We start from the raw sequence: 57,671 nt of genomic DNA, 5'->3' as shown, positions 1-57,671 counted from the left end.
TTTTCTACAATAACTTTCACCATCATAACTGTCTATTTTTATTTTAATCTTTAAACGCCCTTTTCTATCAGTATAGGAATAAATATTATTGTATCTAATTTTATTTTTAGCCAATGTCTTTCTTAAGACTTTATCAATTTCTAAACAACTATTTACATTACTATTAAAATCACTAAGAATCCCAGATACCGTTATAGACATATTATTTATTTGATTAGCTATAACTTTTCTGCCTTCTATCAATCTAGATTTTAAAGCTTCATTAACTGTATAAGTTGAAAATAAATCTTCTGCGCTCTTTAATAACGTAGTTCTCTTTACACATTTTAAATCTAATTTTTTAGGTAAATATACATTTTTATTTTCACAGCTTAACATAAGTTCTCCAAACTCTGAAAAAGTACTATGCAACTCTCTTCCCCAGCACTTACTATTCATTTCACAGCTTTGACAAACTCGATCTGCCAAACTTTCTATCATAGCAGCTCCTTTATTTTTCATAAGTAATTTTTCATTACCTGATAAATCTTCAATAGATGTTGCTACCGCTGATAAAGACCCTCTCAATGCTTCTAGTCTATCTACAAACTCTAATTTAATACCTTCAACTTGTGCATCACTTATTACATTACTTTTTTCATCATTACTAAGTTCTCTTAATATTTCTTTAATAACATTTGCCGGAACAACAAACATAATTACTGCTGCAAGGCAAACTTCTATACCAAATTGAATACTTATTTTACCCGTATACGCTTCCATCATAAACATAGATATAACATAAGCTAATATTGAGAAGCTCTTTCCTGTCTCTTTAAATACACCTACAATCAACCCACAAATTGAATACATAGTTGTTGATATAAGCAAATCATTATTAGCAATTCCTATTATTATTCCCATTGTTACACCTAATATAGCTCCAACGTTACTTCCTGCTGCATAAGCAATTGTTATCACCATAGCTAAAGCTATTATAGTTCTTATTTCAATTCCTAATATCGCAAAATTTCCTATCCCCGCTACTACTAAACAACTTAAAATAGCTATACTTATTAACTCTTCTGTTGAATAAAAGTAATTTGTGTTTAATTCTTGCATACAACCAATTCCATAATTCAACATATAAAATACTGGTATTATTAATAAAGCTTTAGTTAAAGAAAAAATTAAATTAATTTCAAAACTTTGCTCTCCAATAAACAACCCCACCGCTAATGTTACTCCGACAATAGCCAAAAAAGCTATGCTATTTTTAAATTCTTTATTAAGAGTATTACATATAATTTTACATAATAATATTGCTGTTGATATAGAAACATAAATTATTATATCTTTACCTTTACTATACCCTATAAGATATCCAACATTAACCGCTAAATAAACTAAAAGTAGTTTCTTAAAATCACTTTTTTTCACCATGGATAAAAAATACCCTATTCCAAAAGGAGCTAAATATAAGCCTTCAACAAAACCAAATCCCACTCTGCTTATCATAACTCCTGAAGCTAATACTACTAATAATCCTATCAACCCATTTTCAAAATCCAATTTTTTTGTTTGCTTTTTACTATCTACCCTTCTATAGCTAGGTACCTCTACTCCATAATCCATAACCATCAATCTCCTCTTAAAAATCCTACTAAAATAATAGCACTATTATAATTAGAGTTATGTCAATTAATGTTTATGAAATTTTAAATTCGTAAGACAATTATCCTTTTTTTTCCAATCAATATTTTATTTTTTTCTTTTTACACTCTTTATTTACACTTTAAAAATGTTTAGACCTATTTTTACTTGAATTATTTTGCTATTTAAATTGTATTTTTTGTCGCATATAATCAACATTTTTTTATATTCATTAGGCATATTATCAAATGTCATTTAATATACTTTTAATTTAAATAATCATAATCATTTATAAAATTTAAATTTAATAATAAAAAAGAGATACAAATTTCTTTGTATCTCTTTTGGTGCTGAAGACCGGAATCGAACCGGTACGGTATCGCTACCGCAGGATTTTAAGTCCTGTGCGTCTGCCTGTTCCGCCACTTCAGCGTATATGGTAGCGGAAATAGGACTTGAACCTACGACACCTCGGGTATGAACCGAGTGCTCTAGCCAGCTGAGCTATTCCGCCATGTTTGGTTGCGGGGGCAGGACTTGAACCTACGACCTTCGGGTTATGAGCCCGACGAGCTGCCAACTGCTCCACCCCGCGATATTATAAACTAAATTCAACTTGGTGCTGAAGACCGGAATCGAACCGGTACGGTATCGCTACCGCAGGATTTTAAGTCCTGTGCGTCTGCCTGTTCCGCCACTTCAGCGTATATGGTAGCGGAAATAGGACTTGAACCTACGACACCTCGGGTATGAACCGAGTGCTCTAGCCAGCTGAGCTATTCCGCCATGTTGGTTGCGGGGGCAGGACTTGAACCTACGACCTTCGGGTTATGAGCCCGACGAGCTGCCAACTGCTCCACCCCGCGATATTTAAGTTGAATTTAGTTTGGTGCTGAAGACCGGAATCGAACCGGTACGGTATCGCTACCGCAGGATTTTAAGTCCTGTGCGTCTGCCTGTTCCGCCACTTCAGCGTATTTATTTCTTCGCCGTCATCTGACGACAAAATTAATTATATAGTATGAACATAATACTGTCAACATTTTTTTCACTTTTTTTTATTTTTATTTCATTTTCTATCTAAAGCCAGTAAAATAGCCACTTCCAACTGATTTATTTTCTATACTTTTTTATATTTTTTATATTTTTTTATTATTTTTTATAAAAAAATTTAATAAAAAAAGAGAAAGATAAGTGATTATCCATTCTCTCTAATATATAAAACTTATATAACGGTTCTAATTAAAAACTCTTTTTAGATCTTCCTTTAAATTCTTGATGCTTTTTAAAATCTTGTTGTCTTTCTTCACTATCCTTTAAGAATCTAGACATAATATCTTCAAAGTTTGCTGGTGCAGCTTTTTTCTTTTCAGATGTCCATTCAATTTCTGCAGGTTTTACAGATTTTTTCTTAACGTTAGCTTGCTTAATTGATAAACTAATTTTTCCATTATCATCAATTGATATAACTTTAACCTTTACCTTATCTTGTTCATTAAGATGTTGTCTTATATCCTTAACAAAAGAATCTGCAACTTCTGAAATATGAACTAAACCTGTTTTACCTTCTATCTCTACAAAAGCTCCGAAGTTTGTAATATTTACCACTGTACCCTCTAATATGTTTCCTGCCATTAAGGTCATTTTACAAAGAATCCTCCTTAAAATTAAAAATAATCTATGTCATTAATAATAATAACCATATTAATAGAAATTTAAACTTAAACCAATACTATTCTACCTCATTACTTGGAATAATTTGCTGCTCACCTTCTTTTATTAATCCTAGCCTCTCTCTAGCTAGTTTTTCTAGATACTCATTATTACTTTGAGCCCTATCTAGTTCTGCTTGCAACTTAATATTTTTTTCTTTTAATTCCTCTAATTCTTGGGCTTGAGTAGAAATATCACTCTTTATTCTTTTTAGTACAATAACTTGTTTTATTACACTTATACTAAAAAATCCAATAACTAAAACAATAATAATTCCTTTAAGGTTTACGTTTTTTTTCATAAAATAGTACCCTCTTTATATTATTCTATAAATATATTGTAAACCACTCTACATAATTAATTCAAGATATTTTTTATACTAATTGTTTTTTCCTGTAATATTGTGAAATATTACTTTAAATGGATAAATAAAATTTTTAAATATTACTCTAAACATTTTTCCTAAAGCACTTATAAGCTTTAACTCAAATTTAATACATATATTACTAATAAACCTTATGTATAAGGTCAACGAAATAATCATAAATATATAAACATAAGCTCCTAAAAAAGCATAATTAGTATAAAGGAGGAATGTAAAAACTGCCATAGCCGCTAGTATCCAAAACAATATATCTTCAATTGCAATTACAATTTTATTTACATTGCTACCTCTTATTATTCTATATAAGTCAAACATTGCTCCGGTTAGTATACCAGCTAACATTGCATAAAGTATAATACTAAATTGTACATCTGTTTTTAATGGCATAATAACCTCCTATTTAAAAAGCCTTCCAATTATGCTTTCTTTTTCTTTTTTAACTTCTTTTCCACTATAAACGATATAATATATTTCTCCATTAATCATTACATCGCCATTCTGTACATCAAGCTTATTCATTTTCAAATTTTGACCCTTTATCGTTAATGCTCCAAGCTTAGTATTAAGTAATATCTTTTCATCATCAAAGCTAATTACTTCCTCTACTCCAGTTAATGTCATTTTCTTTCTGTTTTCTAATATAATATTTCCTCTATTATCCTCTATACTACCCTCTAATTTTTTCTCCATTATTTACTCCTCCATATATTTCTTGATTAAATATATGAAGTATTATTAAAAATTATTCTTGATCTTCTACACCTTCTAAAATCTCATACATTTCTTTAGCATTTTCTTTTCTCACATGATCAGCAATATTAATAATTCTTGCCTTAAGCTTTCTATTTGCAAAAGTAATTTCTATTATATCTCCTTCATTTACGTTAGTTGATGGTTTTGCTACCTTATCATTAATTGAAACTCTTCCGCCTTCACAAGCTTCCTTAGCCACTGTTCTTCTTTTTATTATTCTTGATACTTTTAAATATTTATCTAATCTCATATAATATTCCTCCACATAAGTTCATTAATTTTAGGTATTAAAAAGCCCGAGATAACTCGGGCTTAAAAATTATAATTACTTATTAACTCTCTCTTTAAATTCCTTACCTGCTTTAAATACTGGTACAGTAGAAGCTGGAATGTTTATAGTTTCTTTAGTTCTTGGGTTTCTTCCTTCTCTAGCTGCTCTTTCTCTAGTTTCGAAAGTACCAAATCCAACTAATTGAACTTTTTCCCCATTTTCTAAAGCTTCTTGAACTGAATCAATGAATGCTTTTAATGCAGTTTCTGCATCTTTCTTTGTTAATTGGCTTTTTTCTGCCATGCTAGTAATTAATTCTGCTTTATTCACGATTTACATCCTCCTTAAATAAACAGTTAAAAATATTGTAGTTAACTATTTTTAATTATGTACTATAACTACATTACCTTATTATATATCCACTTTATTCAGTAGTCTATAGTAATACGGGCTTTTTTTCTATAAAAATATATTTATTACAACTTTTTCTTGTAGTATAGTCATTTTTATATTCCTCTTCTTAAAATATTCTGCACAAACTATAAAAATCCTTCTATAAATGCAGAAATTCTCTATCTTTTCTGTTAATCGTACTTTTTTGAATCTTCCCATAAAGCATTCATTTCATCTAATGTAGAGTCGTTTAAATTTTTGTCTTGCTTTAATAAATTTTCCTCAACAAATTTAAATCTTTTAACAAACTTTTTGATTGATTTATTTAATGCTTCTTCTTCATCAACATTTAATAATCTAGCTACGTTAACACAAGCAAATAATAAATCACCAACTTCATTTATTATTTTTTCCATATTATTGGATTTATATACATCTAATACTTCATTTATTTCTTCTTCTATTTTTTTAACAGCTTCATTTACATCTTCAAAATCAAATCCAACCTTTGAAACCTTTTTTTGTACCTTGTGTGCTTTAGTTAATGCAGGTAATGTCTTTGCTATTCCCTCAATTTCTTCAGTAAGAGTTTCATAGTTCTTTTCCTTTTTCTTTAATTCATCCCAATTCTCTAAAACCTCTTTAGATGAATCAGCAACTACATTTCCAAAAACATGAGGATGTCTATAAATCATTTTTGTTGTTATTGCTTCTATAACATCAGATATATTAAAATATCCATCTTCTTTTCCAATTACAGAATGGAATACAACTTGTAATAAAACATCTCCTAACTCTTCTATTAACCCATCTATATTATCATCTTCTATAGCTTCTACAGTTTCGTAAGCTTCTTCTATAAGAGAATTTTTAATACTTTCGTGAGTTTGTTCTCTGTCCCAAGCACATCCATCTTCTCCTCTTAAAATTTCAATTGTATTGATTAAATCATAAAAATCTTTTTTATTATTTATATCCTTAGGAATATATACTGAAGTTAAATAGTCTATATCTTCTTGCATATCTAATTCATATAAAGGAATTTTTCTTATAGATTCTTCTCCTTCTATTCCTGCGGCTCTTACATAGTATATCTCTGTTTCATCATTATAATATTCAAGTAATTCAAGTTTTACTTCAGAAGCAATTAATACATTATATACTTGAGTAATTATAGTACCAATTCTTTTATCCAATATTTGATTTTTTATATCAAACGCATCTATTATCTTTAGTCCTTCTATTGGATCAATTTGAAGCCTATCCATCATAGCATCCACAAAGCTAACTGCAGGTAGTATTTTATATTCTATATTATTTTCATTACATAAGTTAATAAGATTTAAAACTGATCTTTCTGCTACTAAAGGATGTCCTGGAACAGCATAAACTAGTTCACCACATTTTTTATATTCTTCTATCATTTCATTTGCAATATTAGAATATACCTCATCAAAACTACTTCCTTCTTCATAATAATTATCACAAGTCTTAAAAGAAGTTAATCCTTTTTTTAAATAATCAACTGTAGGATGCTTTTCTGTTCTAAAATAAAGGTTTTTACTTTCCTCTAAAGCTCTAACAGCTCCTATCGTTAAAGCATCTGGTGAACCAGGCCCTAATCCAACTATTTTTATCATTGTACAGTACTCTCCTTACATCATTTTCTTACTAATCCATTTTTTATTTCATCAACATTAAATACTTTAAAAAGTAGAATAGCTATTATATATATAATAATACCCATAAATATTGATAATAAGCAAGAAATACTGTTACTGTCTATTTTTTTCATTATAAAATCATAGCTAAATAAGACTACTACTATCATTGCAACTGATGCATATGCCGGCTTTATAAAAGAATCATAAATACTTACTTTACATTTAATTTTACTTTTAAGTGCTATAAGATTTAATATAGTAACTACTACATAAGCAGAAATACTTGCTATTACAGCACCAAAAATATTTATTTCTGGTATTGGAACTAATATTGTAGTTAAGATTACCTTTACAATACATCCTATTACTAGGTTTATAACTGGCCTTATATAATGATTTGTAGCCTGTAAAACAGACGTTGTCGTTTGAGTTACAATAACAAAAGGTATGGATATTGATAAATATCTTAATATTTCAATTCCCTCATATCTATCAAAAAATACTAACTTCATTATAGGTCCTGCTAAACAAAACATTCCTAATGTAGCTGGCAATGCAATAACTGCTGATAATTTCATTGCAATATTAATTTTACTTTGCATTTCTTCTTTTCTGTTTAGTATATAGTTTTCTGCTATTATCGGAATTAATGATGTACAAATTGCTACTGATAATGTTAAAGGTATATTAACTAATACAGCAGCCTTACCAGTAAGTTGTCCATATAAAGCCGTTGCATTTGCAACACCAGATTCAACTAGTTTTTGTGGCACTAATATAGAATCTATTAAATTCATTATTGTTCCTACTGTAGCACCAATAGAAATTGGAATTGCAATCTTTAATATTTTACTTAATAATTCTGGATTAGTTTTAACCCTTCTTATTCCCATTTCCCTTTTTACATGCCTATACTTTATAATCAAATATATTCCTGCAATAAAAGCTCCTCCTGCCGCTCCAAAAGCAGCTCCTCCTGCGGAATATTCAATTCCCTTGCTAAAAAGAAGATAGGCTAGTCCAACTCCAATTATCACTCTTCCTATTTGCTCTAATATCTGTGATACTCCAGACGGTGTCATATTTTGAAGTCCTTGAAAGAAACCTCTAAATATAGTAACAAATGAAACCATCATCGGTGCAAAAGATATACCTATTAATGAGTAATAAGATTTCATATCCCATTTTAAGAAACTAATAATTGGCTTTGCAAAAAAGAATAATATCAATGAAGTTCCTACCCCTAACGTTATCATCAAAAAAGAAGATTCTTTAACAACTTCATAACTTCCTTCTACATCTCCAACAGCATTTTTTTCTGATATCATTTTAGAAACTGCTACCGGAACCCCACTTGCCATTCCTACATAAAACATGTATAAAGGATATGATAATTGATAATATCCAATTCCTTCATCACCAATTAACATAATTAATGGCCATCTAAAGAAAAAGCCTAATACTTTTGCTAACATTCCAGCCATTCCCAATACCAAGCTTCCTTTTATAAGAGATTGCTTCTTCATAAAATACCTCCAAACTCAAATTACTGACTACTACTAATTTTTATTTAAAGCTTAGAGGTATTATTACAAATATTGTATAAATATTTAACAAATATTGTAATATGTCTAGTATTATTTATTGTTCCATTTGCTTTCCTAAGAAAGCTGCTGCAGTTTCAGCTAATTTTAACTCTAAATCTCCAAAAACATCTCCAGATTCTTTTGATACAATAAGCACAGCTCCAATTGCATCACCTTCAGCAATTATTGGTGCTATCACTTGGCTTGTATATTCTCCTGGGTCCTCATCATTATGTAATGGAATTGTTTTACTATTCTCTGTTATGATAGAAGGTTTTCTACCATCCATTATAGATTCTAGTTCTGAACTTATTTTTCTTTCAATATAATCTTTCTTTGTTGCTCCACTTACTGATATAAAGGCATCTTTATCAGCAATTAAAACAATATGTCCAATTGCTTGTTGCAAGCTTTCAGCATACTCCTTAGAAAAATCAGTTAATTCTCCTATTGGTGAGTATTTCTTTAAGATTACACCACCTTCTCTATCTGTAAATATTTCTAATGGATCTCCTTCTCTAATTCTTAATGTTCTTCTAATTTCTTTTGGTATAACTACTCTTCCTAAATCATCAATACGTCTTACTATTCCTGTAGCTTTCATTACTATGAGTTACCTCCTTAATTATGTTATATGATTAACTGCATTATTATTATTTGAAGTATTAGAAATTTTATACACATATACCCAATATTTATCCTCTCCTATCTAAAGAGGAATTATATGAAGTCTATGGTAATTTTACAATTATTAAATTCAAATAATAATTGTGAAAATTTAAAATAATATCTTCCATATCTTCAATAATAAATTTCCCTAAAATTCAATTTATTATTTATAATAATAAAAAAAGCCAAACAAGATTTTTATAATCTTGTTTGACTTTTTACTACAAATTAAAGTCTATCTTCATATAATTTAACATTTAAATCTTTTTTCCATTGTTCTAATGTTGAATTATATACTTCTTCTTTCTTTTGACTTTCTAAAGTTGATTTGATAGTATCTTTTACTTCATCAAGTGGAGTTACTGTATCTTCAGCTTGAACTCCCTCAACCTTTATTATATGGTATCCAAATGAACTTTGAACAGGATCTGAAATTTCACCTTCTTTTAATACTTTAAATCCAGCTAAGAAGTCAGTATCAAAGTTTTCTTGCTCATTTTCAACATATCCTAAATCTTCTGATAATGGGAAAGTTCTTGAAGTTGCATTAGCTTCATACTCTGCATATATATCATCAAAAGTAGCTTCACCAGAATTTATTTTATCCTTAGCTGCTTTTGCTTCTTCTTCAGTTTTAAATAATATATGCTTAGCATTTGCTCCAGCTTTTTTAGTATAATCCTCTATATTTTCATTATAGTAAGTTTCAATATCTTCATCAGTTACAGTAACATCTTTTGTTATTGCCTCAGTAACTTTTTGAACTTTTACTAAATTTTCAAGGAAAGAATTAAATTTCTCATCGCTCATTCCGTAATGTTCTAAAGCTTCCTTTAATTTATCTTCTCCGCCATAAGCCTCAACAAAGTTTTGTCTTTCAGTTTCTATTTCAGTTGCTAATTCTTCATCTGATGGAATATATCCAAGCTCTGTTCCTTTAGTGATTAATACTTTATTATCTACTAATTGTTCAAGAACACTTTGTCTTGCACTCTTTAATTTAGCTTTTAATGTATCATCTATATTATTTTCATAATCTTCACCATAAGTTTCAATTAAATAGTCTATATCAGCCTGTAATTCACTATTTACATCTGCCATAGTAATTTTGTCACTTCCAACCTTCGCCAATACAGTCTTTTGTATAGCTTCTGGAGTTTTTTCTATCATCTTACAACCAGCCATTGAAAATGCCATGACAGCAACTGTTGCAATAGCTACTATATTTTTTATCTTTCTCAATTTATTTCCCTCACTTTACATTCATAATAATTTGTTACATACCCTAGTATATCAGTTATATCCTTTTTATTCAAATTCTACTGTCTATTTTTTACGTGAATTTTTAATTAAATCAGTAAGAAGTTTTTTATAAAAATCTAATATTTCCTCACGCTTAATACTATTTACTTTCACAGCAAAAAATGGAGTTTCTCCAAAGTATAAAACAACATTTTCTTTATATTTTTTCATTAATATGTGATAAATATCATTAACTTTTTTATATCCTTTTGGGAACTTAAATCTTACCTCTTTAGGTGTTTCTTTTATCTCTTCAATTAATAATACTTTAGCTAAACTCTTAACATATGCAATATCCATCAAATTATATACAGCTTCAGGAATTGATGAGTATCTATCCTCTAACTCATCCTTTATATCTTTATAATCATCCATATTTTCAATTGCAGCAATTTTTTTATAAACCTCAATTTTTTGAATTTCATCTTCAATATATGATGATGGAATATATGCATCAACTTTAATATCAACAGTTGTTTCAATAGGTTCTTGTTCTATTTCACCTTTAATTAACTTAACTGTATCTTCAAGCATTCTACAATATAAATCATATCCTATAGCTGCCATATGTCCATGTTGAGATGAGCCCATCATATTTCCGGCTCCTCTTATTTCTAAGTCTCTCATTGCTATTTTAAATCCTGATCCAAGCTCAGTAAAATCCTTCAATGCTTTTAATCTTTTTTCAGCAACTTCTGTTAATACCTTATCTTTAGTATACATAAAATATGCATATGCAATTTTATTAGAACGTCCAACTCTTCCTCTTAATTGGTATAATTGTGATAATCCCATCTTATCAGCATTATTTACTATCATGGTATTTACATTTTGAATATCTATACCTGTTTCTATAATAGTTGTACAGACTAAAACATCATATTCCCTCTGCATAAACTTAATCATTTCAGATTCTAATTCTTTTTCAGTCATTTGCCCGTGAATTATTCCTACCTTACATTCTGGTACTAATTCACTAATATATTTAGCCATTCCTTGTATGCTTTCGACTCTGTTATATACAAAATAAACCTGGCCATCCCTTGCCACTTCTCTTAATATAGCATCTCTGATAAGCTGATCATTTTGCTCTACAACATAAGTCTGAATTGGAAATCTCTCTTCTGGTGGCGTTTCAATAACCGAAATATCCCTAACCCCTGTTAATGACATATGAAGCGTTCTTGGAATAGGTGTTGCACTTAATGTTAATACATCAACATTTTTCTTAATTGATTTTATTTTTTCTTTTTGCGCAACTCCAAATCTTTGCTCCTCATCAACTATTAATAATCCTAGATCTTTAAAAACAATATCCTTTGATACTAATCTGTGAGTTCCTATTAATATATCAACATTACCTTCTTTTAACGCTTGCAACGTTGCTTTTTGCTGCTTAGCTGTTCTAAATCTACTTATCATATCAATTTTCACAGGAAAATCTGAAAATCTTTTAACTAAATTTTTATAATGTTGTTCAGCTAATATTGTAGTTGGAACTAAAAATGCAACTTGTTTTCCATCCATTACAGCTTTAAATGCTGCTCTTATCGCAACCTCTGTTTTCCCATATCCAACGTCACCACAAAGCAATCTGTCCATTGGCTTATCTGATTCCATATCATGCTTTATCTCTTCTAATGAAGATAATTGGTCTGGTGTTTCTTCGTATGGAAACTCATCTTCAAACTGTCTTTGCCATTCAGTATCTTTAGAATATTTATACCCCTTTAAAGCTGCTCTAGCTGCATAAAGTTTTACTAAATCTTCAGCTATTTCATTTATTGATTTTCTTACCTTTGCTTTAGCTTTTTGCCATTCATTTCCACCTAGTTTATTTATTTTAGGGCTTTTTCCTTCACTACCAATATACTTTTGAACTAAATCTAGTTGATCTACTGGTACATAAAGCTTATCACCTTTATCATATACAATATCTAAATAATCTCTTGTATTTCCTGCAATCTCAATTTGCTTTATTCCCTTAAATACACCTATTCCATGATTTGCATGTACAACATAATCTCCAGGTTTTAATTCTGCAAAGCTAGTAATTTTTCCAACGCCCTTTTTCTTACTGCTTTTTTTAGGAAGAGATTTCTTAGCTTCACCAAATACTTCTTTATCCGATATTACACAAATTTTTAAATCTGGATACTCAAATCCCTTTACTAGATTACCAAAAGTAACTACAACTTGCCCTAATTCAATAGAGTCAACATCATCTTTATAAACACTTTCAACATCTCTATCTCTTAATGTCTTTACTAATCTTTCACCTCTAGTTCTAGTTCCAGCTAAGATTAATGTCCTATATCCATTTTCCTTTCTTGATTTTATATCTTCAATCAATAAATCTAATTGCCCATTATAACTATTTGATGTAATTTGCTTAAATTCAATATTTTTTCTTGGATATAATATATCTGTTTTATTTTCAAAAGTATTCAAAGTAATAACGTTTGACTTTTCTAAATTAACTAATAATTCATCTTTATCAATAAGTAATTTGTTTTGTGATGGTAAAATATCCCCTCTTTGAAGAAACGCTAAATAATTTTCATTAAATTCATAGTAGATACTTTCAAGTTTTCCTTCACATCTCTTCAAATCATCAATTACAAATGTATATCCATCCAAATAATCAAAAAGCGACTCTGATTTCTCATAAAAGAAAGGTAAATAACTATCAACAGTTTCAAAAGTAGATGTTTCACTTAACATTTCTAAATTTTTATTTACTATTCTTGATATTTTCTCAATTTGTTCACTATTTTTATTATTTGCCTTTTCTAATATAGAATTTAGCTCACTAATAATTGTGTCGTTAGCTCTTTTTTTTGCTTCTTCATCAACAATTACTTCTTTTGCTGGAAAAATATCAATTGATTTAACTTTTTCAATACTACGTTGTGACTCTATATTAAAAGTTCTAATCGAATCTATTTCATCACCAAACAATTCAATTCTATATGGATAAACAGCTGTAGGAGGGAAAACATCAAGTATCCCTCCTCTAAACGAAAATTCACCTTTACCTTCTACCACTTCAACTCTTTCATATCCACACTCAATTAATTTAGTAGAAATCTCTTTTAAATCTACCTCATCACCATTTTTTATATTAATACTATAACTTAAATATTTTTCTCTTGGTGTATATAATGCTGTCATCGCTTCTATAGAAGTAACTATTATCTTTTTATTTTTATTATTAAGTATTTCTTTTATAACCTTTAGCCTAGCCCATCTTAAATCGCCCGAAATAGCATCAACATTATAAAATACAACTTCTCTTATAGGTAAAAAATACACATTAGTTGAATAAAAACTTAAATCATCATATAAATTTTTAGCTTCTATTTCATTATGTGTTACTACAACTAAGGAATTATCTATTTCATTAGAAATAGCATCTATAATATAACTTTTTCCTGATTCTGATAACCCAACAATATTTATAGGAAAAGTTTTCGTCTTTAATCCCATTGAAATATCAATAAATTTTTCATTTTCAATTAAGGGTTGTAATAGCCCCTGCAATCTCATTGTATCACCTTCCATATTCCCTATTTACTTCTCTTTACCTGCATTAAAACCATTTAATTTATTCATTGCTTCTTTAGTATCTTTACTAATCATTATACTTACAGCATCACTTGAAGCTTTTATTGTTTCCCTTAATATTTCTACTTCATCATCACTAAATTTCCCCAATACATGTGAAACCAAATTCCCTTTAGGTGCACCTACACCAATTTTCACTCTTGGAAAAACATCAGTACCTAAATTAGCTATAATGCTTTTTATTCCATTATGCCCTCCATGACTTCCTTTTTCCCTTATTCTTAGTCTTCCCACTTCTAAACTAATATCATCATAAATTACTATTACTTCTTCGTTGCTTATTTTATAAAAGTTAACTACCTCTCTAATACTTTCCCCACTTAAATTCATATATGTAGTTGGTTTTAATAAAATTACTTTCTTCCCATTTATTAATCCTTCTCCAAATATACCTTTAAATTTTATCCTATTTAATTCTATATTATACTTATCTGCTATATAATCTACTGCAGCAAATCCTATATTATGTCTTGTTCCATCATACTCTTTACCTGGATTTCCTAATCCAACAATTAAAAACATTTAAACTCCTCCGTTACTTCAAATTAGACTATTTTATATTATACCATTTTTTTTAGCAAAAATTTAGACTAATTCCTGTTAGAATTAGCCTAAATCATCTAGCTTAATATTTTAATATCTACATACTTCATTTCGCCGTCACTTAAGACCTTGCAGTGTAATATATCATCTTTTTGTTTATCTTGCAATACTACTATTATATCATCAGCCTCTACAATTTCATGATCATCAATTTCAACAATTATATCTGTGGGTTTAATCCCTGCCATATATGCACTTCCACCTTTAGATAATTCCTGTATGTAAAATCCACTAAATCCCCTTTCCTTATCGACTACAATTCCACCTTCAACTATTCCCAAAAGACTCTTAAATCTATTTGTTGAATTAATCATTTCTTGAAGTTCTTTCATTTGTAATCCATAATAAAGCCCAGATTCATTTTTTTCATTTGTTATAGACAAATGAGCAATACCAACTAATTCACCTTTTGAGTTACAAATAGCTCCTCCAGTATTCTTTTCATCAATGGGTGCACTTATTTGTAATAGAGAATATTTTTTTCCATCTAAATCCCACTTCTCATTCTTTGAAGTTATTATTCCTGGAATCGAACTTCCTATATATTCATCTCCAATTGCATTTCCTAAAACAACAATCACCTGACCTTCTTTTATAGTATTTGAATCGGCTAACTTTATAGGCTTTAATTCTCCATCAAACTCTATTTTTATAACCGCTAAGTCAATACTTTCATCTTCAATCAAAATTTGTGCTTTAATTGGCCTTGATGCAACAGATGATAACTTTACATAAATATCACTTTTTCCTTTTATTGTTGAATAATTAGTTAAAATTATTCCACTATCATCAATTATTATTCCTGTTACATTTCCATCAAAATAACTATTATTATTAAGTTTATCTTCATCATCACTAATAGTAACTAAAGATGGAGATACCTCATTTATAACTTTTGTATAATCTAATATAACATTATCCGCATTATCACTTAATTCTTTTACCTGTTGCATTACTTCCCCATATTTATTTTTAACATTTATTCCTGAAATAATTGCCCCTAAAAAACTAGCTGTAACAAGATATAGAATTATTTTAACGCCTATCTTAACTCTTGCTTGAGTAGTATTTTTTTTCTCAAAAATTATATTAGCTATCCTATCTTGTGGAGTTCGTGATATTTTTCTTTCTTTACTTCTTCCAAACTTCATATCTTCCTCCAAGCATTTATAAAATATCTATAATGATTAAACACTATAAGTATTTCAAAATTAATATTAGAACTAATTTTTGATCCTAAATTAATATTTTTTAACTATTTCTTTGCAATGTAAAAGTAAATTTAACACCCTTTCCTTCTACATTATTTACCCATACATCTTGATTATGCTGCGTTAAAATTAATCTTACTATTGGTAAACCAAGTCCTGTACTTATTTTATTCGTTCTTGATTTATCACTTTTATAAAATCTATCCCAAATATGATTAATATCCTCTGGAGAAATAGTCTCTCCAGAGTTAAATATGCTTACATATATTTTTTCACCTTTTGTAGATATATTTACTTCTATTTGCCCATTATCTTCACTATACTTAATTGCATTTTCTAATAAATTAGTTACAACTTGAAGAATTCTATCTCTATCTCCTATTGCAAAACAACGATTTTCATGAAAAATAGCTTTAACATTTAACCCTTTGGCCTGTATTTTACTTTCTAAGTTTAATATACATAAACTTATTGTTTGATTAATGTCAAATTCAGAAATATTTAAATTAAATTTTCCTGATTCCATAGCTGACATATCTAATAAATCATTTACTAATCGTGCTAACCTATCAATTTCATCGTATACTATTTTTAAATAGTAATTTTCCTTATCTTTAGGTATGACACCATCTAATATTCCACCAATAAAGCCTTTAATAGATGTAATTGGTGAGCGTAGTTCATGAGAAACGTTTGAAATGAATTCTTTTCTTATAATATCTGATTCTTCTATAGATTGCGCCATTATATTAAATGACTGAGCAAGTTCTCCTATCTCATTATCATTAATCACCTTAACTCTTTCATCTACATCTCCCTTTGCCAACCTCTTTGCAGCATTATTTATTTCTTCTATAGGCTTAACAACTAGCAATTCAGCAAAATACTTTACTATAGCTGCAGCAACTATAACCGCTAAGATAACAGCAACCCATATAATAATTATGGTATGTTTTACACTTCTTTTTTCCTCTTGAAGCATAATAATATATCCATCTAATTTTTCATTTGAATAAATAGGCTTTATAAAAGCACCTAGATTTTCATTTGAATAATCCTTTATTAATTTCTTTGAATACTCCAACTTATTTGAAGTTGGCACTTTATTTGAACTTATATCAATATTGGTGTATTTAAGATAGTCGTATTTACTATTTGAAACTATATATACATATCCAAGTCTATCTACAATAATCCCATCCATATTATTGCTTAAACAGGCTATTTCCAATAGTCTACCAATTTCTTCATAGCTTCCTTCCTGAGACTTTAAATAGCTACCAACAGCCTCAGAAACAACATCTAATTGCTTATTTAATGATTCTACTGTTCCATTATAATCATTTTTATAAAACCAAATAGTTAAAACCAATCCTACTAATATTAATAATCCACCAGTTATAGAAGAGAAGGTTATTATTAGCTTTCTTACTATGCTATTTTTCTTCACTATCTCACCTCAAACTTATATCCAACACCCCATACTGTTTGAAGCTCCCACTCATCTCCACCTTTAACCTTTTCTCTTAATCTTTTAATATGTACATCAACGGTTCTTGAATCTCCTGGGTAATCATATCCCCAAACTTCATACATAAGCTGTTCTCTAGTAAAAACTTTATTTGGATTGTTGGCCATAAAATGAAGTAACTCTAACTCTTTTGGTGCTAATTTCACATTTTTTCCTTTATACGTTACTTCATATGCTCCAATATCAATAGTTAAATCTGAATATTTAATAACATCTTTTGATTGATTATCCACTGCATATCTTCTTGTTACAGCCTTAACTCTAGCTAATAATTCCTTTGGATCAAATGGTTTTACCATATAATCATCTGCTCCTAATTCTAAAGCAAGTACTTTATCAAATACCTCTCCCTTTGCTGTAAGCATTATTACAGGAATATCACTATTTTTTCTTATATGTTTTAATACATCAATACCATCTTTTCCTGGCAACATAACATCTAATATTACTAATCCGATATCCTCTGTCATTACAATATTACATGCATCATTTCCATTAAAACATTTTTTAGTGCTATATCCCCCACTTTGTAAATACATATCTATAAGTTCATTAATATGAATATCATCATCTACTATTAATACTTTTCCTAACTTATCATCCATTTTTATTCACCTTCCTTAACTAATATTCTATACTATAATTTAAAAAACTCTAATAAAATTTCAATAAAATTTACATTTGTAACACATTATTTAAAAAAGACTAAAAAAATAAGCTGTTGCATTTACAACAGCTTATTTTTATTAGTTCTCAAATAATTTACTTATTGGTTCATCATCATATATTCTCTTAATTGCCTCTGCAAATAACGGAGCTACAGAAATTGATTTAAACTTTTCTAATCCTTCTTGTTCTGGAAGTGGAATTGTATTTAACATAACTAATTCTTCAATAGCAGAATTATTAATTCTTTCAAATGCTGGTCCTGATAACACTCCATGAGTACAACATGCATAAACATTCTTTGCACCTAAATCTTTAAGTGCATTTGCTGCATTTGCTATTGTTCCTGCTGTATCGATCATATCATCAATTAAGATACATCTCTTTCCGTTTACTTCTCCAATAATATTCATTATTTCAGAAACATTTGCTTTTGGTCTTCTTTTATCAATAATAGCAATTGGTGCATTTAACTTATCAGCAAACTTTCTTGCTCTTGTTACGCTTCCTAAGTCTGGTGATACAACAACTACGTCATCTTGATCACTAAATCCTCTTTCTACAAAACTTTTTGCTAAAATAGGTGATCCTAAAAGGTGATCAACTGGTATATTAAAGTATCCTTGAATTTGAGCAGCATGTAAATCCATAGTTAAAACTCTATCTGCTCCAGCTGCTGTTAATATATCAGCAACTAATTTTGCTGTTATCGGATCTCTTGATTTCGCTTTTCTATCTTGTCTAGCATATCCATAGTATGGTATTACTGCTGTAATTCTTCCTGCAGATGCTCTTTTAAATGCATCAATCATAATTAATAATTCCATTAAATTATTATTAACTGGTGAGCTTGTTGATTGAACTATAAATACATCAACCCCTCTTACAGTTTCATTGATATCTACGGAAATTTCTCCATCACTAAATGTAGAAACCTTTGCATTTCCTAATGGTAATCCTAATAAATCTGCGATTTCCTTTGCTAATTCAGGGTGTGAATTCCCTGTAAATATTTTAATTTTCTTTCCATGAGCTATCATAATTGTGAGACCCTCCTTAATTTGCAACATTACTTGTCACTTTTTTATCTTATAGTAAATATTTATATTATTTTTTCTTAATAAGACCTCTTTTATCTACCCAGCCTTCAATATTTCTTTGTTTAGCTCTTGCCACAGCAAGTTCACCGCTATGAACATCATTTGTAATTGTTGATCCAGCAGCTATATAGCTATTATCTTCTATTGTAACTGGTGAAATTAAATTTGTATTACATCCTATGAAACTGTTATTTCCAATTACAGTTTTATGTTTATTTGTTCCATCATAGTTTACTGTAACAGTACCACATCCAAAATTACAGCTTTCTCCAACTTCGCTATCTCCAACATAAGTTAAATGAGATACTTTAGTATTATTACCTATAGTAGATTTTTTTATCTCAACAAAATCACCAATTCTTACATTATCTCCCACCACAGATTCTGGGCGAATATAAGCAAATGGTCCAACTGTAGTATTATTACCAACTGAACTATCTAAAATTACTGATGATTGTATTTCTACATTTTCTCCAATTATACTATTATTAATTCTTGAATTAGGGAATAATGTGCACCCTTTTCCTATTTTAGTATTACCTTCTAATACATTTCCAGGATAAATAATAGTGTCTTGCCCTATTTCAACATCAGCTCCAATATAAGTTGTCATCGGATCTATAATAGTAATTCCATTATCTAAATGCTTATTATTAATTCTTTTTCTTAAAATAGCTTCAACTTCAGAAAGTTGTAATCTTGAGTTAACACCTAATGTTTCTTCATGATCTATTACAAGAGCTCCTACTCTCTCAGCTTTGTCTTTTAACATTTCAATTACATCAGTTAAATAATATTCGCCTTGAGAGTTATTAGTAGAAAGATTTCCTAAACATTCAACTAACTTTTCAATTTCAAAACAATAAATTCCAGAATTAATTTCTTTTACTTTAAGTTCTTCTTCATTACAATCTTTATGTTCAACTATTTTTAATACTTCATCCCCATTTCTTATAATTCTTCCGTACCCTGAAGCATCATCTAAAATAGATGTTAAAATTGTTGCACTGTTATTATTTTCTTCATGTATCTTAAATAATTTAACTATTGTATCTTCTTTTATAAGAGGTGCATCTCCATTAAATACTGCTACTGTACCACTTTTATCTTTTAAAAATTCCATAGCACATTTAACTGCATGCCCTGTTCCTAACTGCTCTTCTTGAAGAGAGTAGCTTACATTTCTAGAACTAGTATTAGACTTAACTAATTCTGCACCTTTTCCTACAATAACGTTTATATCTTCTATTTTACTTTTTCTTAATGTATCAATAACATGATTAACCATTTCTTTTCCACAAACTTTATGTAAAACTTTAGGTAAATCAGATTTTATTCTTTTCCCTTGACCTGCTGCTAATATTAAAGCACATTTATACATTAACTCACCTCTCAATAAATTTAATGGACAAAACCTAATCTTTTTTTAAAAACGTTCGTTCATATTTCCTATATATTATATTGCATTAACTAAAGTATTTCAACACTTCAAATTAATTATAAATTAAAAGGAGTATATGCTAATCCATATACTCCTTTTATTTAAAATATTATTCACTTATAACAACGTTTTCTTCTTCCATTGCTTCTTCATAAGCTTTTAATATGGAAGTTTGAATTTTTTCCCTAGTATCAGTATTTATTGGATGAGCAATATCTTTAAATTCCCCATCTGGTGTCTTTCTACTTGGCATTGCAATAAATAAACCATTTTGTCCTTCTATTACTTTGATATCATGGACAACAAACTCATTATCAAATGTTACAGAAACTATAGCTTTCATTTTTCCTTCTGCTGCTATCTTTCTGATTCTAACGTCTGTGATTGTCACTTCACTCCACCTCCAGTTGCTTTATAATAAATATATTTCTATAAAAAGTTTAAAAATCCTTTTTTTTACTTAATTTTTTTTAAAATTTTCCACTATTTTAAAAATTTATTATTTTGCAACTGAAATTAATTCTATTTTATTAATTCTGATGGATTTACTATAAGCTTATTATTTTCTTTATCATATTCTAAATCAATAATTGAAACATACTCATCAGTTCTTTTATTTTGTATTCCAACATTATCTACTAATACACCTGTTCCAACTAATTCACTATCAAATTCACTTAAAAGGTCTTTTATTCCTTGAGCTGTTCCGCCACCTCTTAAGAAATCATCTATAAATACACATTTACTAGATGGCTTCATACATTTTTTAGCTAATGCCATTTGTTGTATTCTTCCACTTGTTCCTGATACATAGTTAATTGTAACTGTTGATCCTTCTGTAACCTTGTTATCTTTTCTTATTATAACTAATTCTATTCCTAAGCTCTTAGCAACTTCATATGCTAAAGGAATTCCTTTTGTTTCTACTGTTACTATATAATCTAAATCCATACCTTGAAAATGAGATGCTAGTATTACACCTGCTTTACTTACAATTTGAGGGTTATACATTATATCAGTTAAATACACAAAATTACCTGGTACAATTCTCCCCTCTTCTAATAAAGCTTTACATAATTCATTTGCAAATTCTTCTCTTGCCTTTTGTCCCATAGCAGGAATAAATTTAATACCTCCAGCTGCACCTGAAATTGTTTCTATTGAACCCATTTCTAATTTTTCTAAAACTTCTCTTACTATTACTATATCTTCACTAATAGTAGACTTGGCAGCATTTAACAATTCCGAAAATCTATTTAACCCAATAACCTTATTAGGAGTTTCTATTAATATCTTTGTTATGGCAACAACTCTATTGTTTCTACTTAATTTTTCCACCTAACTCACCTTCCTTATTTTCTCAAAAACACGAATTATTTCAATTTCCTCATTCCGAATATTCATATTTTATTCTAAATTAGTTATATTATCAATAGGTTTTAGCTTATTTCTTTATAAATTATTAATATTATTTTATATATTATTAAATCTATAATTTTTTTCTTTATACTTTTTTCTATTTTAAACATATTCTTAATATAATTTTGTTCCTATTTATAAGAAATTATTTTATATATTTTTTATTTTTTGTGTTCAACCTAGCAAATTTGTATATAATTATAAATATACATTTATTAATAGAATTAAAGGAGTTGATATCTTGTCTTTTGATTTAAATACAGATAAAAATAAAAAAGTGCATTTCATAGGAATTGGCGGAGTTAGTATGAGTGGACTTGCTGCTGTCCTATTAACAAAAGGATATAAAGTATCTGGTTCTGATGCTAAAGAATCAGAAGTTTTAAATAAATTAAGAAAATCTGGCGCCGAAATTTACATAGGTCATAGAAGTGAAAACTTAAAAAATGTTGATTTAGTAGTATATACGGCTGCAATTTCTTCTACTAACCCTGAGTTAATAGAAGCTAAAAATCAAAATATAGAACTTATGGATAGAGCAGAATTCTTAGGTTATATAATGAAAGGCCATAAATATAATGTTGCAGTTGCAGGAACTCATGGTAAAACAACAACAACTTCTATGCTTTCACATATAACTTTAAGTGCAGATTTAGATCCTACAATATTAGTAGGTGGAGATGTTGATGCTATTCACGGTAACTTTAAAATTGGAGAAAGTGAATACTTTGTTACAGAAGCATGTGAATATAAAGCATCATTTTTAAAATTCTTCCCATATATAGGAATTATATTAAATATAGATGCTGATCATTTAGATTATTACAGAGATATAAATCATATAGAAGATACATTTAAAAAATTCTCTGACTTAATTCCATCTGATGGTTATCTAGTTGGATGTGCTGAAGATTCTAGAGTTGAAGAAGTATTAAAATATGCAAAATGTAATACTATAAGCTATGGTTTTACTAAAGGTGACGTAACAGCTACTAATATTTCATTTAATAATAAGGGATGTGCTTCATTTACAGTATGCAAGAATGGAAAATCATTATTTGATGTTACTTTAAATACAACTGGTAAGCATAATATATTAAATGCCCTTTCTGCAATTTGTACATCTTTAATTTTAAATATCCCAACAGAAGCTATTATTGAAGGGTTAGCTAACTGTAAGGGTGCTCATAAGAGATTTGAATTTAAAGGTGAATTTAAAGGAGCTACTATAATAGATGATTATGCTCATCATCCAGTTGAAATAAAAGCAACATTAGCTACTGCAAAGTTAATTAAGCATAACAAAACTTATTGTGTGTTCCAACCACATACTTATACTAGAACTAAAACTCTTTTTGATGAGTTTACAACTTGTTTTGCTTCTGCAGATGAATTAATTTTAATGGATATTTATGCTGCACGTGAAAAAGACACTGGATTAGTATCTTCTGAGGAACTTGGAAATGCTATAAGAAAGACAGGATTAAATTGCATTAATGTTCATAGCCATGAAGAAGCAGCTAACTACTTAGCATCTAAAGTAGAATCTGGAGATTTAGTTCTTACAGTTGGTGCCGGAGATGTTGTTAAAGTAGGAGAAATGCTTTTAAATAAATAAACTAAAAGATAAAAACGAGGTGATTTTAATGGATTTATTAACACAAATTAAAGCTTCTGCTGATTTTATTTTAAAACAAAGTAAGTATAAACCTGAAATCGGATTAATACTTGGCTCTGGATTAGGTTCATTAGCTGATGCTATAGAAGATGCTGAATATTATAACTATGCTGATATTCCAAACTTTCCAACTTCAACAGTAGAAGGTCATGCTGGACGTTTAGTTATAGGTAAGCTTGGTAATAAACAAGTTGTTGCTATGCAAGGAAGATTCCACTATTATGAAGGTTATTCATTAGATAAAGTTACTTTTCCTGTAAGAGTAATGAAATTATTAGGGGTTTCAAAGCTTATTGTAACTAATGCTGCTGGAGCAGTTAATGAGAGCTTTAATGCAGGAGACTTAATGCTTATTACTGACCATATTAATTTCTCTGGTTCAAACCCATTATTTGGACATAATATTGATGAATTTGGACCTAGATTCCCAGATATGTCTGAAGCATATAATTTAGAACTTAGAAATAAAGTTTTAGAAGCAGCTAAAGAATTAGAAATTAAATTACAACAAGGTGTATATGTAATGTTCTCTGGACCTACATATGAAACTCCTGCTGAAGTAAGATTTGCTAGAATTATGGGTGGAGATGCTGTAGGTATGTCTACTGTTCCAGAAGTAATTGTTGCAAACCACAGTGGAATTAAAACAGTTGGTATTTCTTGCTTAACAAATATGGCTGCTGGTATTTTAAATCAACCATTAAACCATGAAGAAGTTATTGAAACTTCTGCTAAAGTTAAAAATGATTTTATAAAATTAATGAATAAAGTAATTGAAATAATATAATAACAAAGCTACACACAAATTAGTGTGTAGCTTTGTTATTTATATAACCTTACTTTCTTTCAGCAACTCAGTTAATTATTTTAACATTTATTCTATACCAAACTTGTTTTCTATATTAAAATCATCAGGGTACTTTTGTGAAATAATAAGCTTTTTATTTTGATCTATACCGGCATAAAAAATATCTTCAATATTATTTATAATTTTCCTTTTAAGTTCAGACTGTAACCAATTTTGATCTATACCAGCTATTTCGAGATTCTTATCTATTATTTTTCCATCAATTATAATATCATTTATTAAAGAAAGACTCTTTACCTTTAAATTCATATCATCTGGAGTTATTGGCTTTTTATTAGCCTTTATTAAAACTGATAATTGACCATTACTCTCCATAATTGCAAATTGTACATCCTCTAAATTGAAAACATCCTTTTCTCTTAACTTCATCATAAGTTCATTTATTGAAATCCTAAGTTTTTTCATATTTTTATCAATAATACGTCCATTTTCTATTAATATCAAAGTTTTAGCATTTATTATCCTTCTAGCTGTATAGCTTTTTAAATTTAAATAACTAGTTGCTATAGTTAACAATGTAAAAATTATTAATGCTATAGTTCCAGAAAGAACTACATGATCCTTATCAATTATAATTTTAGCAATCATTGATCCTATAGAAACACCCATTATAAAATCAAAAAATTTCATTTGCGAAATAATTTTTATACCGATTAATTTACTAAGAATCAGTGCTAAAACATATATCAAAATACCTTTAATTATTGTGCTAAATAATATACTACTATACATTTAAAATTAATCCCCTTATTTAAATATAGTTATATTTTGAGTAAGTTGATTAATTTTATTCATAATAATATTCTAAATTAAAATCTCATTTACTTATGATATTGTTAACTTTTCATTACTCTAAAACTATAATACAGTTATTTCCTTAGTAACAGTATTTAATACTTCACAGCCATCCTTAGTTACAAGAACTAAGTCTTCAATTCTAACTCCTATGTTATCTTTTAAGTAAATTCCAGGTTCAACTGAGAATATCATACCTGCTTTAACTTCTTCATCATTTACTGAACTAACATTTCCAAAATCATGAACTTCAATACCTATACTATGTCCAGTTCTATGAGTGAAATATTCTCCATAACCAGCTTCAGTAATTAAATTTCTAGCAGCTTTATCAATATCAGAGAATTTAACCCCTTCCTTTATTATAGAAATAGCTTTTTCATTTGCACTTTTTACTATGTTATATACATGAGCATGCTCTTTACTTGGTTCTTTACCTATAAATACAGTTCTAGTCATATCTGAACAATAATTTTTATATCTTCCACCAATATCTAAAACAACACTATCTCCAACTTTTATTTTATCCTTACCTGTTCCATGATGTGGATCTGCACCATTAGGACTTGTAGCTATAATTGGAGAAAATGAAAATCCTGAAGCACCCTCTTCTTCATATATTTCAGATAAAAGATTTGCATAATATTTTTCTGAGTAACCTTCTTTTAAATTACTCCAAAGCTTTAGCATTACTGCATCGTTTATCTTAGAAGCTTCCTTCATTATTTTAATTTCTTCTTCATCCTTTATCATTCTTAATCTATCAATTATAGGTGATGAGTTTACAAAGGCCTTAATAACATTTCTCCCCATAAGGTCTATTAAAAAATGAGATGGTAAATCTTTATCAACGCCTAAAACTTCTCCCTGTTTTACTATCTTCTCTAATCTATCTATTGGATTTTCAATATCATCATACCAAACAATTTCTACTCCTAAATCTTCATTAATAGGAAATAGCTTATTTACAAGAAACTTGTGATTACCATTAACATCTAAATATAATGCAACTAATCTTTCTCCTGAATGAATCATCTTTCCTGTTAAATAAAAAATTGATTCTGCTGAAGTTATAATTAATTGTGGAATTTTACTTTCTTCCATTTGTGATAATATCTTTGTAACTCTTGAAATTTTCATGTCTTACCTCCATATTGTATCTTTATTTTATTATTTTTATCATAACTTAATTTTTTTATATTATCCATAATATTATTTATAACTTTTATCGTATTTTTTTTCTTTATAGTGATATAATTATTTTATAATAACTACCTTAATTTTAATAGAGTCATAGAAATTTAGGGTTTCAATCAAAAGGTGGAGGATAACAAAATGAAAATAGCAGTCATGTCAGATATTCACGGAAACATATATGCACTAATGAAAACACTTGAAGATATTGATGAACAAAATGTTGATAAAATAATATGCCTAGGAGATTTAGTTGGATATGGTCCTCATCCTAATGAAGTTGTAGCACTAATAAAAAGAAGAGAAATACCTTGTGTAAAAGGAAACTATGACGCTTCTGTCGTAGATGGAGATTTTACCTATATTAGAAATACAGCGATAAATTCATTTGCACTACCTTGGGCTTGTGAAGAAGTTAGAGTTGCTAATAAATACTATTTAGACTCACTTCCAACCTCATTAAAATACACTTTTAATGGTGTAAACATGCTTTTAACTCATGGTAGTCCAAACGCAATTAACGATTATCTTTTTGAAGATGATGAAAAGACTAAAGAAATTATGTCACAATATGAAGGCGATGTATTAGTCTGTGCACATACTCATATTCCATTTGCTAAAAAATATAATAATAAACTATTAATTAATGTTGGAAGTGTGGGAAAACCTAAAATAGGAAAACCAAATCCAACTTATGCACTTATTGAAATTAATGATAATGGTGAAGTTAAGGTTACATTTAAATATTTAGAATATGAATATAAAAGAATCATGAAAGATTGCACTATGCTAAACTTTCCTAATTCAATTACCTCTTCATACGAAACAGGAAAAGAATAACTTAACTTAGTTTAGTTAGTAGTTTGAAGTTAAGGATGAAACTCCTTAGGAGTTTCTAAAAAATATATTTTAAAGTCTACTTACGGAGATTTTATTCCTTAACTCTTAACTACTGACTCAAAACTACTAACTAAACACTTTTAACTACTAACTTTTAATGGTTCCTACAATTCTTAATTTGTTCAAAATATATTTTTCATCTTTATGACAAGTATTGAAATACTCTGTTAAATCCCTTCCAGCATATAATCCATAATGCCTACCATCGCGCCACTCTTTAATTGATGTCACATCATATACAGTTCCATCAATAACAACATAAGCTAAACTTCCATCACTTCCATCAAATTTAGCTATTTCATCCATTGTGTAATATCTCAATTCCTCTCTACTACTAAAATCATGCTTCTTCCCTGATTTTTTCTCCCTCTTTGTTTCTTGTTTAGTCGATTTTTTTTCTTCTTTTTCACACTTTTCCGTTTCTGATAACTCACTCTTAACTTTTTCTATTTTTTTATTTAATCCATCTATTTTCTTTTCTAAAATATCTATATTCTTTTCTGCTATATCTATTTTTGCTATTTTTTTTAATTTATTAGCCTCTTCATCCAAGTATTCACTTATTTCATCAAAAACATTCTGCATAACCTTAATAATGGTTTCAGCATATTCCTTAGGGTATGTTTGTAATAAATTCTTTAGTTTATTTATTTCACAATACTTTTGTTCTAAGAAATCTTTTTTAGCCATACTTTCCTCCAAAAACATTCTTTAAATATATATTATGAATTTAAGTTGCAAATGTTAGCAAAGTATTGTAAAATCGTATTAATAAAATTACAAACTTTTATTGACTATGATGAGAAGAGTAACTTTTGAAGGTAGTTTTAGCGAGTAAGGGATGGTGTAAGCCTTATACGAAATCAATAGTGAAGAACATCTCTGAGTTTCTAACTGAACTTTAAGTAAGTTTATTTACTTAAATATTAGGCTTAGACGGCTAAATGTCGTTATTAATTTACTAAGTGGCCTTTTTTAGGCAATTTGGGTGGTACCACGTAAGTAATTCCTTTCGTCCCATATATTTTGGGGATGAAGGGATTTTTTTATTGCTTTTATTTAATTTTGAAATAATAAATATTTTATTAACAGGAGGTTATTATGGAAAAAGTAGTTTTAGTAAAATCACTTTATAGAAACACATCAGAATACTTATCTAAAGAAGTAACAATTTCAGGTTGGATAAGAACTCTTAGAGCATCTAATGCTTTTGGATTTATCGAAGTAAATGACGGATCTTTCTTTAAAAATATTCAAGTTGTTTTTGATAACAAATTAGAAAACTTTAAAGACATTTCAAAGTTACCAATAAGTTCATCAATTAAAGTTATTGGTACATTAGTTGAAACTCCAGAAGCTAAACAACCATTTGAAATTCAAGCAAAAGAAGTTGTAATTGAAGGAATGTCAGACTCTGACTATCCATTACAAAAGAAAAGACATACTTTTGAATACTTAAGAACTATTGCACACTTAAGACCAAGAAGTAATGCTTTCTCTGCAGTATTTAGAGTTCGTTCTGTAGCCGCTTATGCTATCCACAAATTCTTCCAAGATCAAGGGTTTGTATATACAAACACACCAATCTTAACTGGAAGTGACTGTGAAGGTGCAGGTGAAATGTTTAAAGTTACTACTTTAGACTTTGACAATGTTCCAAGAACTGAAGATGGAAAAGTTGATTACAAAGAAGACTTCTTTGGTAAGGAAACTAACCTTACAGTTTCAGGACAATTAAATGCTGAAACTTTTGCTCTAGCATTTAGAAATGTTTATACTTTTGGTCCAACTTTTAGAGCTGAAAATTCAAATACAGCTAGACATGCTGCTGAGTTCTGGATGGTTGAACCTGAAATAGCATTTGCTGATTTACAAGATGATATGGAATTAGCAGAAGCAATGTTAAAATACGTAATTAAGTACGTTATGGATGAATGTCCTGAAGAAATGGCATTCTTCAACCAATTCGTTGAAAAAGGATTATTAGATAAGTTAAATCACATCGTAACTTCTGACTTCGGAAAGGTAACTTATACTGAAGCGGTTGAAATGTTAAAGAACTGTGGTAAAGCATTTGAATACCCAGTTGAATGGGGTGTAGACCTTCAAACTGAACATGAAAGATATTTAACTGAAGAAATATTTAAGAAACCAGTATTCGTTACTGACTATCCAAAAGACATTAAAGCTTTCTATATGAGACTTAATGATGATGGAAAGACTGTTGCAGCAACTGACTGTTTAGTTCCTGGAATAGGTGAAATCATCGGTGGTAGCCAAAGAGAAGAAAGACTTGATGTATTAAAAGCTAGAATGGCTGAATTAGGTCTTAATGAGGAAGATTACTGGTGGTATTTAGAGCTTAGAAAATATGGAGAAACTAAGCATGCTGGATTTGGTCTAGGATTTGAAAGATTAATAATGTACATCACTGGTATGTCAAATATCAGAGACGTTATTCCATTCCCAAGAACTACTGGTCAATCTGATTTCTAATATATTAGAGAACTACTGCATTTTTTAATGCAGTAGTTTTTTTAATTTTTTTCAAAAGTATGTATAGAACTTCTAATAACTGTACATAATTATAATGTAAATATAAAACCTGTAATATACAGGTTCCCATCCCCCCATTATTTAAAAAAAGCGCTTATGCGCTTTTTTTGTTTATAAGAAAATAAGGATATTAATCTTATAAAACATAAGTTAATATCCTTAAAAATTTTATCCTATAACTATTATATTGCCATATTCTAGACTTTTTTTTACATCAATTATACGTTGATTAGTCGAACCTTTAAATTTCAATTCTTCATTTCTATTCATTATTTCAAATCTACCATCAACTAATACATCTATATTATTCAATAACATTCTTATATTTTCATTTTTTTTCATAAGCTCTAAAAGCTTCTCAAAAGTATATCCTGTATAACACCATATATTTAAATTAGCTTTCTTAAATGCCTTTGCCATATAAGCAAAACTATGAGCTTGTTCTATAGGATCACCACCACTAAATGTTACTCCTTTTAACATAGGATTATCTAAAACATCCTTTATCAATTTATCCATATCCATAATTTCTCCACCATCAAAACTATGTGTTTCTGGATTAAAGCAACCTTCACACTTATGTTTACAGCCCTGGGCAAAAAACACTCTCCTCATTCCAGGTCCATTTACTAAACTTTCATAGGCTATTCCTGCTAACCTCACAGTTTTATTCATATTTAACTGACCTCCAAAAGCATTATGATTTTATGCTTTATCTAATTGCTAGCCATTGTAACACTCCAACCTATTCAGGTGGAAGATAACAACAGACATTCCTCTATACAATAAATTTTAACCTTAAAATAGAGTTAATACTCTATCTCAAACTAAGAATTTAATTTATAATAATTAATTAAACATCCTTTTAATATAATTTCTCGTTCATCATCAGTAAGTTCACCTAGTTTTAATTCAAGTTCTTTCATTGATTTATTAACAACATATGCTTTTATGGAATCTTTCTTTTCTTTAATTGCTTCTATTATATTAGGTACAAATAGATAATCCCCATTATCAAAACATATATCTTCTTTAAGAATAAAAGGAAGCATACCCCAGTTGATTAAATTTGAACGATATCTCTTTGTAGCATATTCCTTCGCTATATTAGCCCAACCACCTAATACCTTTTGACAAGATGCTGCTTGTTCACGAGCTGATCCATCACCAGGCTTAACTGCATAAATGGTACTTCCTATTCCAGTGTTTTTATAATTAACATCAGTAAACACCTCTCTAATTGAAGTAAATACAGAACCTAATTCATTAACAGCATCTATAGGCGATTCATTTGCTATTCTAGCTTTTTCAGCTTTTTGAATTTCCTTAGCTCTTCCAACATATTCTGGATCTTTACGAGATAACGTAAATTCTGCTAAACCTAATGGATTAGAACGATATGATGAAGTCTCTCCTGATGGAATAAGTTCATCAGTTGTAGTAACTGGATCATGAATCACAGAAACTACTTTTAATAATAAGTTATCAGTTAAAGCCGACATTGTTGGCCAATCTACTATATTAGGTCCAAATTTAATTTCTACTGATGGATCGGCTTTTCCAACTCCATCATAAACACGATTTTCATATATAGATTTATCAAAATAATATTTTGGTTTTGTAAAATTAACATCTATATCAGTTGCTGCCGTTAAATATCCTTTATTAGCTGCTGTTGCTGCAATAGATCTAGCATCCATTAATGCAACTGATGCAATTTGTCCATTAGTTATCTTTGACCCTTCTCTATTAGGGAAGTTTCTAGTTGAATGACGTATACTTAATCCATTATTTGCAGGAACATCTCCTGCACCAAAACAAGGCCCACAAAATGCAGTACGAACAGTAGCACCTGTAGCCATAATATCTGCAATTCTACCATTCTTAACAAGTTCCATAAATACCGGTTGAGATGCCGGATAAACACTTAATGAAAATTCATCACTACCTATTGAAGTACCTTTTAAAATATCTGCTGCATCACAAATATTTTCAAATCCTCCGCCTGCACATCCTGCAATTACTCCTTGCTCTACATAAAACTTACCATTATGAATTTTATCTCTTAATGTAAACCTAACTTTATTATCTAAGCTAATTCCAGCTTTCTTTTCAACATATGCTAATATATCATTAAGATTTGCATTTAATTCTTCAATGCTATAAACATTGCTTGGATGGAATGGCATAGCTATCATTGGTTTAATTTTAGCTAAATCAACATAAATCATTCCATCATAGTATGCTACAGTTCCAGGATTTAATTCTTTATATTCATTTACCCTTCCATGAATATCATAAAATTCCTTTATTGTATTATCAGTTTTCCATATAGATGATAAACATGTTGTTTCCGTAGTCATAACATCAATACCAATTCTAAAATCAGCACTTAAGTTATCAACTCCATCACCTACAAACTCCATTACCTTATTATTAACGTATCCATTGGCAAAAACTGCTCCAATTATAGCTAAAGCAACGTCTTGTGGACCAACTCCTTTTTGTGGTGAACCTGTTAAATATACTCCTACTACATCTGGCATATTAATATCATAAGTTTTACATAGTAATTGTTTAACTATTTCAGGGCCACCTTCTCCAATTGCCATGGTTCCTAAAGCACCATAACGAGTATGACTGTCAGAACCTAATATCATTTTCCCACATCCAGCTAACATTTCCCTTGCAAATTGATGTATTACAGCTTGATGGGGTGGTACATATATCCCACCATATTTCTTTGCACATGAAAGTCCAAACATATGGTCATCCTCATTTATTGTTCCTCCAACAGCACATAAGCTATTATGACAATTAGTCAAAGCATATGGAACCGGAAATTTTTCTAATCCTGATGCTCTTGCTGTTTGAATTATTCCTACAAATGTAATATCATGAGATGCTAATTTATCAAATTTTATTTTTAATTTGTCCATATTTTCTGATGTATTATGTTCTTTTAAAATATTATAAGCAATAGTATTTTTTTTAGCATTTTCCTTGCTTGGATAATTATTTCCAAGTTTATTTGCCAATATTGAATTAACTTCGTTACAATCTTCTACAATCTCCCTATTATTAATAAGGTAAACTCCATTTGAAAATAATTTTATCATTTTTAATTCTCCTTATTTTTTTCTTTTCTTAATTGTTTATATTCTTTATAAAGTTTAACTAATTCCTTATCAAATAAGGTTCTCTTTAATCTAACAGAAGCAGCTCTTACCATTTCTAATACGCCTTGTGCTTCTTCATCATTTAACTCAATATTGTACTCTTTAAACTTATTAATTATGCCAGCTTTTCCAGAATGCTTTCCTATAACAATTTGTCTTTGTAATCCAACTACATCTGGATCAAAAGCTTCATAGTTTTTAGGATCTTTTATTGCACCATCTGCATGAATTCCAGACTCATGAGCAAACATATTCTCACCAACAATTGCTTTCCAAGAAGGTAAGATTCTACCCGAAGCTTGTGCCACATATTGAGACACTTCTCTAAACATCTTAGTATCTACATCAACTTTATATCCATAAACATATTCCAACGCCATTAATACCTCTTCCAATGCAGCATTTCCAGCCCTTTCTCCAAGCCCATTTACAGTTACGCCAACATGGCTTGCTCCACCTAAAATACCTGCTATTGCATTAGCCGTTGCCATTCCAAAATCATTATGTGTATGCATTTCTATATTGAAATTTGTTTTCTTATATAACTCTTCGATATCTGCTCTTAAAGAAAAAGGTTCTCTTATTCCAACAGTATCACAATATCTAAATCTATCAGCTCCTGCTTTTTTAGCTTCTTCAATAAATCTAACTAAAAATTCTTTGTCTGCTCTAGATGCATCTTCCCCATTTACAGATACATATAAACCATTCTTTTTAGCAAATTCAACTGATTTTATCATATTTTCTAATACCCATTCTCTTGAAGTCCTAAGTTTATGCTTTATATGAATATCAGAAACAGATACAGAAATTGCAACTGCATCTACTCCACAATCTATAGATTCTTCAATATCTGATATAACAGCCCTATTCCATGCCATTATACTTTTTCTATTATTATTTCTTTTAACAATTTGCTTAATTGCCTTTTTTTCATCTCCACCCATTGTAGGAATTCCAACTTCTAATTGATCTACCCCAAGATCACTTAGCATATCTGCAATAACAACCTTCTCTTCATTTGCAAAAACAACTCCAGCTGTTTGTTCCCCATCCCTAAGAGTAGTATCTACTATATAGATTTCCCTATTATCACTATCAAATCTAATAGCCATTTTTTTGCCCCCTTTAAATTTATATATAGTTAGATATAGTTGTATATAAAAAATAGGGGTTTTGCCCCAATTATTACAACTATATCTTTATTTTACCATTTTATCATATCCAAAATTTTTCCACAATGTTTTTTTCTAAAAATTGCAAGTTTTATATTTTTAAATTCATTTTAAAAGACTATTTTTACTCTTTTAATGATTGAAGTTTTAATTTTTGCAATTATTTTATCTTTTCTTTCATTTTATGTTAAATGCCTCTAAGGTTGCTACTATATTAATAGTATCCTTAAAGGCATTTATAAAGTGAATTCTTAGCTTAATATTGAGTTTTAACTGAGTATTAAGGTTAGAATTCGTTATCTAGGAAGCGTCAATTGTTATCTCTGCATAGATAGAAGTATTATAATGGCTAGTCACAACTAAATCACATTACATCATAGTTATTTTTATATCTTCCTGTATGTGATCTCCTATCTAACCTTTCCTCATACTTTCCAGGCCCAAACCTTTCATCCAAACTCAAATATCCTGTAACTCTTGATACCCCTTGAATATTTCTACTATTGCATTTTGGACATTTACTTAAATTGCTTTCAATACTTGTTCCACATTCTTTGCAATATCTAATATGAAAATTAATTCCTATATAACTTATATTAGTATTTGTATAAGCATATTTTATTATATCCATAATTACTTCAGGTGATGGAGAGTCATCTACTTCAATATAAGAAATATGACCTGCATTACAAAGCTTGTGATATGGAGCCTCAATATCTATTTTTTCTTTTATTGATATGTTATAACTTACAGGAATATGAAAACTATTTGTGTAGTAATCTTTATCTGTTACTCCTTTTATTACTCCATATACTTTTTTATCCTGCTTTATAAACTTTCCTGATAACCCTTCAGCTGGTGTTGCATAACAACTCCAATTAAGATGTGTCTCTTCAATTAATTTATCTGTATAATTTCTAATGAACTCAATTATTTCTACCCCTAACTTTCTAGCTTCTTTAGATTCTCCATGATGACATCCAATTAAAGCAGTTAAAGTTTCAGCAAGGCCTATAAATCCTATAGCCCATGTACCTTGTTTAAGAATTGGTTCAATAGAATCATCTTGTGACAATCCTTCCGAACCTTTCATTAATCCTTGACCTGCAACAAATGGCAAATCTTTAACTCTTAATTGCTTTAAAACGCCATATCTATGAAGCAATGCTTCTTTTGCTAAAATTAATCGTTCTTGTAATATTTCAAAAAATTTATCAATATTTTTATTAGCTTCTATCCCTATTCTAGGTAGGTTAATAGTTATTGGAGCTATATTACCTCTTCCTTTACATCCTGGCTCTCCATTAACATTTTTCATCAAATAAGTACGACATCCCATGGTTGCTGGAAGATATCCTTTATCATAATATTCCTTATTAAAATCAGCATCTATATTCATAAATGTTGGATTCATTCTTCTTGATGCAACCTCACAAGCAATCTTAAATAAATAGTAATATGGATCATTTGGCTCTCTATTAACGCCTTCTTTAACTCTAAATATTATATTAGGAAATATCGGTTGCTCTCCTTTTCCCAATCCCTTTTCATATTCTTTTAAAAAGATTTCACAAACTAATGCAGCATCTTTAGAATTTGGTATTCCTAAATTTATAGAAGAAAATGGAACCTGAGATCCTGCACGTGAATGCATAGTATTTAAATTATATACAACACCTTGCATAGCCTGATGGATTCTATACTTTAATTTTTCCTCTACTAAATTTTCAAATTCTTCTTCTTTAATTCCATATTGTATTAATTCTTTTCTTATTTCTTCTCTTGTTGGCTCAACAAATTGAGCCATATCATTATCAAAATCTGGATGAGACTGTCCCCCAAACATATCATTTTGAGTTGATTGCAATAATATACAAGACAATTCTGCTGCAGACTCTATACGTTTAGGTGGTTTTATAGTGCCGTATCCAGTATTAAACCCCTTGCTTAATACCTCTCCTGTAGGGATATGCAAACAATTTGTTGTTAAATTATACGAATCAAGATCATGGAAATAAACCTCTCCAACTTCATGAGCCTTTGCCAGATATTTAGGCATATTATAAAGATTATGCCATTTATTAGACTCAGAAGCTATTCTTAATAATTTAGAGCTGAAATTATTTCCAACATTCGCATTATCCCTATCTGTTTCAATGCCTATATTTTTAATAGCTTTCATCAAATCTGACTTTATATCTCTAACCCTAGTTCGCTCTCTCCTATAAGAAGAATATGCTCTTTGAATATTTATATGTCCGCTATCAATTAATGCTTTCTCTACTAAGTTTTGTACTTCTTCTACTGATACTTTTTCCTTTTTAGACTCTTCTATATACTGAATAACCCTTTGAATGCAAACTAGAACTTCACTTTCTCTTAATTGTTCCCCAACTTCATCGCTTGCTTTTTTTATTGCATTGCCAATTTTATCAGTATTAAATTTAACTTCTCTGCCATCTCTTTTTACCACATATAGCACTTTATTCGCCTCCTACACACAATATATTGTGTATATTTTAACTCTCATATACATTCTATCTCTTTTGGAATTATATGTAAATAGTTTTTAATTATATATATTTTTTAACTTTACCTAATAAATTTTTATGAAATTGTATAACCTTATCAATAGTGATAATATTACACTTATCACTATTGATAATATTATCTAATATGATATACTAAAAATATACAATAAATTATCGGAGGATTTTTTATATGCAAAAAATTGCTTTAATTACAGATAGCGCTTGCGATCTTGATTTAAATACATTAAGAGAAAATAACGTTAATTTATTACCACTTAGAATAATCTACTCTAGTGGTGATTATAGAGATAGAATAGATATTTCACCATCTGAAGTTTATGAGAACTTGGAAAAAGAAATTCCTACAACATCTTTGCCAAGTGCTAAGGAAACTGAAGAAATCTTAAATAAATTAGAAGAAGAAGGATATACACATGTTATTTGTATTTCTATTTCAAGCGGTCTTTCTGGAAGCTATAATGCTTTAAGATTAGCTTTAGAAGATCATCCTAAACTAACTTCTTTTGTTTATGACACAAAAATACTAGCTTATCCACAAGGAGAAATAGTTATAGAGGCTTCTAAGCTTATAAAAGAAGGTAAAAGTTTTGAAGAAATAGTAGAAGAACTTCCTAAAATTAGAGAAAGAGTTACTGGTTACTTTACAATTAGCACTTTAGAATATCTAAAAAAAGGTGGTAGAATAGGAAGACTTGCAGGAACTGTTGGTGAATTCTTAAATCTTAAACCTATAATAACTACTGACGAAAACGGAATTTACTATAACGTGGCTAAAGTAAGAGGTAGAAAACAATCTTTATCTAAAATGACTGAAATTTTAAAAGGTTATTTAGAAAAAGGAAAATGTGATGTAGCAGTTTTACATGCTGGCTGTGAAGAAGAAGCTACTAAATATATGGAATCTATAAAGTCATTACCAAATGTAGCTTCAATTAAAATCGCAGAAATAAGCCCTGCCCTTGGCGTGCATGGTGGGCCTGGATTAATGGGATTCTCTGTGAAAATGGAAAAATAAATAATGGGTGACTTTGATTTTAACAATCTAGAAGATATTAAAGCTGAGGAAAAAAGACTACATGATGAGTATAAAGCTAAGCTTGCTGAACTAAAAAAAGTACAAAAAGAAAAAGAAGCTGTTGGTCAGGTTTTTACAAAAGGCTTATTGCCCATCTATGTACTTCATATATTAAAATCTGGCCCTACAAATGGTAATGAAATCTCTACAAAAGTTTCAGAAAGAACCAATGGACTTTGGACTCCTAGTACCGGTGGAATATATCCTTTATTAAAAAAATTAGAGAAAGAAGGATTAGTAGTAGGAAAATGGGATGATCCAAAAAAGAAATTTCAAAAATTTTATTCATTAACTCCATTAGGTGAAAAGGAATTTGATAATAGAAAAAAATTGCTTAAACATAAAATTGAAGAATCTTTAAAAGTCTTTCAAATAGTTTATAAAGACTTATATTTATAAAAATACATCCAAGAATATTCTTGGATGTATTTTTATTATATTTTAGGGTAAACTAATAAAAATTTATTTAGGATGGTGTATTATCATGAAAGGAATGATATTAGATTATACAGGCAATGATGCCTTCATATTATTAGAGGATGATTCTGTTATAACTATGCCACTAACTTCATTTGAAACTATCATGCCCATAGGTACTAATATAAGTTTAACAAATTTATTTAATAAATCTTCTAATACAAATTATAAGTCCTCTCAAATGCTTAATAAGACCGTTGACTTTTTGTAAATTTATGGCTAAAATATATGTTATATAAAGTTGCTAGGGGTGCCCCAAGGCTGAGAGATGACTTTTTCATCAACCCTTTTAACCTGATCTGGATAATTCCAGCGTAGGAAAGCCATTATAGAATAAATTATGTATATTCTAATGCCTAGGTACCTCTTACGCAAATAAGGAGGTATTTTTTTATGTCAAATTTTCTAGCAACACTTGGAGAAAATTTCAAAACTATTTTTAGCAGTCCATTAACATTAATCACATTAATTGGCTGTGCAATTTTATTAATTGCTTTTATTAAATTTAAATCATTAAAATTTAATTCAAAGTTAATAGCGCGAATAGGACTAGCTATTGCTTTAGCATTTATCTTAGACATGATAAAGATTTATTCCCTACCTAATGGTGGTGGAAGCATTTCTTTAGGTAGTATGATTCCAATAATCATTATTTCATTTGTTTATGGTCCTTCTATTGGACTATTTACAGGTTTCCTTTTCGGATTATTCAAATTAATACTGGATCCATATATATTAAATCCTATTCAAGTATTATTTGATTATCCTTTACCATTTATGGCTGTTGGAGTTGCCGGATTCTTTAAAAATAAATACTTAGGCGCAAGCATCGGTATGCTACTACGCTTTATTTCACATTTTATTTCAGGCGTAGTTTTCTTTGGTTCATATGCCCCAGAAGGTATATCTCCAATTATTTACTCATTAAGCGTTAACGGTCTAGCAGTAGGTGGGGAATTAATGATTTGCTTAGTTTTACTTGCATTCTTACCTGTAGAAAGACTAGTTAAAATGCTTAAATCTAATATAGCAACAATTTAGTAGTTAATAATTTTAAGTTAATAATTAAAAAATAAAGTCTGCCTAGGCAGACTTTAAAATATATTATTAGAAACTCCCCAAGGAGTTTTATCCTAAAACTATTAACTATTAATTCTTAACTCCTATTACCATCCTTTAGGTTTACTTTCTAATACCTCTATATTCCATTCCTTAAATTCATTAACTGCAGAAACATAATATTTATCTTCTGTATTTTCTTTTTTATTTTTTACAGTAATTAATGTTTTAAAATTGCTACTATCATACCCTCTATTTTTTACAGTAATAACCATATCAAAATCTGCTTCGTTATTTTTCACTAACTCAACATTTGGAATAATTTGTTTAGCTTTATCTAAAAAACTAATTATATCAGTAGAAAACACATATTTTAAACAATCAATATCTCCACTTATGTTTACTCCTACCTTATAATCATTTATATTTTCTGTTTTACTTACTTGTTGTAATATTTCTAAAATAGATTGATAATAAATATAATCAAAATCTCTAGGTTTTCTTATAAAAGATAAATTTTTAATTATTACTTCATCTAATCTTTTAGAAACTGAAAATGTATTACCATCATTATAAAAATTCCCATCTTCTGTTCCAACAACATAATAAAATTCTTTAACTTCATCACCTAAATCAAATTCAAACTTATAATCTGGATCTAAACTAGACTTATTTTCGCTTATCTTTGCCCTAGATAATATATTATAAATATCTCTAATGGCACTTGTTTCCGTTACTATAAATTTAAATCCTGTATCTCTTGTACTTTGTATACTAATTTGTTCTATATCACTTGAATTTAAATACTCGAAATAATCATTCTTCAATCCAAGTTTTTTTTCAACATTTTCTATAATTGTACACCCTGAAAAACCAAGTACAAACATTATTAAAAATGAACTTAAAATATATTTTTTTAATGCTCTTAACATTTGTATCTCCTTTTAATTTGTTAATTAAAATAATAGGAGAAGCATATGCTTCCCCTAATAAAGATAATTATAATACTTTATTCCAATATTAGCAATTTAATTTATTATATTAACCTTCAAATAAAATTTAGATATAATATCTAAGCACTATGTTCTTCATTATTGCATTGGGACAACAACTGTTGAATTTTTGAAATCATAAAACATTAACCAACAGCCCTCACTACGTCCTCCATTAGTATTTACCCAAGTTACAAAACCTGTTCTTCCATCGTAAGGCTGTTCATCCTTATCTTTCTTTCCTGGCACTCCATAAATAATATGTTTTAGGTTTCCTCTTGAATCGCACTTATATCCAAGCATAAAATATCCATATTTTTTAATGTATGGATAATAATTTAACATTGGATAATAAGCTAATGTATACTTATTATAATTAGACATATTACACATTTCATGTAAATCATGAATAGGTATTCTGTACCACTTCGTATACTTTAACTCATCTATGCTATTATAATCTCTTTCAAATCCATCAACTATTGATTCAAAATACTCTCCTATGCTTCCTCTTATCTTTCCATTTATCGGATCAAACTCTTTATTAGCTTCAATTTCTTCTTCATAATCTTCGAACTTACCCCTTAAGTTTTCCCTTGGTGTAATTTCTTCTATTATTTCATTTAAAGCCTCTTGTTTTACTTCGTGTACTTCTTGTACTTCTTGAACTTCTTGTATTTTAATTTCTTCTTTTGATTTTTCTTCTACTTTTTCTCTATCAACCTTTTCTTCAGTAGCTTTTTCTTCTACCTTAGAATCTTTAACTTCATTACTAGTAGATTTACTTTGGTTCTTCTTTAATTCTGGTTTTCTTTGTTCTTTCTTAGAATCCTTATCTGAAACTGATTTTATTACTCTAACATCTTTAGCTTTAACAATAATATAACTCTTCCAATTATCGCTAGGTTGTTGTCCATTTAAAAATCCGCACATCACAAAAATTGGAGTATTATTATTCATTTTAGCTATAGCAGTTCCACAAATCTTATCAAATTCTAAGTTTAACCCAGCAATATTTGATACATTATATTCCTTTGTTGCTTCACCTTTACCACTATCACTCACGTCTAAAGGACCCAAATTTACTATTTGCTTTGTATCCTTTTTACAACAAATAAGTAACATGTAGTATTTATCATCATCCTTTTTAAGATTTTGAGCATAGAAAGAAATTTTACATTTATCTCCTTTTGCTTCTATCTTAGAATATCCAGATAATGTCTTATCATCAGAGTTTGCATATCCTCGTTCGTCCTCCTGCAAAATTACGAAGTTTCTATACAATCTACTATTACTTGCCATTCTCTAGAACCCCCACTTTATATTAATTCCATATATTATATGTTCAACATTATAAAATATGTTATTATTTTTAAGTGGCTTACTTAATGACTTTATAGAATTTATAATTTAAAACAACTCAGTTCTTATAAAATTTCATTAATACAGTTTGCAAGATTAGCAAATTCTTGGATAGATAATGTTTCTCCTCTTCTCTTAGGATTAACTCCAGCTTTTTCAAAAGCTTCTTCAAGCTTTTCCTTTGCTGGTCCAATACTCTTAACGCCATTCCATAAAGTTTTTCTTCTCATATTAAAAGAACTTCTTATTATATCAAAGAACAATTTTTCATTTTCAACTTTAACTTTTGGCTCACTAAGCTTATCTAATCTAATAACTATTGAATCAACCTTTGGTCTAGGTATAAAACAACTTGGTGGTACTTTTCTTACTATACTTGTATTACAGTAATATTGAACAAGTAGAGACAGTGCACCATAATCTTTATTCCCAGGCTCTGCATTCATTCTCTCTGCAACTTCTTTTTGAATCATTATTGTTAATGATTTAAAATTGTACCCATCCTTAAGTAATTTTACTATTATAGGTGTTGTAACATAATAAGGCAAGTTTGCAACTAGCTTTACACTCTTTTCATCACCTATTACTTCATTAAAATCAACCTTTAATGCATCATTATGTATAAGTGTAAAATTAGGATTAGCTCCTAATTCTTGTTCTAATATTGGTATTAAATCATTATCTAATTCTATTGCAACTACTTTTTTAGCTTTCTTTAATAATTGAGCAGTTAATGTACCTACTCCTGGTCCTATTTCTATTACTAAATCTTCTCCATCAACTTCAGCTCCTGAAACTATATCTCTAGGCACCGAATCATCAATTAGAAAGTTTTGACCTAAACTTTTAGAAAACTTAAAATTATATTTTTTAACCAGCTCAGCTGTTTTTACATCTTTTATATCCATTTATTTCTCCTTCTCTAGTTCCGCATCTACATATTTAATAGCTTCTATAAATTCTTCTTTAGTTATTCCATAATTATTTAATCTTGATAACATTTGATTTGCATTTCCATAACCAATTCCCAACTTATTTCCAAGTTTTATTCTTCTAGCTTTTGCATTAGGATCACCATTTAATCTAAAATAAAACATATCTTGAGCATCAAATGTTTCAGCCTTTTCTTCTAATGTTACTTTTGCCCTATTTAAAGCTTCGATAATAACTTCTGGACTAGCATTTTCTACTCCTATATCATCATCCTTAATTCCATCTTCTTGTGCAATATATGCATGCTTTATTCCAGGTACTCTTTTTGCTATTATCTTTCTTATTTTTTCACCAGCAAAATCAGGATCCGTTAATACTATTACGCCTTTTCTTTTTTGTGCTTCTTTAATTCTAGCAATAACTTTAGCATTTATTCCAAAACCACCAGTGGCAATCATTTCTGCATTAACAGCTTTTTTTACAGCTGCGATGTCATCTTTTCCCTCAACTACTATAACCTCTTTAATCAAAAGAATCTCTTCCTTTCCTTTATTATCTCTTATTAATTTATCCTTATATTCATATAATGTCAAACCTTTGTAAATTTATATTTATTATTCTAAATAAATTTTATACTATATTTTTAGAAATATTAAAGGAGGCTAGTCCAATAACTAACCTCCTTTATTATTACCATTCTCCAGGATATGCTAAAATATATACTGGAACGTTATATTTTCTTCCCCATGTTCTACATTCAGATTCTGAATTAAGGAACACATCGATTATTTTTCCTTTAATTAAACCACCTGTATCCGCTGCAATAGCTTTACCATAATTTTCTACGTAAACTAAACTTCCTAATGGAATTACTCTTGGATCAACTGCTATTGTGCTTATTCCACCTGGATTATAACTTGGCACAGTTCCTGTCGCAGTAATAGTATCTCCTGCATATGCAGTAGATTCACAATAAATTAAATCCTTATATTCCATTTCTCCATCTCTGCTAGCAAATACCCTTCTGGTACCTTGTACTATAATTTCATTTACAGGCTCTTTAATAACCTTTGATTGAACTACTTCCCTAGATACTTCCTTGCCATCTTTTTTTATAACCTTATAAGTTATTTCTTTTTGACCAGCTTCACCTGCTTGTCTAACGTCCTCAGTGTTTATATCTAAACTTTCGTCCTCTTCCACTATTGTTTCATAATCAATATCTTCAGTGGCTACTTCATTTGTTACTTCAACCTTAACTAATTGAATCGTGAGATTATCTGATATTTTAGTATCTAACGAAGGTGTTATTTCATCTAATCCTTCATTAAATTCAATTCCTTCAGCATTAAGTTCATCACTTTCAGCTTCAAGCATATCTTTTACAGTATCTTCAGCAGTTTTTATAACAATAGTTTTGCTACCAACTACCATTTCAATTTCTACAGCTCTCTTAATGTTAATAATATCCTTTGATGAAATTTTTTCATCTAAAGCTGGTTGTACTTTGTCCTTAGGAGCAATTTCTATCTCCTTCTCTGCAAGTACGTCTTTAACAGTCCCTTTATATGTTATAAATGTTTCTTCTTTTCCGTCAACGATTATTGTTATGTTTTTTCTCATACATGCAAGTGTTACTATTAATGTAACTAATACAACACCTACAGTACCTGTAATTATTTTTGCCTTAGGACTATTAGTAAAATTGTTTCTTAAGTTTTTCTTCCATTTTTCAACCATCTACATTTAACCTCCTCTGGCAAGAGCGACCATTGAATTATATAAATAATTCATGTTTTTGTCAAATTTCCCACCCTACCCTTAATAAAACCTGTTTTTTTAAGTGTAATAAATACACCTTTAATAATTAATTTGAATAAAAATAAATAATGGCATTTTGCTTTTTGAAGTTTGTAGATACTGTTTATAAATTTTTAGAAAAATTTTACAATTGTTAATATTTATTTTACTTTATTTCTTATTATGAATCAAGCGATAGAAATTGTCATTTACAGCCAAATTAACCTCTTTTGAAGAAATTTCCTTTATCTCGGCTATTTTTTCTATTATATATCGTATATAGTCCGATTTATTCCTTTTTCCTCTATTTGGCACAGGAGCCATATAAGGACAATCAGTTTCAACTAATAATCTATCTAATGGAATTCCTTCAACTACTTCACATATTTTTCTAGCATTTTTAAATGTTACAACACCTGTAATTCCTATATAATATCCTAACTTTACACATTCTTTTGCAAATTCAAGACTTCCAGAAAAACAATGAACTGTACCTATTACCTTTGGAAACTCTTTCATTATCTCTAATGTATCAGCATGAGCATCTCTATCATGAATAACTACTGGTAAATTTAATTCTTCTGCTAATTTCATTTGCTCTCTAAATACTCTTTTTTGTATATCTCTAGGAGGATTTTCTTCCCAATAATAATCTAGCCCTATTTCTCCAATAGCTAAAATCTTTTTATTATTTGTTGCTAATTCAATTATCTCTTTTCTTACATCATCATTATAGTCATTTGCATCACTTGGATGAATTCCTAAAGCTCCATATATAAAATCATAATTTATCGTTAAATCATTAGTAGTTTTTAAGCTTGCTTTAGAACATGCGCAATTCAAAATCCCTACTACTCCTTCTCTTTTAATTTGTTCAAAGACAGCTTCTCTATCTTCATTAAAAGCTTCATCATCATAATGTGAATGTGTGTCAAATATTTCATATTTAAATTCCATACTTAATTCTCCCTTAAAAATATAATTCTATTGTTTATTATACCAAAATAAAGTAAAAAAACTCAGCTAATACTGAGTTTCTTCTTATTCAATAATATTTAATTATCTAAAAATGAAAATAAAAACTTCCTTTAAAATTTATATACTCTATTTCAATCTTAGTAGCATACCCATTATCAGATACAAATACATCATTAAATTTTTTAGAATTTATTGGTTCAGACTCTGATAGTAAATTTCCCTGAGAATCATATAATCTAATTATTACTTCTCCATTTTTTCTCGTTCCAGAATAATCTACAGATCTGATTCCAGCACGTAAATTGTAAGTTCTTATATCTGTATATTCTACTTCATAATCAGAACCAATATATCCCCTTTCATCTGCATCATTACTTGTTACTATCTCATTTTTACTACTACTAAAAACTTCTCCATTAAATGAGTATGTTATAACACCTAGAAAAGAAATTACTATTAACAAAGCTAATATAGTAATAGTAATTACTATAGCAATCATTACCTTTTTATTTGATTTCTTACTAGCTTTTGATTCTTTTATTTCATCTGGAAGTTCTGTTGTACAATGAGGGCAATAATTCCATCCACTTTCAACTTTTTGTCCACAGCTTGGACAAAAGAATCCACATTTCATTCCACAGTATGGGCATGAATTTATATTATGTGGAATTTCCTTTCCACAATTATTACATTTGCTTTTATCACTTCTTGTTACAAGTGCATAAACTATTAATCCAATAGGAAAAGCTATTATTGCCGCAATAGTCCATAACCACCAATATTCTTCTCCCTTTTTTCTAGAATCTATAGCAACCCAAACAGCTTGCCATATAAATGCTGCAAATATTATTAATATAAATAATAATGTCAATATCATAGCTATAATCATCTAAACTCCCCCTTTAAGTAAATTCAACCATAAAACTTTCTCTAATTTATTTTTTATTAAGAATAGTTAATATTTTCTTCAGAAATTTGACACCTAAATGACACAATTAAAGTTTATTATAATAACTGTAAAGTAGTTAAAGCATTATTATTTACCCCTAAAACCATCTTGTAAAGTTGGTTTCCTAGAGTTATTCGTCCCCCAAATGAAATAACTCTAGGTTTTTTTTGTTAATTTTTCTTTTCTTTTAATCTAGCTACTTCTTCACTAACTCTTTTTTTATCAATTTTATTAAAAAGAACTTCACATTCTTTAATTAATCCTTCTTTTTTTTCAGTAAAGCTCCAAATACTTTCATTTAATCCTATTGATACTTTTATTTTTTCACAAGTTCCTGGCATAAATGGATATAATAAATTTGATAAATTAACTATAATTTGAATACAATTATAAGTGACATCTTTACATTTAGCAGAATCACTACTTAATAAATCCCAAACCTTACTATTATCAAAATATTTATTTCCCTTTTTGCATAAATTCATTATGTCATTTAAACTATCTCTAAAATGACCTTCTTCGATTTTATCACCTATATCAAAATATAAATTCAAAATTTCATTTTTTAACTTTTCATCCATCTTTCCATTAGGTACTCTATTAGCATAATTTTTCCTAGAAAATAATAAAACCTTATTAACAAAATTATTTAGTTCTCCTACTAACTCATTATTATGTATATTTATATATTCTCTCCAAGTAAAATCAGTATCTTTATCTTCTGGTGAATTTAATGATAAATAGTATCTGAAACTATCAGCATTATATTTTTTACATATGTAATCTGCCCAAAGAGCCCAATTTTTAACTGCTGAAAAAGGCTTACTTTCAAGTTTTAGATGTTCTCCTGATATTATTCTCAAATTAGGATTTTTTATGCCAAGTCCTGCTAAAATTGCTGGGAATATTACAGTATGAAAAGGTATATTATCTTTTCCGTGAATAAAATAAACTCTTGAATCTTCACCTTCCCAATATTCTTTATAATCCTCGCCTCTTTCTTCAAGACATTTCATACTAGCTGTTAAATATCCCATAACCGCTTCTATCCAAACGAATATTTTTTTATCTTCATAACCTTCTAATGGAACATCAACACCCCAATCAAAATCTCTAGTTACTGCCCTATCTCTTAGTCCTTCATCTAAATATCTTTTTAGTATCTTCTTTGCATTTTCTCTCCATCCATCTTGATTTATATATAATCTTTTAACATCATTCTCGAATTTTGATAAGCTAAAAAATAAATGTTTAGTTTCTTTTAAAACTGGCTCAGAATCACAGAATTTGCATCTTATATCTATTAATTCACTACTTTCAAATTCACCATTACAATTTTCACAACCATCACCAGTTGCTTCTTCTCCGCAAATTGGGCATTTTCCTATAATATATCTATCAGCTAAATATTCATTACATTTTTCACAATAAGTTTGTTCTACATTCTTTTCATATATAAAACCCTTTTTATATAATTCTAATATGAAATACTTAACCTTTTCTTCATGATACTCTGAATGAGTTTTTGCAAAAATATCAAAAGAAAACCCTAATGATTTAAAGCATTTTTTAAACTCTTCATGATATTTTTCTACAGCTTCTAATGGTGTTATTCCTTCTTCTTTTGCCTTCATTGTTACAGGAGTACCATGACAGTCTGTTCCAGAAAGAAAAACAACCTCATCCCCCATCATCCTATGATACCTAGCTAAAATATCTCCCGGTAACAAAACTGCAATTCTTCCCAAATGTAAAGGTCCATTAGCATAAGGCCATGCATTACCTATAATAATATTCATTAAAAAACCCCCTTTTATTTAGTTAATAGTTTTGAGTTATAGTAAAAAGGTCAGCAAAGCTGACCTTTTTTTCATTTCCTAAAATCCGCTTATGCCAACTTTATTCCTTAACTTATCACTTGTCACTCACTACTTTAATGAAACACCTACTCATTAACACTCGTAGGTGTAAGTTCAGTTAACTAAATCAAATATTTAGAACTTCACTTATCTAACAACGCTTCCTGTTGGTAATTCACCTGGATTTACTAACTTTAATACGCTATCATCATCTGTAGCTGCTGCTAATATCATTCCTTGTGATAATTCACCTCTTAAAGTAACAGGTTTTAAATTAGCAACTAAAACTACATATTTACCAACTAATTCTTCTGGTTTATAGTGCATTGCTATTCCTGAAATAACCTGTCTTTCTTCTCCATTTAAATCAACCTTTAATTTTAATAATTTTTTAGCTTTTTTAACTGGTTCACATTCTAAAACTTTAACTACTCTTAAATCTATTTTTTCAAAATCCTCAATAGTTATTTCTTCTTTAATTGGTTGCATTTTATATTCTTCTTTTGGCTTGTTAGCTTCTAATTGAGCTAATCTCATAGCTTCTAATTCTTCTAAAGTCTTAGCTACATCTATTCTTGGGAATAAAGCTTCACCTTTTTTAACTTCAGTTCCTGGTGTTGTTCCATCAAATCCTGATAATGAATCCCAAGTTGTTGTAGTAATATTTAATTGAGCATTAATTTTTTCACTTGTACTTGGTAAGAATGATGATAATAATACAGATGCAAATCTTAAGCTTTCAGCTAAATTATATAAAACTGTACCTAGTCTTTCTTTCTTTTCTTCATCCTTTGCAAGTATCCAAGGAGTTGTTTCATCTATATATTTGTTTGCTCTTCCTATAAGTTCAAATACATTTTCTAATGCTTCTGGAATTCTTAAATTATCAATTGCTTTTGTTACTTTAATTGGAGTTTCTATAGCTAAGCTAATTAATTCATTATCAATCTCTTCTTTAGCTGTTGGTGCTGGAATTACTCCATCAAAATACTTTTCAATCATTGCAACCGTTCTTGATAATAAGTTACCAAGGTCATTACAAAGATCCGAATTAATCTTCTTTATAAATATTTCATTATTAAATAATCCGTCTGCTCCAAATGGAATTTCTCTTAATAAATAATATCTAACTGCGTCAACGCCAAATTTATCAACTAAAACTACTGGATCAACAACATTTCCTTTAGATTTTGACATCTTTCCACCATCTACAAGTAACCATCCATGCCCAAATACTTGCTTTGGTAACTCTTCACCTAAAGCCATTAGCATAATTGGCCAGTAAATAGTATGGAATCTTAAGATATCTTTACCTATTAAATGAACGTCTGCAGGCCAGTACTTCTTATATAATTCATCATTTTCACTTCCATATCCTAAAGCAGATATATAGTTAGATAATGCATCTATCCAAACATAAACTACATGTTTTTCATCAAAAGTAACTGGAACTCCCCAGTTAAAGCTTGTTCTTGATACACAAAGATCTTGTAAACCTGGCTTTAAGAAGTTATTAACCATTTCATTTTTTCTTGATTCTGGTTGAATAAACTCTGGGTGCTCATCAATATATTTCATTAATCTATCAGCATATTTGCTCATTTTAAAGAAATAAGCTTCTTCTTTTGATTTTTCAACTGGTCTTCCACAGTCTGGACAATTTCCATTAACTAATTGTGTTTCTGTCCAGAAAGATTCACATGGAGTACAGTATAATCCTTCATAAGAAGATTTATATATATCACCTTGGTCATATAATTTCTTAAATATTTTTTGAACTGTTTTCTTATGATAATCATCAGTAGTTCTGATAAATTTATCATAGCTTATGTCCATCATACTCCATAACTCTTTAATTCCAGCAACTATTTCATCAACATGCTCTTTAGGAGTTATTCCCTTTTCTTCTGCTATTCTTTGAATTTTTTGACCATGTTCATCTGTTCCTGTTAAGAACATTACGTCATATCCATTTAATCTCTTAAATCTAGCTAAAGCATCCGCTGCTACTGTTGTATAAGTATTACCGATGTGTAACTTAGTAGATGGATAATAAATTGGCGTAGTTATATAATATGGTTTTTTAGTCATATTACTTCCTCCTCTTTTTTGTTAACAATTTATTGCTAAAAGTTATAGCTTAAAATAATAGAATCATTAATTTTAATTACTAACTAAAAACTCTAACTCCTAACTAAAAAATGCCTCTATATAGGCTTTTATACCCATATAGAGGCGTTATATACGCGTTACCACTCTATTTCATATTTATTTCACAATAAATATCTCATTAGGTGACTATCATCACCTTGCAATATAACGGTTGCTCCCGTATTACCCTAACTTTTTCAAGCTCAGATAATCAGCTCCAAGACCATCTTCATAAAGTTCAGTAACACTAGCTCTCACCCATTCTAGCTCTCTTTAGATACATTCCTTAACTACTCTTCTCTTCTATGCATTTATTAATTTTATAATATGCTAAAATGTAAAAACTGTCAAACCTATTCTATTTATTTTTAAACTTCTTTTTTATTATGCCCTCTATTATCATAAAATTTACACATATCACAATAAATAATATGAAAATAATAGTAATTATATTAATATCAAATAATAATCTTGCTATTATTATAATTGTAAATAATAACGTTCCTGTTGTACTAAAAACCTTACTAGCAACCTTATTTCCATACTCCCATTCTAAATTACTATTTTTTGCACTTCCAAATTTATATCCCCTACTCACATCAGGATATTTCGAATATTTATTTTCAAAATACCATCCACATGCCCATAATATTATTGGAACTATTTCTAAAATAACAAGTATAATAAAATCCATTTTATCCCCACTTTACTATATATTCTTAAAAATAATTATAAATCATTTTTTATTATAAAGTATGAATAATATATAAATTTATCTATAAAAATATAATTTTTAACATTTTTTGATTTTAATAAAAAATATAATATTAAATAGTGAAATTTGACTATTTCTTAGATATAATATCTAAAGGGATAGGAGGCTTAATTATGGAAAAATTTCAATTTCCTAAGGTTGGACTTAGAACAATAAAATCAGGTATAGCTGTTTTTCTATGTTTGTTACTTTTGCCTAACGAACCTTTTTTTGCTTGCCTTACTGCAGTAATTTGTTTACAAGATACTGTTTATAACTCAATTCATATGGGTATAAATAGAGGTGCAGGTACTATATTAGGTGCTAGTTTTGGCTTAATATTTTTATTCTTATTTAGATCATTAGAAAATCATATATCTAATACTTACATATCAAAACCACTTATATACTTAATTATTGCTATAGGTATTATCTTAATGATTTATCTATGCAATATTCTAAAAAGGCCAGGTGCTATAAATATAACATGTATTGCATTCCTAGGTGTTACTACAGCTCATGCTTATAGTGATCCCTTATTTTATGCAACTAACAGAATAATAGAAACATTGCTTGGAATAGTAATTTCAATATTAGTTAATAAACTTATAACACCACCACCACATAAATAATTGGAATTTTATAATAAAAAAATTTAAATATAAGTGTATCTACATTATAGATTAAAACTATCAAAAAAGGGTTATGCTTCTGCATAACCCTTCTAATATATAGCCCTCTTTATTTATTTTTCTTATTGCTTAAGCTTCTTCAACCTTCTTACCGAATATTTGTACTCCTACATATAATGCTATTAATGAAATTGGCAATACTATATATATTGGAACTCCAAATCCCGATGGAATATATCCAAATAATATAGTTACTGCTGCAACAAATAGCGAATACCATATTTGTGTCTTAACATGTTCAATATGATTGCATCCAGCTCCCATTGAAGAAAGTATTGTTGTATCTGATATTGGTGAACAGTGATCGCCAAAGATAGCTCCTGTTAATACCGCACTTGTACAAACTACTACAAATGACATATCTGGATTAATTGAATATGCTAATGGAATTGCAAGTGGCATTAATATACTCATTGTTCCATATGCAGTTCCTGTAGAGAATGAAATTACTGCCCCTAAAATAAATATTAAACTTGGTAATAAGAATGCTGGTATTGCCCCTTTTAATACTTCAACTAAATAATATGCAGTTCCAAGTTCTTTAATTACTGATCCTAATGACCAAGCTAATATTAATATAACTCCAGTTATTATTAACCCTTTCATTCCATCAACCCAAACTTCAATAGCTTCACTTAAAGTAAATATTTTCTTACAAACTCCCATTAAAATAGCAACTATTGAAGCAAATAATGCTGATTGGAATAATGCTACAGAAGCATCTGAAGCAGCAAATGCTTCCATTATGCCTTTAAATGAAAATGGTGAATTAATCATAATTTCTTGAGTTGCAGATGGATCTCCACCAATTATTGCACTATATCCACTATAATAAAATGCTACTAATGCAGAAATTATTAATGCTCCTATTGGAATAATTGCATTCCATATACTAAGCTTAACACCTTCTTTTGGCTCTAATTCATCCATTTGAGCTGTTGCTTCAACTGCAACCTCATCTTTAATATTCTTATCTCTGTTTCTTGCCGCAATCTCAGCTTTTCTCATTGGCCCAAATTCTTTTAAAGTTAAAGCCGTTATCACTATAAATGCCAATATCAATATGTTATAGAATCTATAAGGTATTGTTTGAAGAAATACTCCAAAACCACTTGCCTCTACACCTATTGAACTAAATCCTTCACCAATTAAACTTACTTCTAATCCAATCCAAGTAGAAATAATAGCTAGCCCAGCCACTGGTGCTGCTGTAGCATCTATAATAAAAGCCAATCTTTCTCTTGATATCTTCATTTTATCAGCTACTGGTCTCATTATTGGTCCAACTATTAGTGAATTTGCATAATCATCAAAGAAAACACATAAACCTAAAAGCCAAGTTGTCATTTGTGTACTTTTTACCGTCTTAGCCTTTTTAGCTAAAGCCTCTGCTATAGCCTTTGCTCCTCCCATTTTTGCAACTAAATTAATTACTCCCCCAATTGCAAGCACTTGAAGAACTATCCCAGCATTCCACGGATCTGCTAATGAATTCAAAGCTCTATTTACAAAATCTAAGAACGCTTGTATAAATGCCCCAAATACATTATGTCCTGCCAAACTAATTAAAAAGCTTCCTGATAAAATACCTATAAACAATGAAATAACAACATTTTTTGTTATAAAAGCTAATATTATTGCAACTAATGGTGGTAGTAATGTCCATAGCCCAAACTTATTTGCATTCACCGCCGGTTCAACTTCTGCTGCAAATACAACTGACGTTGAAAAAATAAATACTAGCATTGTAAGTAATAATACTTTGTAACTTCTTTTCACTTCTTTTTCCCCCTTATTTTATATAAAAGCGAATAATAAGGGCACCCCAAACTAACAATAAAAAAAGACCTTGAGTTAACACTCAAGGCCTTGTATGTACTAAAAAATTATAAAACTACAAGTCTTAAATGATAGCTCACCACAAAATACTTTGTGACAGTAATACATATATTCTATGTATTCCCAGCTATACAACCCTAAAGCATTAGTTGTACGCTTCGGCGATTGCTCCTTTCTTATTGAATCACAGTGCTTTCCTCATCAATAATACTATTAACTTTCGCGCCTCTACCCTAGTTTATTCACTTTTGTTATTTATAAATTGATTATATAATCAATTTATTGCATTTGCAATACCATTTTATAACTTTTTATACATATTATTTTCCATTTTTACTCATAAAGTTTTCAATCTCTTCCACAGTCTTTATAATATCACTAGATAAATTAATAACGCCATCTTCTGTAACAAGGATATCATCTTCAATTCTAATTCCTATTCCTTCTTCGGCGATATATATTCCTGGTTCAACAGTAAATACAACTCCTGGCTCAAAAATAATATCTCTATGCGGAGTTTCAATATCATGTGTATCCATACCTAAACTATGACCTATACTATGATAGTAGTACTTTCTTACTTCACTTTTATCTTTAATTAATCCAAGCTTTATACATTCTTCTGAAATTAGCTCTGTAGCTTTTTCATTTACATCCTTATATTTCATACCTGGCTTAATTAAGTTGATAATCTCTTCATTTACCCTTAAAACAGCATTATAAACTTCTTTTTGTCTTTCAGTGAATTTACCATTAACAGGGAATGTTCTTGATATATCTGCGTTATAACAATTATATTCAGCCCCTAAATCAAAAAGAATTAAATCATTTTCTTTAAGCTCACAATTATTATCAACATAATGTAATGTTGTAGCATTTTCTCCTGCGGCAGCTATTGTTGTAAAAGCTAGCCCTGTTGCACCTTTAACCTTACAATTAAAATCAAAATATGCTTCTAATTCATATTCCTTCATTCCAACACGAGCTTCAGACATTAATTTTTCAATTCCGCTTTTTGTTATTTCAATAGCTTTTTTTATTTTATCTACTTCTTCTTGTGATTTTTTTAATCTTAATTCACCAATTTTACTATAAACATTATTTATTCTAACTTGTGGATACTTAGTTGTTATTTCATTGGCAAATCTATGTGAAATAGTTCCTTCTCTGTTTGCACTCATTCTTTCTAAATCTAAATAAAGATTTATTTCTTCCTTCATAGTAATCATTCCATGGATGTCTCCGTCAAACTGGCTCTTGAATTTAACTTCATCTACAGCCGCAATCTCTTCAGCTTCTTCTTTACGTATGCTTTTACCTACCCATTTTTCCATCTCTAGATCAATGTCTTTTATATAAAGTTTAGAAGATTTTACTCCATTAATTTTTGTCATAACTAATATATGATCTTCTTCTTTTATTCCTGTTAAATAATAAAAATTTCTATTTGGTGTAAAAGGATAAGTTTGATCTCCTGTCTTCTGAATTGCCTTTCCTGCAAATAAAATCACAATTGAATTATCCTTAATTTTATCTAAAAGATTATCTCTATTAAATTTATAAATATTTTTATTCATAGCCCTATCTCCTTGCAAATAATATTTTGTCATTTAGTTTTATTACTCTGCTGCTAATAACTTAACGCTTCTAACATTAGGTAAAGAATTTAACCTTGCAGCTAATTGACTTATACTTTTCTCCATATGCGAAATATCAATAGTAACAGTTACATTAGCTGATAAGTTTATAGGAATATCTTGGTTTATAGTTAATATGTTTCCCTTATAAAAAGCAATACAATCTAATACTTTAGATAATGTTCCTGACTTATGTGTCATTAAGATTATTAAAGTTACCTTTTTTGACTGCATATCTTGTCCCATTGGAAATACATCATCTTTATATTTATAGTATGTACTTCTACTAATACCTACTAATTTTATAGCCTCACTTATATCCTTTGCATTCCCAAGTTCAATATTCTCTTTTACTTCAATTACCTTTTTAAATATCTCTGGTAATGATCTTTCATTTACAATGTAAAATCTATCTTCCCCCATAATCATTCTCCATTCGATTTATTTTATTAATATTATACAACCAAAATTTTTACAACGCACTATAAATTTTACATTCAAAAAATTATTTACCTTTATATTAATTTACAAATTTCACCTTTTTAAATTTTAATAATGATGAAAATTAAGAATATTACTTAAAAGAATAATATAAATTCTTAATGAAAATCATACTAATTTCTGAAAATAATATCCTTAACTTTTCAGTATTAACTCATAATTAAAGAATAAGTACTTTAACCATTAATATTGCCATTATAATAGCAGACATATCTGCCATTATAGCTGCCCAAACAGTATGACGTGTTTTCTTTATTTTAACTGCTCCAAAATATACAGTTACAGTATAAAATATTGTCTCTGTAGTTCCCATAATTACCGAAGCTACTAAACCTATAGGGGTATCAGCACCATAATTTTTTAAAATATCAGTAAAAACTCCCATAGCTCCACTTCCTGAAAGAGGCTTGATTAATACTAAAGGTACAACCTCCTTTGGTAAATCTATTAGTTTGCAAAGTGGTGCAATTGCATTGTTTAACATGTCTAACAGATTAGCTTCTCTAAATATTTGAACTGCTATTATCATTGCTAAAAGATAAGGAAAAATATTTACACAAACCTTTAATCCATCCTTTGCTCCTTCAACAAACCAATCATAAACCTTTCTACCCTTTATCATTCCATAAGTAATAATAATTAAAACTATTATAGGAATAATACTTTTAGTTATATAGTTAAACATTAATATCACCCCATAATCCTAAAAATATCTTTGCAAAATTTTACAACAAATAACACCAACAATGGCTGCAGTACCAGTTGATATTATTGCTGGAAGTATTATTACTCCAGGATTTGTGGAACCTGCTGCTGCTCTTATAGATAATACTGTTGATGGAACTAATTGAATACATGCCGCATTTAATACCAAAAATAATGCCATATCATTACTAGCTCTCCCTTTTTCATTATTCAACCTGTCCATTTCTTCCATTGCTTTTATTCCAAAAGGTGTAGCTGCGTTTCCAAGCCCCATCATATTAGCAGTTATATTCATAACTATAGCCCCTAAAGCTTTTTCATCCTTTGCTGATTCTTTAAAAATAAGTTTTAATATTGGTTTCATAAGCTTGGCTAGTTTTTCTGTAAATCCACTTTTTTCTGCAACCTTCATTACTCCACACCAAAAGCACATTAATCCTACTAATCCAATTATAAAACTAACTGTAGAATCAATAGATCCTATTATGGCATTAGATATTCCTTCACCATTGCCAGTAAATATTCCAACTATTAAACCCAGAAAAATCATTACAAACCATATATAGTTAATCATTTTTTTCCCCTCTCTTTATTCTTTACTTTACAATATATGCCTTGCATCACATATTTATTAGTGATAGGATAAAGATATTAACATAAGTGAAATTCTATTTTTTGAGTTTTACTTTCACCTTCAAGGGTACTTAGAAGGATTTTCATACAAGTTTTAGTTACCTAATAAAGGAGATACATAAATGAAAGAATCAAATTTAAAACTAGCTCAAAAAGATATCGATGAGGCATTAAAAGCTGTAGAAGAAATGGAAAGCTACATTAATGAGGGAAATGAAGAAAATGCTATATTAAAACAAAAATTCATGACTCTAACAGAAAAAGTTCAAAAATTAGAAAATTTACTTAAAACAGAGGGAATATTATAAAATATTTTACTTAATATCACTTAAATCAAAAAGGAGCTGTATCAGATTGAATTAATAAATTCAGTCTGAATACAACTCCTTTTTAATTGTTCAAAATTTTATAC

52 protein-coding genes, 7 tRNA genes, 2 riboswitches and 2 other annotated features (1 of these 63 running past the window's edge) are annotated in these 57,671 nt (G+C 29.0%); of the genes, 10 read left to right on the top strand and 49 right to left on the bottom strand.

What is annotated here, in order from left to right:
• The 27 genes from spoIIE to purR form a co-directional block, all read right to left on the bottom strand.
• Positions 1-1,614, bottom strand: partial view of a stage II sporulation protein E gene (gene spoIIE, locus HCG70_RS08820; protein ID WP_042402404.1) — the 5' portion only. Its footprint begins 774 nt before the window's first position; 1,614 of the gene's 2,388 nt are visible here — the first part of the coding sequence; its start codon is at positions 1,612-1,614; its stop codon lies beyond the left edge, outside the window.
• 363 nt (positions 1,615-1,977) lie between these two features.
• Positions 1,978-2,064: transfer RNA gene (locus HCG70_RS08815), tRNA-Leu, on the bottom strand.
• Positions 2,065-2,069: 5 nt separating this feature from the next.
• Positions 2,070-2,146: transfer RNA gene (locus HCG70_RS08810), tRNA-Met, on the bottom strand.
• A gap of 5 nt (positions 2,147-2,151) precedes the next feature.
• A tRNA-Met gene (locus HCG70_RS08805) sits at positions 2,152-2,227 on the bottom strand.
• A 22-nt stretch (positions 2,228-2,249) separates the two neighbouring features.
• Positions 2,250-2,336, bottom strand: a tRNA-Leu gene (locus tag HCG70_RS08800).
• A 5-nt stretch (positions 2,337-2,341) separates the two neighbouring features.
• Positions 2,342-2,418, bottom strand: a tRNA-Met gene (locus HCG70_RS08795).
• Positions 2,419-2,422: 4 nt separating this feature from the next.
• Positions 2,423-2,498, bottom strand: a tRNA-Met gene (locus tag HCG70_RS08790).
• Positions 2,499-2,519: 21 nt separating this feature from the next.
• Positions 2,520-2,606: transfer RNA gene (locus tag HCG70_RS08785), tRNA-Leu, on the bottom strand.
• A 268-nt stretch (positions 2,607-2,874) separates the two neighbouring features.
• Positions 2,875-3,276, bottom strand: a complete 402-nt coding sequence (locus HCG70_RS08780; RefSeq protein ID WP_042400035.1) for a S1 domain-containing RNA-binding protein — start codon at positions 3,274-3,276, stop codon at positions 2,875-2,877.
• Between the two features lie 88 nt (positions 3,277-3,364).
• Positions 3,365-3,646, bottom strand: a complete 282-nt coding sequence (locus HCG70_RS08775; protein ID WP_042400039.1) for a septum formation initiator family protein — start codon at positions 3,644-3,646, stop codon at positions 3,365-3,367.
• 78 nt (positions 3,647-3,724) lie between these two features.
• Positions 3,725-4,117: a spore cortex biosynthesis protein YabQ gene (gene yabQ / locus HCG70_RS08770; protein ID WP_042400042.1), complete on the bottom strand. Its 393-nt coding sequence runs from the start codon at positions 4,115-4,117 to the stop codon at positions 3,725-3,727.
• A gap of 9 nt (positions 4,118-4,126) precedes the next feature.
• Entirely contained in the window at positions 4,127-4,420 is a 294-nt protein-coding gene (yabP, locus tag HCG70_RS08765) for a sporulation protein YabP (RefSeq protein ID WP_042400046.1), read from the bottom strand.
• Positions 4,421-4,472: 52 nt separating this feature from the next.
• Complete coding sequence (locus HCG70_RS08760; protein WP_042400050.1) at positions 4,473-4,733, bottom strand: RNA-binding S4 domain-containing protein; 261 nt, start codon at positions 4,731-4,733, stop codon at positions 4,473-4,475.
• 75 nt (positions 4,734-4,808) lie between these two features.
• A complete protein-coding gene (locus HCG70_RS08755; RefSeq protein ID WP_042400053.1) occupies positions 4,809-5,084 on the bottom strand; it encodes an HU family DNA-binding protein in 276 nt (91 codons plus the stop codon).
• Between the two features lie 254 nt (positions 5,085-5,338).
• On the bottom strand, positions 5,339-6,787 hold the full coding sequence (gene mazG / locus HCG70_RS08750) for a nucleoside triphosphate pyrophosphohydrolase (RefSeq protein WP_042400056.1): 1,449 nt from the start codon (positions 6,785-6,787) through the stop codon (positions 5,339-5,341).
• Between the two features lie 20 nt (positions 6,788-6,807).
• On the bottom strand, positions 6,808-8,337 hold the full coding sequence (locus tag HCG70_RS08745; RefSeq protein ID WP_221697688.1) for a polysaccharide biosynthesis protein: 1,530 nt from the start codon (positions 8,335-8,337) through the stop codon (positions 6,808-6,810).
• 115 nt (positions 8,338-8,452) lie between these two features.
• Positions 8,453-9,001, bottom strand: a complete 549-nt coding sequence (spoVT, locus tag HCG70_RS08740) for a stage V sporulation protein T (RefSeq protein ID WP_042400064.1) — start codon at positions 8,999-9,001, stop codon at positions 8,453-8,455.
• Positions 9,002-9,294: 293 nt separating this feature from the next.
• A complete protein-coding gene (locus HCG70_RS08735) occupies positions 9,295-10,308 on the bottom strand; it encodes a peptidylprolyl isomerase (protein WP_082423937.1) in 1,014 nt (337 codons plus the stop codon).
• Between the two features lie 84 nt (positions 10,309-10,392).
• The gene (gene mfd, locus HCG70_RS08730; protein WP_055275444.1) at positions 10,393-13,917 is read right to left on the bottom strand and encodes a transcription-repair coupling factor; all 3,525 of its coding nucleotides are present in this window, start codon (positions 13,915-13,917) and stop codon (positions 10,393-10,395) included.
• Positions 13,918-13,941: 24 nt separating this feature from the next.
• On the bottom strand, positions 13,942-14,517 hold the full coding sequence (gene pth / locus HCG70_RS08725; RefSeq protein ID WP_042400072.1) for an aminoacyl-tRNA hydrolase: 576 nt from the start codon (positions 14,515-14,517) through the stop codon (positions 13,942-13,944).
• Between the two features lie 98 nt (positions 14,518-14,615).
• Positions 14,616-15,749, bottom strand: coding sequence for a S1C family serine protease (locus HCG70_RS08720; protein ID WP_042400075.1), 1,134 nt, complete (start codon positions 15,747-15,749; stop codon positions 14,616-14,618).
• A 100-nt stretch (positions 15,750-15,849) separates the two neighbouring features.
• The gene (locus tag HCG70_RS08715) at positions 15,850-17,259 is read right to left on the bottom strand and encodes a HAMP domain-containing sensor histidine kinase (protein ID WP_042400078.1); all 1,410 of its coding nucleotides are present in this window, start codon (positions 17,257-17,259) and stop codon (positions 15,850-15,852) included.
• Positions 17,259-17,945 carry a response regulator transcription factor gene (locus tag HCG70_RS08710; RefSeq protein ID WP_042400081.1) on the bottom strand — a complete coding sequence of 229 codons (687 nt, stop codon included), beginning with the start codon at positions 17,943-17,945 and terminating at the stop codon, positions 17,259-17,261. The genes HCG70_RS08715 and HCG70_RS08710 overlap by 1 nt, the downstream gene beginning before the upstream one ends.
• A 141-nt stretch (positions 17,946-18,086) precedes the next feature.
• Positions 18,087-19,046 carry a ribose-phosphate diphosphokinase gene (locus tag HCG70_RS08705; RefSeq protein WP_042400083.1) on the bottom strand — a complete coding sequence of 320 codons (960 nt, stop codon included), beginning with the start codon at positions 19,044-19,046 and terminating at the stop codon, positions 18,087-18,089.
• 67 nt (positions 19,047-19,113) lie between these two features.
• Entirely contained in the window at positions 19,114-20,487 is a 1,374-nt protein-coding gene (gene glmU / locus HCG70_RS08700) for a bifunctional UDP-N-acetylglucosamine diphosphorylase/glucosamine-1-phosphate N-acetyltransferase GlmU (RefSeq protein WP_042400086.1), read from the bottom strand.
• 169 nt (positions 20,488-20,656) lie between these two features.
• Positions 20,657-20,938, bottom strand: a complete 282-nt coding sequence (spoVG, locus tag HCG70_RS08695) for a septation regulator SpoVG (protein ID WP_042400088.1) — start codon at positions 20,936-20,938, stop codon at positions 20,657-20,659.
• Between the two features lie 131 nt (positions 20,939-21,069).
• Complete coding sequence (gene purR, locus HCG70_RS08690) at positions 21,070-21,885, bottom strand: pur operon repressor (protein WP_042400092.1); 816 nt, start codon at positions 21,883-21,885, stop codon at positions 21,070-21,072.
• A gap of 322 nt (positions 21,886-22,207) precedes the next feature.
• Between purR and murC the strand changes: the two genes are divergently transcribed.
• Together murC and HCG70_RS08680 are read left to right on the top strand one after the other, a co-directional pair.
• Positions 22,208-23,584 (top strand): UDP-N-acetylmuramate--L-alanine ligase, encoded by a 1,377-nt coding sequence (gene murC, locus HCG70_RS08685; RefSeq protein WP_042400094.1) that lies wholly within the window; start codon positions 22,208-22,210, stop codon positions 23,582-23,584.
• Between the two features lie 28 nt (positions 23,585-23,612).
• Complete coding sequence (locus HCG70_RS08680) at positions 23,613-24,431, top strand: purine-nucleoside phosphorylase (protein ID WP_042400097.1); 819 nt, start codon at positions 23,613-23,615, stop codon at positions 24,429-24,431.
• A gap of 87 nt (positions 24,432-24,518) precedes the next feature.
• Here the strand turns inward: HCG70_RS08680 and HCG70_RS08675 are convergent, their stop codons facing one another.
• Positions 24,519-25,244: a DUF421 domain-containing protein gene (locus HCG70_RS08675; protein ID WP_055292148.1), complete on the bottom strand. Its 726-nt coding sequence runs from the start codon at positions 25,242-25,244 to the stop codon at positions 24,519-24,521.
• Between the two features lie 126 nt (positions 25,245-25,370).
• Positions 25,371-26,447, bottom strand: a complete 1,077-nt coding sequence (locus tag HCG70_RS08670) for a Xaa-Pro peptidase family protein (RefSeq protein ID WP_042400101.1) — start codon at positions 26,445-26,447, stop codon at positions 25,371-25,373.
• A gap of 195 nt (positions 26,448-26,642) precedes the next feature.
• Here HCG70_RS08670 and HCG70_RS08665 point away from each other — a divergent pair, with 195 nt between their 5' ends.
• The gene (locus HCG70_RS08665; protein WP_042400103.1) at positions 26,643-27,341 is read left to right on the top strand and encodes a metallophosphoesterase; all 699 of its coding nucleotides are present in this window, start codon (positions 26,643-26,645) and stop codon (positions 27,339-27,341) included.
• Positions 27,342-27,488: 147 nt separating this feature from the next.
• Here HCG70_RS08665 and HCG70_RS08660 read toward each other — a convergent pair whose 3' ends face one another.
• Positions 27,489-28,091, bottom strand: a complete 603-nt coding sequence (locus tag HCG70_RS08660; RefSeq protein WP_052330710.1) for a cytochrome b5 domain-containing protein — start codon at positions 28,089-28,091, stop codon at positions 27,489-27,491.
• Between the two features lie 97 nt (positions 28,092-28,188).
• Positions 28,189-28,424: a binding site (T-box leader), on the top strand.
• A 78-nt stretch (positions 28,425-28,502) separates the two neighbouring features.
• Between HCG70_RS08660 and asnS the strand changes: the two genes are divergently transcribed.
• On the top strand, positions 28,503-29,897 hold the full coding sequence (asnS, locus tag HCG70_RS08655; RefSeq protein WP_042400105.1) for an asparagine--tRNA ligase: 1,395 nt from the start codon (positions 28,503-28,505) through the stop codon (positions 29,895-29,897).
• A 228-nt stretch (positions 29,898-30,125) separates the two neighbouring features.
• Here asnS and nrdG read toward each other — a convergent pair whose 3' ends face one another.
• From nrdG to nrdD, 4 genes are all read right to left on the bottom strand, one after another.
• On the bottom strand, positions 30,126-30,632 hold the full coding sequence (gene nrdG, locus HCG70_RS08650) for an anaerobic ribonucleoside-triphosphate reductase activating protein (RefSeq protein WP_042400107.1): 507 nt from the start codon (positions 30,630-30,632) through the stop codon (positions 30,126-30,128).
• 152 nt (positions 30,633-30,784) lie between these two features.
• On the bottom strand, positions 30,785-33,076 hold the full coding sequence (locus tag HCG70_RS08645; protein WP_055292250.1) for a hydratase: 2,292 nt from the start codon (positions 33,074-33,076) through the stop codon (positions 30,785-30,787).
• Between the two features lie 2 nt (positions 33,077-33,078).
• Entirely contained in the window at positions 33,079-34,251 is a 1,173-nt protein-coding gene (gene nifV, locus HCG70_RS08640; RefSeq protein ID WP_055292248.1) for a homocitrate synthase, read from the bottom strand.
• Between the two features lie 424 nt (positions 34,252-34,675).
• Entirely contained in the window at positions 34,676-36,793 is a 2,118-nt protein-coding gene (nrdD, locus tag HCG70_RS08635; RefSeq protein WP_221697687.1) for an anaerobic ribonucleoside-triphosphate reductase, read from the bottom strand.
• A 239-nt stretch (positions 36,794-37,032) separates the two neighbouring features.
• On the opposite strand from nrdD, the gene HCG70_RS08630 reads away from it, so the two are divergent.
• The 4 genes from HCG70_RS08630 (at position 37,033) to thiT (ending at position 39,456) form a co-directional block, all read left to right on the top strand.
• Positions 37,033-37,878: a DegV family protein gene (locus tag HCG70_RS08630; RefSeq protein WP_042400118.1), complete on the top strand. Its 846-nt coding sequence runs from the start codon at positions 37,033-37,035 to the stop codon at positions 37,876-37,878.
• Between the two features lie 3 nt (positions 37,879-37,881).
• Complete coding sequence (locus HCG70_RS08625) at positions 37,882-38,337, top strand: PadR family transcriptional regulator (protein ID WP_042400120.1); 456 nt, start codon at positions 37,882-37,884, stop codon at positions 38,335-38,337.
• 85 nt (positions 38,338-38,422) lie between these two features.
• The gene (locus tag HCG70_RS08620) at positions 38,423-38,626 is read left to right on the top strand and encodes a hypothetical protein (RefSeq protein ID WP_042400124.1); all 204 of its coding nucleotides are present in this window, start codon (positions 38,423-38,425) and stop codon (positions 38,624-38,626) included.
• Between the two features lie 25 nt (positions 38,627-38,651).
• A riboswitch (TPP riboswitch) is annotated at positions 38,652-38,753 on the top strand.
• A gap of 55 nt (positions 38,754-38,808) precedes the next feature.
• Entirely contained in the window at positions 38,809-39,456 is a 648-nt protein-coding gene (gene thiT / locus HCG70_RS08615) for an energy-coupled thiamine transporter ThiT (RefSeq protein ID WP_042400127.1), read from the top strand.
• A gap of 125 nt (positions 39,457-39,581) precedes the next feature.
• Here thiT and HCG70_RS08610 read toward each other — a convergent pair whose 3' ends face one another.
• The 10 genes from HCG70_RS08610 to HCG70_RS08565 all read right to left on the bottom strand — a co-directional run bounded on the left by HCG70_RS08610 (position 39,582) and on the right by HCG70_RS08565 (position 51,192).
• Positions 39,582-40,406: a hypothetical protein gene (locus tag HCG70_RS08610; protein ID WP_052330711.1), complete on the bottom strand. Its 825-nt coding sequence runs from the start codon at positions 40,404-40,406 to the stop codon at positions 39,582-39,584.
• A gap of 159 nt (positions 40,407-40,565) precedes the next feature.
• Positions 40,566-41,768 carry a hypothetical protein gene (locus tag HCG70_RS08605; protein WP_055275377.1) on the bottom strand — a complete coding sequence of 401 codons (1,203 nt, stop codon included), beginning with the start codon at positions 41,766-41,768 and terminating at the stop codon, positions 40,566-40,568.
• 125 nt (positions 41,769-41,893) lie between these two features.
• A complete protein-coding gene (rsmA, locus tag HCG70_RS08600; RefSeq protein WP_042400133.1) occupies positions 41,894-42,736 on the bottom strand; it encodes a 16S rRNA (adenine(1518)-N(6)/adenine(1519)-N(6))-dimethyltransferase RsmA in 843 nt (280 codons plus the stop codon).
• Positions 42,737-43,291 carry a ribonuclease M5 gene (rnmV, locus tag HCG70_RS08595; RefSeq protein ID WP_042400136.1) on the bottom strand — a complete coding sequence of 185 codons (555 nt, stop codon included), beginning with the start codon at positions 43,289-43,291 and terminating at the stop codon, positions 42,737-42,739. It lies immediately after the preceding gene.
• Between the two features lie 160 nt (positions 43,292-43,451).
• Positions 43,452-44,501: a G5 and 3D domain-containing protein gene (locus HCG70_RS08590; protein WP_042400140.1), complete on the bottom strand. Its 1,050-nt coding sequence runs from the start codon at positions 44,499-44,501 to the stop codon at positions 43,452-43,454.
• Between the two features lie 231 nt (positions 44,502-44,732).
• The gene (locus HCG70_RS08585) at positions 44,733-45,518 is read right to left on the bottom strand and encodes a TatD family hydrolase (RefSeq protein WP_042400142.1); all 786 of its coding nucleotides are present in this window, start codon (positions 45,516-45,518) and stop codon (positions 44,733-44,735) included.
• A gap of 106 nt (positions 45,519-45,624) precedes the next feature.
• On the bottom strand, positions 45,625-46,428 hold the full coding sequence (locus HCG70_RS08580; RefSeq protein ID WP_052330713.1) for a zinc ribbon domain-containing protein: 804 nt from the start codon (positions 46,426-46,428) through the stop codon (positions 45,625-45,627).
• Between the two features lie 230 nt (positions 46,429-46,658).
• Positions 46,659-48,287, bottom strand: coding sequence for a methionine--tRNA ligase (gene metG / locus HCG70_RS08575; protein ID WP_055275388.1), 1,629 nt, complete (start codon positions 48,285-48,287; stop codon positions 46,659-46,661).
• Between the two features lie 207 nt (positions 48,288-48,494).
• Positions 48,495-50,438, bottom strand: coding sequence for a methionine--tRNA ligase (metG, locus tag HCG70_RS08570; RefSeq protein ID WP_042400148.1), 1,944 nt, complete (start codon positions 50,436-50,438; stop codon positions 48,495-48,497).
• A gap of 137 nt (positions 50,439-50,575) precedes the next feature.
• Positions 50,576-50,813, bottom strand: a binding site (T-box leader).
• Positions 50,814-50,856: 43 nt separating this feature from the next.
• Entirely contained in the window at positions 50,857-51,192 is a 336-nt protein-coding gene (locus HCG70_RS08565; protein WP_042400151.1) for a hypothetical protein, read from the bottom strand.
• A gap of 194 nt (positions 51,193-51,386) precedes the next feature.
• On the opposite strand from HCG70_RS08565, the gene HCG70_RS08560 reads away from it, so the two are divergent.
• Entirely contained in the window at positions 51,387-51,884 is a 498-nt protein-coding gene (locus HCG70_RS08560; protein ID WP_055275390.1) for an aromatic acid exporter family protein, read from the top strand.
• Positions 51,885-52,013: 129 nt separating this feature from the next.
• Here HCG70_RS08560 and HCG70_RS08555 read toward each other — a convergent pair whose 3' ends face one another.
• The 5 genes from HCG70_RS08555 to HCG70_RS08535 all read right to left on the bottom strand — a co-directional run bounded on the left by HCG70_RS08555 (position 52,014) and on the right by HCG70_RS08535 (position 57,200).
• Positions 52,014-53,723, bottom strand: a complete 1,710-nt coding sequence (locus tag HCG70_RS08555; RefSeq protein WP_341349577.1) for a Na+/H+ antiporter NhaC family protein — start codon at positions 53,721-53,723, stop codon at positions 52,014-52,016.
• 124 nt (positions 53,724-53,847) lie between these two features.
• Positions 53,848-54,022: riboswitch (Lysine riboswitch) on the bottom strand.
• Positions 54,023-54,103: 81 nt separating this feature from the next.
• On the bottom strand, positions 54,104-55,360 hold the full coding sequence (locus HCG70_RS08550) for an aminopeptidase P family protein (RefSeq protein WP_195951407.1): 1,257 nt from the start codon (positions 55,358-55,360) through the stop codon (positions 54,104-54,106).
• Between the two features lie 42 nt (positions 55,361-55,402).
• Complete coding sequence (locus HCG70_RS08545; protein ID WP_042400159.1) at positions 55,403-55,843, bottom strand: ACT domain-containing protein; 441 nt, start codon at positions 55,841-55,843, stop codon at positions 55,403-55,405.
• A 238-nt stretch (positions 55,844-56,081) separates the two neighbouring features.
• Positions 56,082-56,606 (bottom strand): spore maturation protein, encoded by a 525-nt coding sequence (locus tag HCG70_RS08540; RefSeq protein WP_042400163.1) that lies wholly within the window; start codon positions 56,604-56,606, stop codon positions 56,082-56,084.
• A gap of 18 nt (positions 56,607-56,624) precedes the next feature.
• Entirely contained in the window at positions 56,625-57,200 is a 576-nt protein-coding gene (locus tag HCG70_RS08535; RefSeq protein ID WP_042400165.1) for a nucleoside recognition domain-containing protein, read from the bottom strand.
• A gap of 181 nt (positions 57,201-57,381) precedes the next feature.
• Here HCG70_RS08535 and HCG70_RS08530 point away from each other — a divergent pair, with 181 nt between their 5' ends.
• Positions 57,382-57,567 carry a hypothetical protein gene (locus HCG70_RS08530; RefSeq protein WP_042400166.1) on the top strand — a complete coding sequence of 62 codons (186 nt, stop codon included), beginning with the start codon at positions 57,382-57,384 and terminating at the stop codon, positions 57,565-57,567.
• The last annotated feature ends 104 nt before the right edge of the window (positions 57,568-57,671 follow it).

It is taken from the genome of Clostridium sp. K04 (assembly GCF_019734375.1).
Classification (GTDB): domain Bacteria; phylum Bacillota; class Clostridia; order Clostridiales; family Clostridiaceae; genus Clostridium; species Clostridium saudiense.
This window is presented reverse-complemented; position numbering and strand designations above follow the sequence as displayed.

Excerpts from the sequence above, each read along its gene's own strand:
- rsmA (WP_042400133.1), bottom strand. The coding sequence starts at position 42,736 with ATGGATATAAAAGATGTAAAAACAGCTGAGCTGGTTAAAAAATATAAT.
- metG (WP_042400148.1), bottom strand. The coding sequence starts at position 50,438 with ATGACTAAAAAACCATATTATATAACTACGCCAATTTATTATCCATCT.
- HCG70_RS08620 (WP_042400124.1), top strand. The coding sequence starts at position 38,423 with ATGAAAGGAATGATATTAGATTATACAGGCAATGATGCCTTCATATTA.
- HCG70_RS08550 (WP_195951407.1), bottom strand. The coding sequence starts at position 55,360 with ATGAATAAAAATATTTATAAATTTAATAGAGATAATCTTTTAGATAAA.
- mfd (WP_055275444.1), bottom strand. The coding sequence starts at position 13,917 with ATGAGATTGCAGGGGCTATTACAACCCTTAATTGAAAATGAAAAATTT.
- metG (WP_055275388.1), bottom strand. The coding sequence starts at position 48,287 with ATGAATATTATTATAGGTAATGCATGGCCTTATGCTAATGGACCTTTA.
- HCG70_RS08560 (WP_055275390.1), top strand. The coding sequence starts at position 51,387 with ATGGAAAAATTTCAATTTCCTAAGGTTGGACTTAGAACAATAAAATCA.
- HCG70_RS08535 (WP_042400165.1), bottom strand. The coding sequence starts at position 57,200 with ATGATTAACTATATATGGTTTGTAATGATTTTTCTGGGTTTAATAGTT.
- HCG70_RS08760 (WP_042400050.1), bottom strand. The coding sequence starts at position 4,733 with ATGAGATTAGATAAATATTTAAAAGTATCAAGAATAATAAAAAGAAGA.
- nifV (WP_055292248.1), bottom strand. The coding sequence starts at position 34,251 with ATGGCTATTAGATTTGATAGTGATAATAGGGAAATCTATATAGTAGAT.
- HCG70_RS08625 (WP_042400120.1), top strand. The coding sequence starts at position 37,882 with ATGGGTGACTTTGATTTTAACAATCTAGAAGATATTAAAGCTGAGGAA.
- HCG70_RS08675 (WP_055292148.1), bottom strand. The coding sequence starts at position 25,244 with ATGTATAGTAGTATATTATTTAGCACAATAATTAAAGGTATTTTGATA.
- HCG70_RS08590 (WP_042400140.1), bottom strand. The coding sequence starts at position 44,501 with ATGGTTGAAAAATGGAAGAAAAACTTAAGAAACAATTTTACTAATAGT.
- glmU (WP_042400086.1), bottom strand. The coding sequence starts at position 20,487 with ATGTATAAATGTGCTTTAATATTAGCAGCAGGTCAAGGGAAAAGAATA.
- HCG70_RS08775 (WP_042400039.1), bottom strand. The coding sequence starts at position 3,646 with ATGAAAAAAAACGTAAACCTTAAAGGAATTATTATTGTTTTAGTTATT.
- HCG70_RS08530 (WP_042400166.1), top strand. The coding sequence starts at position 57,382 with ATGAAAGAATCAAATTTAAAACTAGCTCAAAAAGATATCGATGAGGCA.
- HCG70_RS08660 (WP_052330710.1), bottom strand. The coding sequence starts at position 28,091 with ATGGCTAAAAAAGATTTCTTAGAACAAAAGTATTGTGAAATAAATAAA.
- HCG70_RS08565 (WP_042400151.1), bottom strand. The coding sequence starts at position 51,192 with ATGGATTTTATTATACTTGTTATTTTAGAAATAGTTCCAATAATATTA.
- HCG70_RS08745 (WP_221697688.1), bottom strand. The coding sequence starts at position 8,337 with ATGAAGAAGCAATCTCTTATAAAAGGAAGCTTGGTATTGGGAATGGCT.
- yabP (WP_042400046.1), bottom strand. The coding sequence starts at position 4,420 with ATGGAGAAAAAATTAGAGGGTAGTATAGAGGATAATAGAGGAAATATT.
- pth (WP_042400072.1), bottom strand. The coding sequence starts at position 14,517 with ATGTTTTTAATTGTTGGATTAGGAAATCCAGGTAAAGAGTATGATGGA.
- nrdG (WP_042400107.1), bottom strand. The coding sequence starts at position 30,632 with ATGAATAAAACTGTGAGGTTAGCAGGAATAGCCTATGAAAGTTTAGTA.
- thiT (WP_042400127.1), top strand. The coding sequence starts at position 38,809 with ATGTCAAATTTTCTAGCAACACTTGGAGAAAATTTCAAAACTATTTTT.
- HCG70_RS08705 (WP_042400083.1), bottom strand. The coding sequence starts at position 19,046 with ATGATAGCTCATGGAAAGAAAATTAAAATATTTACAGGGAATTCACAC.
- HCG70_RS08580 (WP_052330713.1), bottom strand. The coding sequence starts at position 46,428 with ATGATTATAGCTATGATATTGACATTATTATTTATATTAATAATATTT.
- HCG70_RS08630 (WP_042400118.1), top strand. The coding sequence starts at position 37,033 with ATGCAAAAAATTGCTTTAATTACAGATAGCGCTTGCGATCTTGATTTA.
- asnS (WP_042400105.1), top strand. The coding sequence starts at position 28,503 with ATGGAAAAAGTAGTTTTAGTAAAATCACTTTATAGAAACACATCAGAA.
- HCG70_RS08645 (WP_055292250.1), bottom strand. The coding sequence starts at position 33,076 with ATGATAAAATTATTTTCAAATGGAGTTTACCTTATTAATAATAGGGAG.
- HCG70_RS08585 (WP_042400142.1), bottom strand. The coding sequence starts at position 45,518 with ATGGAATTTAAATATGAAATATTTGACACACATTCACATTATGATGAT.
- HCG70_RS08545 (WP_042400159.1), bottom strand. The coding sequence starts at position 55,843 with ATGGGGGAAGATAGATTTTACATTGTAAATGAAAGATCATTACCAGAG.
- spoVT (WP_042400064.1), bottom strand. The coding sequence starts at position 9,001 with ATGAAAGCTACAGGAATAGTAAGACGTATTGATGATTTAGGAAGAGTA.
- mazG (WP_042400056.1), bottom strand. The coding sequence starts at position 6,787 with ATGATAAAAATAGTTGGATTAGGGCCTGGTTCACCAGATGCTTTAACG.
- HCG70_RS08540 (WP_042400163.1), bottom strand. The coding sequence starts at position 56,606 with ATGTTTAACTATATAACTAAAAGTATTATTCCTATAATAGTTTTAATT.
- HCG70_RS08720 (WP_042400075.1), bottom strand. The coding sequence starts at position 15,749 with ATGAAGTTTGGAAGAAGTAAAGAAAGAAAAATATCACGAACTCCACAA.
- HCG70_RS08680 (WP_042400097.1), top strand. The coding sequence starts at position 23,613 with ATGGATTTATTAACACAAATTAAAGCTTCTGCTGATTTTATTTTAAAA.
- HCG70_RS08670 (WP_042400101.1), bottom strand. The coding sequence starts at position 26,447 with ATGAAAATTTCAAGAGTTACAAAGATATTATCACAAATGGAAGAAAGT.
- yabQ (WP_042400042.1), bottom strand. The coding sequence starts at position 4,117 with ATGCCATTAAAAACAGATGTACAATTTAGTATTATACTTTATGCAATG.
- HCG70_RS08710 (WP_042400081.1), bottom strand. The coding sequence starts at position 17,945 with ATGGATGATAAGTTAGGAAAAGTATTAATAGTAGATGATGATATTCAT.
- HCG70_RS08780 (WP_042400035.1), bottom strand. The coding sequence starts at position 3,276 with ATGACCTTAATGGCAGGAAACATATTAGAGGGTACAGTGGTAAATATT.
- HCG70_RS08605 (WP_055275377.1), bottom strand. The coding sequence starts at position 41,768 with ATGGCAAGTAATAGTAGATTGTATAGAAACTTCGTAATTTTGCAGGAG.
- HCG70_RS08665 (WP_042400103.1), top strand. The coding sequence starts at position 26,643 with ATGAAAATAGCAGTCATGTCAGATATTCACGGAAACATATATGCACTA.
- HCG70_RS08610 (WP_052330711.1), bottom strand. The coding sequence starts at position 40,406 with ATGTTAAGAGCATTAAAAAAATATATTTTAAGTTCATTTTTAATAATG.